This window comes from Corynebacterium sp. p3-SID1761 (genome assembly GCF_055862885.1).
This window is the reverse complement of the sequence record NZ_JBSQBJ010000006.1, coordinates 57,672-106,910: the sequence shown is the minus strand read 5'-3', so window position 1 is coordinate 106,910 and position 49,239 is coordinate 57,672. Positions and strand designations below refer to the sequence as shown.

At 59.5% G+C, this 49,239-nt stretch carries 44 protein-coding genes and 1 tRNA gene (1 of these 45 cut by a window edge); 34 read left to right on the top strand and 11 right to left on the bottom strand.

The genetic code is table 11. The features are described 5' to 3' along the window. Positions 1-309: 309 nt before the first annotated feature. The 13 genes from ACWXWJ_RS05120 to ACWXWJ_RS05060 all read left to right on the top strand — a co-directional run bounded on the left by ACWXWJ_RS05120 (position 310) and on the right by ACWXWJ_RS05060 (position 14,403). Positions 310-382 (top strand) — tRNA-Trp (locus tag ACWXWJ_RS05120). Between the two features lie 40 nt (positions 383-422). Continuing rightward, entirely contained in the window at positions 423-767 is a 345-nt protein-coding gene (gene secE / locus ACWXWJ_RS05115; protein ID WP_293791657.1) for a preprotein translocase subunit SecE, read from the top strand. Between the two features lie 87 nt (positions 768-854). Continuing rightward, the gene (gene nusG, locus ACWXWJ_RS05110; protein ID WP_473963728.1) at positions 855-1,775 is read left to right on the top strand and encodes a transcription termination/antitermination protein NusG; all 921 of its coding nucleotides are present in this window, start codon (positions 855-857) and stop codon (positions 1,773-1,775) included. Between the two features lie 199 nt (positions 1,776-1,974). After that, positions 1,975-2,415, top strand: coding sequence for a 50S ribosomal protein L11 (rplK, locus tag ACWXWJ_RS05105; RefSeq protein WP_293791653.1), 441 nt, complete (start codon positions 1,975-1,977; stop codon positions 2,413-2,415). Positions 2,416-2,489: 74 nt separating this feature from the next. Further along, the gene (rplA, locus tag ACWXWJ_RS05100; protein WP_473963727.1) at positions 2,490-3,200 is read left to right on the top strand and encodes a 50S ribosomal protein L1; all 711 of its coding nucleotides are present in this window, start codon (positions 2,490-2,492) and stop codon (positions 3,198-3,200) included. Between the two features lie 241 nt (positions 3,201-3,441). After that, complete coding sequence (locus ACWXWJ_RS05095; RefSeq protein WP_473963730.1) at positions 3,442-4,467, top strand: DNA cytosine methyltransferase; 1,026 nt, start codon at positions 3,442-3,444, stop codon at positions 4,465-4,467. Beyond that, positions 4,464-5,348: an NgoMIV family type II restriction endonuclease gene (locus tag ACWXWJ_RS05090; protein ID WP_034972492.1), complete on the top strand. Its 885-nt coding sequence runs from the start codon at positions 4,464-4,466 to the stop codon at positions 5,346-5,348. Before ACWXWJ_RS05095 ends, ACWXWJ_RS05090 begins: the two co-directional genes overlap by 4 nt. A gap of 151 nt (positions 5,349-5,499) precedes the next feature. Then, a complete protein-coding gene (locus ACWXWJ_RS05085; protein WP_473963726.1) occupies positions 5,500-7,326 on the top strand; it encodes a TIGR03773 family transporter-associated surface protein in 1,827 nt (608 codons plus the stop codon). A gap of 2 nt (positions 7,327-7,328) precedes the next feature. Beyond that, complete coding sequence (locus ACWXWJ_RS05080; protein WP_473963725.1) at positions 7,329-8,894, top strand: anchored repeat ABC transporter, substrate-binding protein; 1,566 nt, start codon at positions 7,329-7,331, stop codon at positions 8,892-8,894. A 113-nt stretch (positions 8,895-9,007) separates the two neighbouring features. Then, entirely contained in the window at positions 9,008-10,066 is a 1,059-nt protein-coding gene (locus ACWXWJ_RS05075; RefSeq protein WP_473963724.1) for a choice-of-anchor M domain-containing protein, read from the top strand. Next, positions 10,063-10,782 carry an anchored repeat-type ABC transporter ATP-binding subunit gene (locus tag ACWXWJ_RS05070; RefSeq protein ID WP_448307837.1) on the top strand — a complete coding sequence of 240 codons (720 nt, stop codon included), beginning with the start codon at positions 10,063-10,065 and terminating at the stop codon, positions 10,780-10,782. Before ACWXWJ_RS05075 ends, ACWXWJ_RS05070 begins: the two co-directional genes overlap by 4 nt. Further along, complete coding sequence (locus tag ACWXWJ_RS05065) at positions 10,779-11,660, top strand: anchored repeat-type ABC transporter permease subunit (protein WP_473963723.1); 882 nt, start codon at positions 10,779-10,781, stop codon at positions 11,658-11,660. The genes ACWXWJ_RS05070 and ACWXWJ_RS05065 overlap by 4 nt, the downstream gene beginning before the upstream one ends. Beyond that, a complete protein-coding gene (locus ACWXWJ_RS05060; RefSeq protein WP_473963722.1) occupies positions 11,650-14,403 on the top strand; it encodes a choice-of-anchor M domain-containing protein in 2,754 nt (917 codons plus the stop codon). Before ACWXWJ_RS05065 ends, ACWXWJ_RS05060 begins: the two co-directional genes overlap by 11 nt. Here ACWXWJ_RS05060 and ACWXWJ_RS05055 read toward each other — a convergent pair. Then, positions 14,400-15,320, bottom strand: coding sequence for an esterase/lipase family protein (locus ACWXWJ_RS05055; protein WP_473963721.1), 921 nt, complete (start codon positions 15,318-15,320; stop codon positions 14,400-14,402). The two genes, ACWXWJ_RS05060 and ACWXWJ_RS05055, sit on opposite strands and share 4 nt — an antisense overlap. 453 nt (positions 15,321-15,773) lie before the next feature. On the opposite strand from ACWXWJ_RS05055, the gene rplJ reads away from it, so the two are divergent. From rplJ to ACWXWJ_RS05025, 6 genes are all read left to right on the top strand, one after another. Further along, the gene (gene rplJ, locus ACWXWJ_RS05050) at positions 15,774-16,289 is read left to right on the top strand and encodes a 50S ribosomal protein L10 (protein WP_448307842.1); all 516 of its coding nucleotides are present in this window, start codon (positions 15,774-15,776) and stop codon (positions 16,287-16,289) included. Positions 16,290-16,383: 94 nt separating this feature from the next. Then, positions 16,384-16,770, top strand: a complete 387-nt coding sequence (gene rplL / locus ACWXWJ_RS05045) for a 50S ribosomal protein L7/L12 (protein ID WP_473963720.1) — start codon at positions 16,384-16,386, stop codon at positions 16,768-16,770. A 183-nt stretch (positions 16,771-16,953) separates the two neighbouring features. Further along, positions 16,954-18,081, top strand: a complete 1,128-nt coding sequence (pgfA, locus tag ACWXWJ_RS05040) for a cell envelope lipid trafficking protein PgfA (RefSeq protein WP_473963719.1) — start codon at positions 16,954-16,956, stop codon at positions 18,079-18,081. Positions 18,082-18,369: 288 nt separating this feature from the next. Beyond that, on the top strand, positions 18,370-21,882 hold the full coding sequence (rpoB, locus tag ACWXWJ_RS05035; RefSeq protein WP_293791660.1) for a DNA-directed RNA polymerase subunit beta: 3,513 nt from the start codon (positions 18,370-18,372) through the stop codon (positions 21,880-21,882). A 131-nt stretch (positions 21,883-22,013) separates the two neighbouring features. After that, positions 22,014-25,985, top strand: coding sequence for a DNA-directed RNA polymerase subunit beta' (locus tag ACWXWJ_RS05030; RefSeq protein ID WP_473963718.1), 3,972 nt, complete (start codon positions 22,014-22,016; stop codon positions 25,983-25,985). Positions 25,986-26,086: 101 nt separating this feature from the next. Then, positions 26,087-26,281, top strand: coding sequence for a DUF4236 domain-containing protein (locus tag ACWXWJ_RS05025; protein ID WP_005292014.1), 195 nt, complete (start codon positions 26,087-26,089; stop codon positions 26,279-26,281). Positions 26,282-26,304: 23 nt separating this feature from the next. Here the strand turns inward: ACWXWJ_RS05025 and ACWXWJ_RS05020 are convergent, their stop codons facing one another. Further along, positions 26,305-28,674: an ATP-dependent RNA helicase gene (locus tag ACWXWJ_RS05020; RefSeq protein ID WP_473963717.1), complete on the bottom strand. Its 2,370-nt coding sequence runs from the start codon at positions 28,672-28,674 to the stop codon at positions 26,305-26,307. Between the two features lie 365 nt (positions 28,675-29,039). Here ACWXWJ_RS05020 and rpsL point away from each other — a divergent pair, with 365 nt between their 5' ends. The 4 genes from rpsL (at position 29,040) to tuf (ending at position 33,963) form a co-directional block, all read left to right on the top strand. Continuing rightward, positions 29,040-29,411 (top strand): 30S ribosomal protein S12, encoded by a 372-nt coding sequence (rpsL, locus tag ACWXWJ_RS05015; RefSeq protein ID WP_034971062.1) that lies wholly within the window; start codon positions 29,040-29,042, stop codon positions 29,409-29,411. A 3-nt stretch (positions 29,412-29,414) separates the two neighbouring features. Beyond that, positions 29,415-29,885 (top strand): 30S ribosomal protein S7, encoded by a 471-nt coding sequence (rpsG, locus tag ACWXWJ_RS05010; RefSeq protein ID WP_005291999.1) that lies wholly within the window; start codon positions 29,415-29,417, stop codon positions 29,883-29,885. A gap of 274 nt (positions 29,886-30,159) precedes the next feature. Beyond that, positions 30,160-32,274 (top strand): elongation factor G, encoded by a 2,115-nt coding sequence (fusA, locus tag ACWXWJ_RS05005; protein ID WP_005291997.1) that lies wholly within the window; start codon positions 30,160-30,162, stop codon positions 32,272-32,274. A gap of 498 nt (positions 32,275-32,772) precedes the next feature. Then, a complete protein-coding gene (tuf, locus tag ACWXWJ_RS05000; RefSeq protein WP_005291995.1) occupies positions 32,773-33,963 on the top strand; it encodes an elongation factor Tu in 1,191 nt (396 codons plus the stop codon). Between the two features lie 115 nt (positions 33,964-34,078). On the opposite strand, the gene ACWXWJ_RS04995 is transcribed toward tuf, so the two are convergent. Continuing rightward, positions 34,079-34,837, bottom strand: coding sequence for a GntR family transcriptional regulator (locus ACWXWJ_RS04995; RefSeq protein ID WP_473963716.1), 759 nt, complete (start codon positions 34,835-34,837; stop codon positions 34,079-34,081). Then, positions 34,834-35,184: a hypothetical protein gene (locus ACWXWJ_RS04990; protein WP_473963715.1), complete on the bottom strand. Its 351-nt coding sequence runs from the start codon at positions 35,182-35,184 to the stop codon at positions 34,834-34,836. The genes ACWXWJ_RS04995 and ACWXWJ_RS04990 overlap by 4 nt, the downstream gene beginning before the upstream one ends. 760 nt (positions 35,185-35,944) lie before the next feature. On the opposite strand from ACWXWJ_RS04990, the gene rpsJ reads away from it, so the two are divergent. Genes rpsJ through rpsQ form a run of 11 tightly spaced genes read left to right on the top strand, consistent with a single transcriptional unit; the run spans position 35,945 to position 41,135 of the window. Next, positions 35,945-36,250: a 30S ribosomal protein S10 gene (rpsJ, locus tag ACWXWJ_RS04985; RefSeq protein WP_010120790.1), complete on the top strand. Its 306-nt coding sequence runs from the start codon at positions 35,945-35,947 to the stop codon at positions 36,248-36,250. Positions 36,251-36,296: 46 nt separating this feature from the next. After that, on the top strand, positions 36,297-36,953 hold the full coding sequence (gene rplC / locus ACWXWJ_RS04980; RefSeq protein WP_005291985.1) for a 50S ribosomal protein L3: 657 nt from the start codon (positions 36,297-36,299) through the stop codon (positions 36,951-36,953). Beyond that, on the top strand, positions 36,950-37,603 hold the full coding sequence (gene rplD / locus ACWXWJ_RS04975) for a 50S ribosomal protein L4 (RefSeq protein ID WP_005291982.1): 654 nt from the start codon (positions 36,950-36,952) through the stop codon (positions 37,601-37,603). Before rplC ends, rplD begins: the two co-directional genes overlap by 4 nt. Beyond that, complete coding sequence (rplW, locus tag ACWXWJ_RS04970; protein ID WP_005291980.1) at positions 37,600-37,905, top strand: 50S ribosomal protein L23; 306 nt, start codon at positions 37,600-37,602, stop codon at positions 37,903-37,905. The genes rplD and rplW overlap by 4 nt, the downstream gene beginning before the upstream one ends. Positions 37,906-37,944: 39 nt before the next feature. Then, positions 37,945-38,787 carry a 50S ribosomal protein L2 gene (gene rplB / locus ACWXWJ_RS04965; protein ID WP_005291966.1) on the top strand — a complete coding sequence of 281 codons (843 nt, stop codon included), beginning with the start codon at positions 37,945-37,947 and terminating at the stop codon, positions 38,785-38,787. 16 nt (positions 38,788-38,803) lie between these two features. After that, on the top strand, positions 38,804-39,082 hold the full coding sequence (gene rpsS, locus ACWXWJ_RS04960; RefSeq protein ID WP_005291963.1) for a 30S ribosomal protein S19: 279 nt from the start codon (positions 38,804-38,806) through the stop codon (positions 39,080-39,082). A gap of 2 nt (positions 39,083-39,084) precedes the next feature. Continuing rightward, the gene (rplV, locus tag ACWXWJ_RS04955; RefSeq protein ID WP_111711900.1) at positions 39,085-39,447 is read left to right on the top strand and encodes a 50S ribosomal protein L22; all 363 of its coding nucleotides are present in this window, start codon (positions 39,085-39,087) and stop codon (positions 39,445-39,447) included. Beyond that, a complete protein-coding gene (rpsC, locus tag ACWXWJ_RS04950) occupies positions 39,447-40,190 on the top strand; it encodes a 30S ribosomal protein S3 (RefSeq protein ID WP_035012120.1) in 744 nt (247 codons plus the stop codon). The genes rplV and rpsC overlap by 1 nt, the downstream gene beginning before the upstream one ends. 5 nt (positions 40,191-40,195) lie before the next feature. Beyond that, on the top strand, positions 40,196-40,612 hold the full coding sequence (gene rplP, locus ACWXWJ_RS04945; protein ID WP_005291957.1) for a 50S ribosomal protein L16: 417 nt from the start codon (positions 40,196-40,198) through the stop codon (positions 40,610-40,612). Beyond that, entirely contained in the window at positions 40,612-40,845 is a 234-nt protein-coding gene (rpmC, locus tag ACWXWJ_RS04940; protein WP_005291954.1) for a 50S ribosomal protein L29, read from the top strand. The genes rplP and rpmC overlap by 1 nt, the downstream gene beginning before the upstream one ends. Next, the gene (gene rpsQ / locus ACWXWJ_RS04935) at positions 40,842-41,135 is read left to right on the top strand and encodes a 30S ribosomal protein S17 (RefSeq protein ID WP_005291953.1); all 294 of its coding nucleotides are present in this window, start codon (positions 40,842-40,844) and stop codon (positions 41,133-41,135) included. Before rpmC ends, rpsQ begins: the two co-directional genes overlap by 4 nt. Positions 41,136-41,530: 395 nt before the next feature. On the opposite strand, the gene ACWXWJ_RS04930 is transcribed toward rpsQ, so the two are convergent. The 7 genes in view from ACWXWJ_RS04930 to ACWXWJ_RS04900 are tightly spaced (at most 38 nt apart) and all read right to left on the bottom strand, a layout consistent with a single transcriptional unit that may run on beyond the window. Beyond that, the gene (locus ACWXWJ_RS04930; RefSeq protein WP_034984987.1) at positions 41,531-41,755 is read right to left on the bottom strand and encodes a phosphopantetheine-binding protein; all 225 of its coding nucleotides are present in this window, start codon (positions 41,753-41,755) and stop codon (positions 41,531-41,533) included. Beyond that, positions 41,755-45,261 (bottom strand): isochorismate synthase, encoded by a 3,507-nt coding sequence (locus tag ACWXWJ_RS04925; protein ID WP_473963714.1) that lies wholly within the window; start codon positions 45,259-45,261, stop codon positions 41,755-41,757. Before ACWXWJ_RS04925 ends, ACWXWJ_RS04930 begins: the two co-directional genes overlap by 1 nt. Before the next feature lie 38 nt (positions 45,262-45,299). Further along, positions 45,300-46,142, bottom strand: coding sequence for a 2,3-dihydro-2,3-dihydroxybenzoate dehydrogenase (locus ACWXWJ_RS04920; protein ID WP_049780521.1), 843 nt, complete (start codon positions 46,140-46,142; stop codon positions 45,300-45,302). A 29-nt stretch (positions 46,143-46,171) separates the two neighbouring features. Beyond that, positions 46,172-47,047, bottom strand: coding sequence for an ABC transporter ATP-binding protein (locus tag ACWXWJ_RS04915; protein WP_473963713.1), 876 nt, complete (start codon positions 47,045-47,047; stop codon positions 46,172-46,174). Next, positions 47,044-48,147: a FecCD family ABC transporter permease gene (locus ACWXWJ_RS04910; protein WP_011274155.1), complete on the bottom strand. Its 1,104-nt coding sequence runs from the start codon at positions 48,145-48,147 to the stop codon at positions 47,044-47,046. The genes ACWXWJ_RS04915 and ACWXWJ_RS04910 overlap by 4 nt, the downstream gene beginning before the upstream one ends. Then, positions 48,147-49,172 carry a FecCD family ABC transporter permease gene (locus ACWXWJ_RS04905; protein WP_011274154.1) on the bottom strand — a complete coding sequence of 342 codons (1,026 nt, stop codon included), beginning with the start codon at positions 49,170-49,172 and terminating at the stop codon, positions 48,147-48,149. The genes ACWXWJ_RS04910 and ACWXWJ_RS04905 overlap by 1 nt, the downstream gene beginning before the upstream one ends. After that, positions 49,169-49,239, bottom strand: the final stretch of a protein-coding gene (locus ACWXWJ_RS04900) for a GNAT family N-acetyltransferase (RefSeq protein ID WP_473963712.1). It continues 724 nt past the right edge of the window; 71 of the gene's 795 nt are visible here — the last part of the coding sequence; its start codon lies off the right edge, out of view — the gene reads right to left on this strand; its stop codon occupies positions 49,169-49,171. Before ACWXWJ_RS04900 ends, ACWXWJ_RS04905 begins: the two co-directional genes overlap by 4 nt.

The window sequence follows — 49,239 nt, the reverse complement described above, 5'->3', positions numbered from 1 at the left end:
GACACACTTTTCTTTACTTAACCCTAAGGGGGCGTGGGCATGGTGGCATTCTGGAATGCTCCATGCACTACGCGCGCAAAGCATGTGCAAGACCGGGGAGGGGCACGCGCCATATGAGGACAAGTTCTGAGAAACCCGCGCCCTATTTGGTTGCAGGCTTAGAACCCTGCTATTGTTCTTGAACGTTGCACTGAATGTGTGCCGTGGAAGCAATGCCCCAGCAACTGGACGCTGTATCTTCCCCGTTCACAGGACGTTGCTTCACCTACGTTGGTCTGATCACGTACACTCGTGAGTCAGAACTTCGATAGGGGCGTGGCTCAATTGGCAGAGCAGCGGTCTCCAAAACCGCAGGTTGCAGGTTCAAGTCCTGTCGCCCCTGCACGATCTTCCTTGTAGGTACCTTTAAGGAGAACTTAGACGTGAGCGACGAGAGCAAAAAGACCGCAGCCGGCGAATCCGGTAATGGCGGCAGCCTTCGTCCGTCTGGCAAGCGCCAGGTGGCTGGTCAGGCCACCACGTCTCGCGCTGTTGCCAATTCCAAGTCCAAGGCGCCAGAGGTTGTAAAGACCCGCAAGAATCCCTTCAGCGCCATCGTGGATTACATCCGCGGTGTTGTCTCTGAGATGAGCAAGGTTATCTGGCCTACCGGTCGAGAGATGGTGAACTACACCATCATCGTCCTGCTGTTCCTCATCTTCGTATGCCTGCTCGTTGCTGGCAGCGATTGGGTTGCTAGCTGGGGCTTGCAGCAGATTATGCGTTAATTGTGCTAAGCTGACGAACATCAACTTTTATACCGCCTTCGCCGCCCCGGCGATAGGCGGATTTTTAATGATATGGAGGGTATTTCCATGGCAGAGGAAAACCAGAACGACCAGGCCGTTAGCGCCGAAAGCTTGGCCGCAGCCGCACAGGAAGACGTGCAGCAGGCGGTAGCTGAGGCACAGAAGGATGCTTCGGGTGCTGAGGCTGAGGGCGTCACTAATGGTGACGCCGCAGCGCCAGCTACCGAAAACAGCGAAGAAACCGCCGCAGCTACACCGGCCGACGCGGAGCAGACAGAGGGGGCAGACGACGCTGAACAGTCCGCAGAGGACGCAGCAATGGAGGCGTACAAGACCCGCCTGCGTCAATTCATGCGCCAGCTGAAGAAGCTGCCGGGCGACTGGTACATCATTCAGTGCTACTCCGGGTACGAGAACAAGGTGAAGACCAACCTGGAGATGCGTGCGCAGACCCTGGGTGTAGACGAGCAGATCCATGAGGTCGTGGTACCGATCGAGGAGGTCGTGGAGCTGCGCGACGGTAAGCGCAAGCTGGTTAAGCGCAAGCTGCTGCCAGGCTATGTGCTGGTTCGTATGTCTCTTGAGGACGCCTCCTGGTCCGTCGTTCGCGATACCCCGGGCGTGACTAGCTTCGTCGGCAACGAGGGCAAGCCCACCCCGGTGAAGATCCGCGAAGTCGCAAAGTTCCTGCTGCCTCCGGAGACTGCGAAGCCGCAGGAGACCGAGGACGGCGAAGAGGTTCCAGCTACCGGAGTGGACGTTTCCGCTACGGGCGTGGCTACCCCGCCGAAGCCGGCCAGCGAGCAGGTTGTGGTGGACTACGAAGAGGGCGAGTCCGTCACCATCCTTACCGGCCCGTTCGCCTCCGTCTCTGCAACCATCAGCGAGATCGACACCGAGAACAACCGTCTGAAGGCCATGGTCTCCATCTTTGGCCGTGAAACCCCGGTTGAGCTGGAATTTGATCAGGTAGAGAAGCTGAACTAAAGTTATGCAGGTTGTCTGTGGCTAAACGCCGCAGATCGACACGCAAGTTTTCCATTTTCCGGTGGCCGGTGAAACTCCGGCATCCGGTCGACGCGATAGCTCTGCACTGGCCATCAATGGTGCAGTACCGTGTTCTGATCATTCTCTTTGATAGTGAATCGCCCGCGGATTGCGTTGATAACAGAAAGAAGGTTTAAAGATGGCAAAGAAGAAGGTCACCGGCCTCATTAAGCTGCAGATCCAGGCAGGCCAGGCTACCCCGGCACCGCCGGTTGGTCCGGCTCTGGGTGCCCACGGCGTGAACATCGTTGAGTTCACCAAGGCATACAACGCTGCAACCGAGTCCCAGCGCGGCAACATCGTGCCGGTGGAAATCACCGTTTACGAAGACCGCTCCTTCGACTTCAAGCTGAAGACCCCGCCGGCAGCTAAGCTGCTGCTGAAGGCTGCGGGTATTCAGAAGGGCTCTGGCGTTCCGCACACCGACAAGGTCGGCTCCGTTACTTGGGATCAGTGCAAGGAGATTGCAACCACCAAGAAGGAAGACCTGAACGCTAATGACGTTGAGGCTGGCGCTGCCATCATCGCCGGCACTGCTCGCTCCATGGGCATCACCGTCAAGGACGCTCCGCAGAAGTAGATTTTTCAGACCGTGGTAAGGCTACTTGCTTCGCCTGCACCACAACTCCAACGTTTCAATAGATTGGAATCATCATGAGCAAGACCTCTAAGGCATACCGCGCGGCAGCGGAGAAGATCGACGCTGGCCGCTTGTACACCCCGCTGGCAGCCGCAAAGGCTGTCAAGGAGACCTCCTCCAAGAACTTCGACGCCACCGTTGACGTTGCGATCCGCCTGGGCGTTGACCCGCGCAAGGCTGATCAGCTGGTTCGTGGCACCGTATCCCTGCCGAACGGCACGGGTAAGGAAGTTCGCGTTGTCGTCTTCGCTGAAGGCCCGAACGCTACCGCTGCTGAGGAAGCTGGCGCGGACGTCGTTGGCACTGCTGAACTGATCGAGAAGATCCAGGGCGGCTGGACCGACTTCGACGCTGCGATCGCTACCCCGGATCAGATGGCCAAGGTTGGTCGCGTGGCTCGCGTGCTGGGTCCCCGTGGCCTGATGCCGAACCCGAAGACCGGTACCGTCACCACTGACGTTGCCAAGGCTGTTTCCGAGATCAAGGGCGGTAAGATCTCCTTCCGCGTGGATAAGGCTGCTAACCTGCACGCCATCCTGGGTAAGGCTTCCTTCTCCGAGAAGCAGCTGGCTGAGAACTACGGCGCTCTGATCGACGAGTTGCTGCGTCTGAAGCCTTCTTCCTCTAAGGGTCGCTACTTCAAGAAGATCACCATGGCCTCCACCAACGGCCCGGGTGTTCCGGTGGATAACACCATCGTGAAGGACTTCACTGAAGAGGCTTAAGTCTCTTAGCCTCGAGTCCTTCTGGGCTTTGCACCCTCGCTACTTCTGGGTAGTGGGGGTGTTTTCATTTTGGGGTGTCCTGGCATGGCGGGAAGTATCTGCATCGAAAGAGTATATCGACTAGGTGTTCTATTATGGGCGCCTTTTAGTTTCGATTGATGGTCATTTGTGCAGGTCAAGTTAGTCGATGATTGGTTTTGCGGTTTCGGGCAGTGTCGCTGCGTCATGGTATGTTCAATCCATGCAAATACCGCTTACTTCGGTTGAGATTTGCGCTGGCGCTGGAGGCCAAGCGCTTGGTTTAGAGGCTGCCGGATTTATGCATCGTGCGGTGGTCGAACTCGATGCGCATGCCGTATCCACATTGCGGGCTAATCGTCCAGGATGGAACATTGTTCATGGAGACGTGCAAGATTTTGACATTGAGCCGTACGCAGATGATCTTGATCTGCTGGCGGGGGGTGTTCCATGCCCGCCTTTCTCGATTGCCGGTAAGCAGCTTGGGCAGGATGATGAGAGGGATCTGTTTCCGAGGGCGCTAGAGTTGACCGCGCAGTCACGTCCGAAAGCGCTCATGTTGGAGAATGTTCGAGGATTGGCACAACCTAGATTTGCTCGATATAGAAATGAGCTAGTCACTGAGTTGGAAGAGCTGGGTTACCGTACCTTCTGGGAGGTCGTTACAGCAGCAGATTTTGGAGTTCCGCAGCTACGCCCTCGCTTCGTGCTGGTTGCTTTGAGGGAGCCCTTTGCAGACTACTTTGCCTGGCCTGAGCCTCTGCATGTGCGAGTAACCGTGGGTGAGGCGCTCCATTCGCTTATGGCTGAGAATGGGTGGCCAGGTGCGGATGCATGGGCACAGCGGGCGAACGATATTGGGCCAACGCTCGTTGGTGGCTCAAAAAAGCATGGTGGTCCAGATGTCGGTCCATCGCGCGCTCGTGAAGGCTGGAAACGACTTGGTGTCAGGGGTACAAGCATTGCTCACGAGGCGCCGGGGCCGGATTTCCCTGTCGGGAATGGTGCAGAAATGCCACGGCTTACTGTTCGGATGGGGGCTGTGATTCAAGGATTCCCTTCTGACTGGAAGTGGGAAGGTGGCAAGACGGCAGCATGGAAGCAAGTGGGCAATGCTTTTCCGCCGCCAGTAGCGCAAGCGATTGGTGATCGCATTGCGGCGGCTTTGCGGCAGGAGTCGTTAAGTGGAATGGTTCCAGCGGAACCGGTGGTTCCAGAAATGAGTCTCTTGGAAGGGGCAGGGTTGTGAGTAACTCTGAATCGCTAATAACCCAGGCTCGCAAAGAGCTGCATCGAGAGTTGATCGATGAGGGCATTTTAACCATTGCTGATTCAGCAAAAGGGAGGGTTGCTTCAAACGCGGACAGTAGTAGTAATGCGTCGCGAGAGACTGCGATTCATCTAGCTGATCAGCTGGGTGCGAGCGTTGCCCGGAAGAGGGCGGGGCAGTCTATGGGTGCAGGCTTCGAGCATGCGGTGGCTCGTTTTATCGAGAATACTTTCACGCATATGCAGTCGGTGCGTCCGGGTCGATGGGAGGTTCAGAATGTTGGAAGCTCTCGGCGGCGTGATCATCTGTTTCTCTGCGAGCCGTACTCTCACCTGGCAGACCTGGCCGAGTTGGTGCGCAGGTATCCGGAATTGGGTGCTGCCCTCGGTAATAGCTATTCGATCTCTCCTGACATTCTGGTCCTGCGTGAGCCGGTGACAGACGATGAGATTAATGAGGGGGAGCTTCTGGTAGATGGCAATTCTGGTCTTGGTTCTCCTGTACGGGCGAGTAACCGCGAGAATCCTTCCAAGATTGTTCATGCTGTTGTGTCTTGCAAATGGACTATGCGGAGCGACCGAGCGCAGAACACCCGTGCGGAAGCTTTGAACCTGATTGAACATCGTAAGGCGCGTGCGCCACATATTGTTGCGGTGACGGGGGAGCCCTTGGTGACAAGAATCGCCAGTTTGGCTTTAGGTACTGGTGATATTGATATGACTTACCACTTCGCGCTCCCGGAGCTTATGAAAGCAGTGGAGGCGGTTGGGAGTGACGACACGTGCGAGCTGTTGCATACGCTAATTGCTGGCGACCGCCTTCGGGATATCTCCGACCTTCCCTTGGATATGTCGGTTTAACCATGGGGATCCATCCTCCTCTGACAGGGGCGGACGACGGGGTGGAACGACGGGTGGGGCAGCAGTCCACCTACTGTTTGAAAATGATTACCGCTTCACTATAGTCCTTAATGAAAACTAGACTCATTGTTTATTAGAAGGGCTATAGCTGGTGCACAACTCACCCCTCACGGCCTTTGGCCAGCGCGGCGGCGCCGCACGCCGTCCCCTTGCGATCCTCGCAGCCGCATTTCTTACCGCTTTTACCGCCTTCATCGGCGCTGGCAGCTTTGGGCTGCAGAGTTTGCCTCAGGCAAAGGCTGAATCCGTGACCCTTAACCAGGGGCACATTGATGCTTTCCATGTGACTTCTTCTGGCTCCGGCAACCTCAAGCTGGATCTCACCGAGGATGCCACGGGTTCCCACGTTGTACGAGATCCGAATAACGTCACTCTGGAAATCGGGGCACACGCCTACGAAACTCGCACGAAGGATATTAAAGGGATCGGCGCGCCGACCTACTACCTTCCGCAGACGCAGCAGGAGAAATTGATCTGGCCTGGCTGGGATACGCAGGGTGTTGCCCCTCACTACCAGGGCGTAAACATCAACTTCAACCGGGTATGCGGCCCAGGCCGAGTGTTTATGTGGAGCCAGGGCAAAATTGGCGGAATGACACCGCTGCTCACGGATGGCATCGAGGTGAAGTCCGGCAATAGCATCAACCAGTCCTACCCGAGCCATGTGCACGCCAACTGGGCCTTCGAGCGCCCCGGCCGTTACTCCATGCAGGTGCAGGCTACCGCGGACGGAGCGAAGTCCGAGGTAAAGACCTACACCTGGGTAGTGGGCAAGTCCGATCAGGATGAAAACGCTGATCAGACTGCCGAAGGTGCAACCCCATGCGGTAGCGAAGACGCCGCTGGTGGTGGCGGATCGGCTGACGGAGGCAGCACCTCCGCCGGTGCCACAGGTGGAGGAACTACAGGCGCAACTGGCGCTAGCAGCGCACAAGGTACGTCCAACAAGTCCACTTCCAACGGCAAGTCCAGCAGCAACTCCACTTCCAACAACAAGTCCGCATCCACCGCCAGCGGTAACAGCACTTCTTCTACTTCGAGTGCAAATGGAAAGTCCGAAGGCTCCGCTACTTGCAAGAAGGGCGAACCAGCCCTACGCCCGCAGATCAAGGACGACCGCACCCAACCGCCAAAGTGGACCAACCCCACTGCGCTCAACTTCGGCCTCGGCTCGGCAGCCAAGACGAACCTGCCTCAGGCCCTTGGCCCTGTTGGCGCCGGCACTGCATGGATGATCGGCGCCACCCAGACCAACGGCGTGCCGTGGGTGGGTGTCAACACCATGCACCCGGATCTTCTGGCTAACACGCAGGGAGACGTCACATTCCAGCTGACCTCTTTCAGTGGCCCCGGAAGTATGTACGTCTTTGAACAGGGCAACCTCGGTCAGGTCGTGGGCAAGGAATGGTTCAAGGCTTCCGGCGGCAACCCTTCCGGGTCCCACGTTGTTCCGCGCAACTCGCATGTCCACCCGAACTGGGTGTTCTCCAAGCCTGGCACGTACAAGGTAGGCATCACGCAGACTGCCACCACGAAGCAAGGCAAGAAAGTAAGTGCACCCGCTACGCTGACCTTCACTGTCGGCGGCAGTGGCAACGCCAATAGCGGCCACTTCGACTTCGGCTCAAGCATCACCACCGACGGTGACTGTGCTGCCGGTGCTGATGGTGCAGCTGGTGGATCCGGTTCCGCCGACGGTGGGGCTGGCGGATCCGGCTCGGGCGCAACGAACTCCGATGGCTCCCTGGCGGACACCGGATCTGCCTCGGCAATGCTGGCTCTCGCCATCGCAGGTGCGGGTCTGATCGCCCTCGGCGCAGGTGTGGTGTACATGCTGCGCACGAATACTCTGTCGTCCGAGACCTTGCTGCCTTCTCGTTCTATGACGCCCCCTCGTTCCAAAGGCTCCAAGTTTTAGGGATGGAGCGTCACGATTCATCGCGTAGGGGAGCAGCCAAATCCCTTTGCGCAAATGTCAGCGCAGCGCTGCTGGCTACCGGTTTGGCGGGCTGTGCGGTGGCAGGCGGTGAAAGCCTGCCCAGCCGCGAGGATGGCATCACCGATGTCGTGGCTTCTACCCCAATCATCGCCGATATCGCTCGCCACGTGGCGGGAGACTCCGCCCGTGTAACTTCGCTGATTCCGAACACCGCGGATCCGCACTCCTACGAACTAACCCTGCGTGATGTGCGCAATCTCGCCAACGCCGATATTGCCTTTAATAACGGGCTTCTGTTGGAACAACAGTCGGTGCTACGAACCATGGACAACGGTGTATTGCCCGGTGTGGAGGTCGTGTCTCTCGCGGATGTCGCGGCCAACCAGGGCGCCACAGTTATCCCGCTGGTGGAGAACATGGCGCTCGACACGGTGTGGCTGGGCATTCGAGCTCAGGGCATTGGCGCTAAACACGGTGGTTCCGCACACTCCGAAATGCACCTCAGCGTCACTGATGTTGAAGGGCCAGGAGATTCTGCGGCGTATATCACCGGAACATTTGGTCAACCGGAAGTGTTCTTCAACTCCCGCGATGGTTTCGATGCCTCCCGCGGCTACGAGGGCGATACCGCCACGCTGCCTGTCGACGCGCACACCCACATGAGCTGGTCTTTCTCCAAACCTGGCACATACACCCTGCACCTTCGTGCTTCTTTGGTTCCGGATGAAGGCAAACCGCCGCAGCATATCGCGGACCAAACTGTGAAATTCAATGTGGGCACGGATGACGGGGCGTCCAAAAAGATAGACAGTGGGCACTACGACATTTCGGTGAATGCGGACGAAAACAGCATCAACCTCGTAGGCGACGGCGGCACCTTCGACCCCAAGCAAGCAGTGGTCAACGTGCCAAACCAGACGTTGCAGCCGATCCCGGGAGACCCAACTTTCCGCTTTCTCGGAAACGCTGGGGATGAGACGTACCTGCTGCCGCAGGCTGTGCTGGGCAAGCACGTCCACGGCGAGCTCGACCCGCACCTGTGGCACAACGCGAAGAATGCGATGGCATACGTGAAGGTGATTCGCGACAAGCTCATTACTGTGGATCCCGATCACGCCGCGGACTACCAGGAGAACGCGCAGAACTACCTGGATCAGCTGGATCGCCTTGATCGTGAAATCAAAGGCGAGATCCGCACAGTTCCGGAGCACCGCCGCCACCTCGTGACGGCTCACGATGGCTATGCCTATTTTGCGGACGCCTACGGCTTGGATGTCGCAGGTTTCGTTACTCCGAACCCGGAGATCGAGCCGAGTACACGGGACCTTGTGAGTCTGACTCGCACTCTGGAAAACCTGAAGGTTCCGGCGGTGTTTATCGAGCCGACGATGGCGGGGCGCACCCGTGAGCTACAGCAAATCGCCGACCGATTGGGAGTTAGCGTATGCCAGATTCGCAGCGACACTCTCGACGAGAAAGCCCCGACATATGTGGATCTGATGCGCACCAATGCCGAGTCGATGGCCGACTGCCTGAGCAGCGCATGATTCGCAGTCGCAGTGGGGTCGATGGCCACGCGGGCGAAGCGTCGAAGACGTCCTTCAAGAACTTTTAGAACAACCGACGAACACAAAAGTCAGACGACAAGAGGAAAAGAGTAATGGCAACAATCAAGAATTCAGCAGCTAAGGTTTTCCTGGCGCCGGCGACGGCCATGCTGCTAGCCGGGGGAGTATTAGCAGCAGGCTCTCCAGTGGTTCTGCCGGTGGCAGCGGCGCAAGGGGCGCAGGGAGCAGAAGATCCCGCGCTGAAGCAAACTGTGACGGACAAGGAAGAGCACATCCCCGCCGGCACTGCGCATGTATTCGATCGCGGCCATGCGGACCTGGGCATGCGTTTGGACGGTGGAAAGCTGGATGTGCAGCTGCGTGACGATGCGGAAGAAAAGCCCGTGTGGCGTGTGTTGGATGACGTCGTCTTCGACGTATCTGACAAGGCCAAGCAGCAGCTGCCCGCCGATGGCGGTTATGAGTTCACCGGCGCGCAGCCGGGGCAGGAAGTCTGGGTGTTGCCGCAGACCGAGGTGCAGGGCGTGCCGTGGCTGGGATGGAACACGCAATCCCCGGCACTGATCGCACAGGCAAACCGCGGTGTGACCATGGAGTACCTGGGTCACCAGGGGCCGGGACAGATGAGCATGTTCCTGCAGGCCGGTGGTTTCGAAAAGCCCCAGGAGCTGTGGAACTCCGCGCAGCCCACTCCGCAGGATCTCTGGGTGGATCTCAATACGCACACCCATGCGAACTGGGTTTTTACCGAGCCGGGAGTGCATCGCGTTGCGATGGGAGTGCGAGTGAAGATGAAGGATGGCTCTGAGAAGACCACGACGAAGGTGCTTACCTTCGCTGTGGGAGTGGACCCTGCTGAGGCCCAGAACTCTGGTTGGGAAGGCGAGCTGCCGAAGGCCGGTGCTGCTTCTTCGGGTGACGCCAACGCTGCCAATGCCAACAATTCCAACTCCGACAACGGCGCCGATGGAAATTCGAACAACGCCAGTGACGAGGACTCCTCGGAGAAGAGCTCTTCCGCCCTGCCGTGGATCCTCGTTGGTGTGGGCGTGGTGGTCGTCGCTGTGTTGGTGCTTGGCTTCCTTTCCCTGCGAAAGGGCGCCAAGGAGCGCAAGCGCATTGAGGACGAACTGTGGGGTCAGCTGAAGTGACCGCACTCCAGATAGCGGACCTGCACGTGCGCCTTGCGGGACGGCAGATCCTCACCGATGTGAACCTGGAGGCACGTCCCGGTGAGCTGATTGGCCTGCTGGGGCCGAACGGCGCGGGCAAGACCACGTTGATGCGCAGCATCCTGGGGCTAATTCCGCGCACCAAAGGCAGCATCAAAGCCGCCAGCGTGGGCTATGTTCCACAGCGCCACGAGTTCGCATGGGATTATCCCATCGACGTGCGCCATACGGTACTCAATGGCCGTGCGGGCCTGATTGGTCCTCTGCGTAGATCCCGCCGGGCGGACTTCGCGGCGACGGCACATGCTTTGAAGCGCGTAAACCTGCAGCATTTGGCGGATCGGCCCATCGGACAGCTCTCCGGCGGCCAGCGTCAGCGCGTGCTGGTAGCCCGCGCCCTGGCCGTGGAACCCACTCTGCTGCTATTGGACGAGCCTTTCACAGGCATGGATTTCCCCAGCATCGAAGCTTTGGTGGAGATCCTGCAGTCCTTGGCCGCCGATGGCATGAGCATCCTCATGGTCACCCACGACCTCGCACAGGCGGTGCATGTATGCGATCGCCTGGTGTTGCTGAACGGGCGGATTATCGCTGATGGTTCGCCTAGCGAACTGCAGAATGCGGAGCCGTGGATGGAGACTTTTGACGTTCAACCTGATTCGCCATTGCTGCGGGGAGTGGGGTTGTCACAATGATTTCCTTCTCCCAATTCTTGGCCGACCTGACCAACCCTGCGTTGGCTTTCCTCCCGAAGGCGCTGCTTGTGGCGGTGCTTTCTGCATTGGTCTGTGGCGTTATCGGAACCCATGTGGTGTTGCGCGGTATGGCTTTTATCGGTGATGCGGTGGCACATGCCGTGTTCCCCGGCCTCGCAATCGCTTTTGCTTTGCAGTTTTCTGTCATCGCCGGTGGCGCGATTGCCGGTGCCGTGGTCGCTTTGCTGATCGCCCTGTTCTCGCAGCGCAGGCGTGTCAAAGAGGACACGGTCATCGGTATTTTCTTCGCCGCAGCCTTTGCGCTGGGTTTGGTAGTGATCTCGAAGGTGCAGGGCTACACGGCCAGCCTGAATAGCTTCCTTTTCGGCTCTATTACGGGTGTGTCCAACGAGGACATCATCTTCAGCGCCGTCGTCGGAGTCACCGTGATCGTTGTGGTGGCTGCCTTGCACAAAGAGATCGTTGCCGTCTCCGTCGATCGCGAGACAGCAGCTGCCATGGGAATCCGCGTGCTGCTGATCGATGTGGTGTTGTACCTGGCTGTCACAGCTGCAGTGGTGATGTCGGTGCGCACCGTTGGCAACATCCTGGTGCTCGCATTGCTGATTACCCCGGCTGCTGCTGCACGTCTATGGACCGACCGACTGGTCGTGATGATGGCCTTGAGTGCGCTCATCGGTACGGTCGGTTCCTTCGTCGGCGTGTATGTCTCATGGGCCATTGATGTGCCTACGGGTGCGACGATCGTCCTGGTTCTCACCCTCGTTTTCCTCCTCTCTTTCTTCCTAGCGACGCCCATTCGCGCCGCCAAACAATCCAACAACCCCTCACAGGTGGTAGCTACTGATGCAGAATAAGCGTGATCTTCTCAAGCAGCTGCGGTCGAAGCAGCTGAATGGCCTTGAACGGGCACACCTTGCCGAGCTCAAGCGCAGCCAGCATAAGTCCGCGCGGATGATGTGGGCGGCCAAGTCTATGTTGGCGGTATTGGGAGTGCTGGTGTTGACGGTGGTGTTCGGTGCGTGGAATGCGGCGTCACCACTACGCAGTGACCATCAGACCGCCGATATCCTGCAGCGGGCGCAGGCGACGCCGACGGGACACAAGCCCGGCGAGGTCAGCAGCGGGCCGACCGTGGGGAAGGATGTAAAGAACACTGCAACTGGTAAACCGCATGTGTGCGCAGGCAAAAAATTGCTGTACAAGGCGCATGTTGATGCGATCTACGGCACGTACAACAAAGGTAAGCCGGATGTGATGGTCGTGGACGGGCAGCAACCCGTTCCGGCCGACGACGTCTGCCTGCGCCTGGCGCCCGACGCAGTTGACGGTAGGGAAGTCTCCCGCATTAAGGTGCCGAACAAGAAGGCGCTGTCCTTCCTGGGGAAGCCCGGTACGGTGTTGTGGAATGCCCCGCAGGCCGTGGACTTTTCCTCCCAATGGCGCCCTATCTGGGCCGGCCTGGGTGCCTTTGATCCGGCGCATGAGGTAGAGGTGCCAAAGGACTTCGCAGAGGGGGCGTTGCACTTCCACATGAAGAAGTTCTCCGGTCCCGGCAACATGGAGGTCTTCTTCCACAATTCCGGCACGCCTACCCCAGAGCGCGTGCTTTCCACCAAGGATGGCCTCAAAGACTATGACTATGAGGTCGGTGGACATGGACACTTCAACTGGACTTTCTCTAAAGCGGGGCTGTACCAGCTGACGATGGCTTGGGATGTGAAGAAGTCCGACGGCACCACCGTCAAGTCCGCTGAGCGCACCATCAATTGGCTGGTGGGTAGCGACAAGCAGGTGGGATTGCCGGAGGGAACAACGACGGGATTGGAGAAGATCACAAAGCCCGTCGCGCCCTTTGACAAGGAGAAGCCGGATGAGGGGGATAAGCCGGGGCAGCCTTCGGATACTGAATCTACAGATCCGGCTGATCCGGCCGATCCCACGGCTCCGACTGATTCGACCGAGGGGACTGATCCCACAACCGGGGATTCCGGAGATGCCGGAACCGGTGAAGAAGGTGCCGAGGAGCCGACCGATCCCGAGGATGGCACGGAGGAAACGGAAACCTCCTGCGAGACTCCGAAGGAGGTCTCCGATGAGGAAGTCCGTGGGGAGATTGACGAGGCCTTTGGATCCAATGAAGGTACTGAGAGAGCGGTGATCCCCAGCGGCCACATGGATCTAGGCGTGGGTACCAATGATGCTTCGGATGCAGACCCGCACACCTTCCTCAAAGACGGTGCGGATCCGGCAAATGTTCAGGAACGCGAGTCCGGCAGCTTCATCTTCCTGGTTAATAGTCCAAAGGCTAAGGTGCGCGTGCCGGATGAGTACCGCGAGGAGCTGGGCAACAGCGCCATTTCCTTGCCACAGGCGCAGCAAGAAAACCGCGATGTTCCGTGGCTGGGCTTTTCCACCGAGCACCTGAACTCCGCGAAGGAAGGAGTGGACCTCTCCATTAAGGATTTCGAGGGGCCGGGTCGAATGGTGACATTGGAATCCACTGGCTTGGATACCCGACTCCGCCTCGATTCTGAGCACCGTGAAAACAAGCTTCACTATTCGGTGGGCGCTCACAATCACCAGCAGTTCCTCTTCACCAAGCCGGGTGCGTATCGAGTCGTCTTCCGCTACGAAGGCACCACCGTGGATGGCAAGAAGTTCGATAGGGAGCTAGAGACCTTCTTCGTCATCAAGGACAGTTGCGGTGAAGAAGGTAACGCAAAGAACGGTAAGTCTGGGCTCGAGGAGCTACAGGAGCTCCAGAAGCATCTCGATAGCGAGAACGTGAAGATCGGCAAGTACATGGACACGATTGTCGGTGGTATCGAGGCACTGCGTGGAAACAACAAGTCTCCACAATCGGATGCTAAGAACAACTCCAGCAACACCGCCGCGGGTGGTGTAGGCAATGGTGCAAGCGGCGATGGCGGAGCGAGCGGTACAGCGACCGGCGCATCCAGCGGCACAGCGACCGGTATGTCCAATGGACACTCCAACGCTGCAGGCGCTGCATCCAATGGTGGTGCAAGTAATGGCTCCGGTTCCAACGGAACGAGCGGCAGTGGTACTGGTGGTGGACACTCCGTGAGTGGCGGTTCTACCGGGGGTAGCAATGGAGCGGCGGATGTGTCTAGCGGTTCTGCTGGTGGTGACATCGCCTCCGCCTCGGACGGTGGTGCTGGGGATGCTGGAATCGCCGAAGAAGCCGGCAGCGTCGAGGGCGAGGCAGCAGGTGAAGAGGCCGGCGGCGGTGGTGGCATTCACCGCATCAACGCCGCCCAGGGGCAGCACAATGGCAACGCCGCACCTGCGCACTCCGATGGTGCACAGAACGTGGAGACCAAAAAGACTGCCGCCGAATCCTTCCTGGATTCCCTCACCAGCGGTGGCTGGACCACTGGTTTCCTGTTGGGCTTAGGCCTGATGGGGCTTCTCGGTGGCGCATTGCTCTTCTTTGTGGCGGCACGCAATATGCAGCGAGCTCACACCATGCAACTTCTGCAGGCCTACCGGGAAATCAGCCGGGACCGCGCTGAGCAGGCCTATGCAGAAGGCACCTATGAGGAGGACGGCTGGGCTGAAGGCCAGGAGCGCTAACCGCGCCTCCGCGGCAGCCGGAACTCTCCCATCAAAGGCAGCACCATCCCGCGCTTCAGCGGGTTGGCTGCACGGTAAGTCTCTGGGCCGTCGTCGCCCGGTGCCAGAGCTTCCAAGATCAAATCAACCACACGCGGCGAATAGAGCATTGCCAGGTGCCCCGATAGATCCAGCGGGTTACCATCCTGCACACTCAGGTTGCGCACCCGGGCGCCTTCACCCGCAACCATCACCTGCTTCAAACGGGGCGTCGCAATACCGTCGTACTTGGCCGTAATCATCGTGTAGTCGACGCCCGGCGTGGTGTCGCCTTCGCGGTTCAGGTAATCACCGAACTCACTGCCGACGCGCTGGTCGATAGCGGCACCACCAAGGAATTTCTCCAGGAACCCAGCAAGATTATTGTTCGGGTCGATCCGGTCGCCCAGTGTCGATATGCCAGACAACGTGGTGCCATGGTGTGCCGGCCCTACGCCGATCAGCCGAGCCACTTTATTGCGAGCCACGTCCACCCGATCCGCACCGCCGGAATCGGAGAGGTAAAGGCGCGCCTGAGCGACTCCCTGCGAGTGTCCCACAAGGTTCACCTTCTGCGCCCCTGTGCGCTCGATAACCTCGTCGATAAAGGCTGCGACCTCCAGTTGGGAGGTGCGCAGGAAATTGTTCGCATATACGCCCGCGGCTTTTCCTGTGATCGCGGATCGATCCTTGCCGTAGTTCACGGCAAAAACGGGGTGGCCCGCCGCGATGAGGTGTTTGGCGATGTAATCCCACGTGTTATAAGCATTCAGCCACGTGCCGTGGATCAGCACCGTTGGTGTTCTGCCGTCTAAAGGTTCTTCCCATTTATTGACGCCCTCCGGTAGGGGATTGTCGCGTCGCAGGCTGGATAGGAACTTGGGGATAAATGCGTCCATAAAACCCAAGGGTAACTAAATGGGGATCCTCCAGTTTTATAAACGAAAGAATTGATAGAGGTAAAAGCTGCGATTTGGAGAAGTTGTGGACAGGGGTGTAACCTCCTTCGAGGAAGTTTGACTAGATCAACAACGAGATCAGCAACGTCAAGTTTTCACCGAAGACCGTCGGTCATCACCGTCTACATATTCCTTAAAAGGGAGAATGTGGACAGGAGATTGAAGGATCATCGTCATAGATGACGGCCCACGCAGGTAACACGATTAGACGTTCGGATCGGATTCCAGCCTTTAAAAGCCGGGGATCCTACGAATGCGCCTTGTGCTTCTTGCGTATCACGCCGGAAAACAAGGCGCTTTGTCGTTTATGTACAGTGTTGCCCTTCAACAATGATCGTCGGTGGACGTATTGCGTAAAACGTACACCGTATACATCAGGAAGGAGGCGAGAGTATGGCTAATCCGAAGAACACCGCTTCGCTGGAAGAGCTCAAGGCACGCTTCGAGCAGGCTCAGTCCACTCTGTTGACCGAGTACCGTGGCCTGTCTGTGGCTGAGACCACCGAGCTGCGTCGCGCTCTGGGTTCGGAAGTTACCTACTCCGTCGCCAAGAACACCATGATCAAGCTGGCTGCACGCGAAGCTGGCATTGAGCTTGATGAGTCCCTGCTGACTGGTCCGACTGCTATCGCATTCATCAACGGCGAGGCCGTAGATGCTGCGAAGGCTATGAAGGACTTCGGCAAGGATCACAAGAACTTCGTGATCAAGGGTGGCTACATGGACGGTGCCACGATTGATGCAGCTCAGGTTGAGGCAATCGCCGAGCTGGACAATCGCGAAACCACGCTGGCCAAACTGGCCGGTGCCATGCAGGGTTCCTTGGCAAAGGCCGCAGGCCTGTTCAACGCACCAGCATCCCAGGTTGCACGCCTGGCCGCTGCACTGCAGGAGAAGAAGGAACAGTAAGTTCCTTCCCCACACACATAAGACATAAACCACTTTGCCGGTTGGGTCACCAACACTTTCTGACTCTCCGGCGCAACTACGAAAGGATGCCATCATGGCTAAGCTCACCAAGGACGAGCTCATCGAGGCTTTCAAGGAAATGACCCTCATCGAACTGTCTGAGTTCGTTAAGGAGTTCGAAGAGGTCTTCGACGTTACCGCTGCTGCTCCGGTTGCTGCCGTTGCTGCTGCTGGTGGCGCTGAGGGCGGCGCTGCTGCTGAGGAGAAGGACGAGTTCGACGTCGTTCTGGAGGACGCAGGCGCTAAGAAGATCGGCGTTATTAAGGTTGTCCGCGAGATCGTCTCCGGCCTGGGCCTGAAGGAGGCTAAGGAGCTGGTTGAGGGTGCTCCGAAGGCCATCCTGGAGGCTGCTTCCAAGGACGACGCTGAGGCTGCTAAGACCAAGCTGGAAGAGGCTGGCGCTAAGGTCTCCCTCAAGTAAGCTCGTCTTACTTTCCGCACGTCGGCCACGTGCCGACGGTGCGATTGAACTAAACCGCTGGGAATCACTTTTTGTGGTTTCCGGCGGTTTTTTGTTGCCTTGCTACGCTAGGAGGACAATATTGAAAGCGTGCTTGCTGTTGTGGGTATGCGAAAGAACTAAAACGCAGATGGTGGCAGAGAAGTGACGAAAGATTCCAGCTCCACGAAGGGGACCGGCAAAGGCCTCTACATACTGGGTGCGCTCGGTGCACTGATTGGCGTTGCGCTGATTACTGTGGGCGTCATGCTTCCGAAGGTGGTGTCGAACGAGAAAGCGGTACCGCTAGACCTGGCTGCGACGACGATTACCCTGAACGATCCCGCGGCGGTGATTGGCCCGAATTACCAGGGCTTGGATGGGAAGAAGGACGTTACGGCGCCGGTCAATAGGCAGTTCAAGATCACTTTGGAGGAGCCTGCGACCGATGAGGAGGCGAGCGCTCGAGTAGGCGTCACTACGGCTCGCACCGACGTCAAGGACGACCTGAAATCTCTGCTTGATGCACAGGTGTGGAGCTTCACTGTGGATCGTAGATCCGGTGAGGCTAAGGGCGGAGCGAAGGTATCCGACACTCCTGCTACTCCCGCGACTGAGGGAGAGATTGTCGGCTATTGGGCCAAGTTCCCACAGGGGACGGAGCAGCGTTCTTATGACTATTTCGATATGACGCTACGTCGCGCGTTGCCCGCCGAGTTCACTGGTACTCGCACGGTGACCACTGCCGATGGTCACGATCACGAGCTTTACGTGTTCCGTCAGGAAATCCCTGCCACGTCCGTAGCTAAGGAGTATGCGGGTATCCGCAACACCATCACTGTTGAAGGAGAGAATGGGAAGCCTCAGCGTGCGCAGCTGTTCCACGAGGGGTGGCGAGAGCTAACTGTGGAGCCGAAATCGGGTCTGCTGGTCGGCGTCGAGGAGGACATCAAGGACACGTACCGAGACAGCTCGGGCAAGGAAGTGCAAAACCTGTTGAAGTTCCACGGTAAGACGCCACAGAGGGTGACGTCGTCCATGCTGGATCAGGCCATGGAAGTCAGTGGTCAGCGGCACACCGACAAATGGGGTCTTGCATTGATCGTTGCGGGTGTTATTGTGGCAGCAGCATCCGTCGTGTTGGTCCTGTGGATCCGAGCTAAGAGGCGGGCTCGGCAGTGGTCTGAGCGAAAGGCTCAAAAGTCGGCTCAGAAGTCGGCCGAGAAGGCGGCTGAAAAACGGACTGAAGAACAGGCTGAGGAAAGAGCAGCGGGGGCTGCAGACGGAGCCTAGACAATCGCGCAGCGATGCTATAGGATAGTTCGTTGCGCTGGATTTGAATTGTTGAGCTATTCGCTTCGACGAAACGACTATCGGGTTGCGTAGACGCGATGCGAGAGCATTGCTCGAAAAGCAGACTTTGCCAAACGTGCCAAAAAGGCCATTTGACAAGGTCGTTTAGTCGTTTCTGCGTGGCGATAGTTTGGCAGGGAAAATCCATCTAAATCGACCATCACGAGACCGTACACACACAATCACGACCGTGCACTACAGCTCCACCACGTAGTGCCGACCGATGTTGTGCTGGAAGGACCCATCTTGGCAGTCTCCCGCCAGACCAGCTCAGTGGCCGGAATTCCCGGAGCTCCGCAGCGACACAGCTTTGCGAAGATCGATGCTCCGATTGAGGTTCCAGGCCTTCTAGACCTCCAACGAGAGTCCTTCGCTTGGCTCGTTGGCACGCCTGAATGGCGCGCCCGTGCCCAAGCTGAGGCAGGGGAGGACGTCCGCATCATGAGCGGACTTGAGGAGATTCTCGAGGAGCTTTCTCCGATCGAGGACTACTCCGAGAACATGTCCCTTACCCTGTCCGAGCCCCGTTTCGATGACGTGAAGTCCACCATCGACGAGGCGAAGGATAAGGACATCAACTACGCGGCACCCCTGTATGTGACCGCGGAATTCACCAACTCCATGTCCGGTGAGATCAAGTCCCAGACCGTTTTCATCGGTGATTTCCCGATGATGACGGACAAGGGCACGTTCATCATCAACGGCACCGAGCGTGTTGTCGTGTCCCAGCTCGTCCGTTCCCCGGGCGTGTACTTTGACGCTTCTATCGACGCCTCTACCGAACGTCCGCTGCACTCTGTGAAGGTGATCCCTTCCCGCGGCGCATGGCTGGAATTCGACGTTGATAAGCGCGACACCGTTGGCGTGCGCATCGACCGCAAGCGCCGTCAGCCGGTAACCGTTCTGCTGAAGGCTCTGGGCCTGACCACGCAGGAAATCACCGACCGCTTTGGCTTCTCCGAAATCATGATGTCCACCCTGGAAAAGGACGGCGTGGACAACACCGACGAGGCACTGCTGGAGATCTACCGCAAGCAGCGTCCGGGCGAGTCTCCGACGCGCGACTCTGCACAGGCTCTGCTGGAAAACTCCTTCTTCAAGCCGAAGCGCTATGACCTGGCCAAGGTTGGTCGTTACAAGGTGAATCGCAAGCTTGGCCTGGGTGGCGATACCGATGGCGTGATGATCCTCACTGAAGAGGACATTCTGACCACGATCGAGTACCTGGTGCGCCTGCACGCAGGCGAGAAGTCCATGACTTCCCCGGACGGTACCGAGATTCCGATCGATACCGACGACATCGACCACTTCGGCAACCGTCGTCTGCGTACCGTAGGCGAGTTGATCCAGAACCAGGTTCGCGTTGGCCTGTCCCGCATGGAGCGTGTAGTGCGTGAGCGCATGACCACCCAGGATGCGGAGTCCATCACGCCGACCTCCCTGATCAACGTTCGTCCGGTTTCCGCAGCGATCCGCGAGTTCTTCGGCACCTCCCAGCTGTCGCAGTTCCTGGATCAGAACAACTCTCTGTCTGGCCTGACCCACAAGCGTCGTCTTTCTGCGCTGGGTCCGGGCGGTCTGTCCCGTGAACGCGCTGGCCTGGAGGTTCGCGACGTTCACCCGTCTCACTACGGACGCATGTGCCCGATTGAGACCCCTGAGGGCCCGAACATTGGTCTGATCGGCTCCCTGTCTTCCTTCGCCCGCGTGAACCCCTTCGGCTTCATCGAGACCCCGTACCGCAAGGTTGTGGATGGGCAGATCACCGATGAGGTTTACTACTTCACCGCGGATGAAGAAGATCGCCACGTGATTGCTCAGGCGAACACTCCGTTCGACGAGAATCACCGTTTCACCGAGGAGCGCATTGAGGTTCGCCTGCGCGGCGGCGACGTGGAGGTCGTCCCGTACACCGAGGTGGACTACATGGATGTGTCGCCGCGACAGATGGTTTCCGTGGCAACTGCGATGATTCCGTTCCTCGAGCACGACGATGCTAACCGTGCGCTGATGGGTGCCAACATGCAGCGTCAGGCTGTGCCGCTGCTGCGCTCCGAGTCCCCGTACGTGGGTACCGGTATGGAGCTGCGCGCTGCGTACGACGCCGGCGACATGATCATCGCTCCGAAGGCCGGTGTGGTGGAGTACGTTTCCGCCGATTACATCACCGTCATGGACGATGAAGGTGTGCGCGATACCTTCATGCTGCGCAAGTTCGAGCGCACCAACCAGGGCACCTGCTACAACCAGAAGCCACTGGTGGACGAAGGTGACCGCGTTGAGGCCGGCCAGGTTCTGGCTGATGGTCCGGGTACCGACAACGGTGAGATGGCACTGGGTAAGAACCTGCTGGTTGCTTTCATGCCGTGGGAAGGCCACAACTACGAGGACGCCATCATCCTGAACCAGCGCATGGTTGAGGAGGACGTCCTGACCTCGATCCACATCGAGGAGTACGAGATTGACGCCCGCGATACCAAGCTGGGCCCGGAGGAGATCACCCGCGACATTCCTAACGTGGGCGAAGACGTCCTGGCAGACCTCGACGATCGCGGTATCGTCCGCATCGGCGCCGATGTCCGCGACGGCGACATCCTGGTCGGTAAGGTCACCCCGAAGGGTGAAACCGAGCTGACCCCGGAAGAGCGCCTGCTGCGCGCCATCTTCGGCGAGAAGGCCCGCGAGGTTCGCGATACGTCCATGAAGGTTCCGCACGGCGAGACCGGTAAGGTCATCGGCGTCCGCGTCTTCTCCCGCGAAGATGATGACGACCTGGCAGCCGGTGTCAACGAGATGGTTCGCGTCTACGTTGCTCAGAAGCGCAAGATCCAGGACGGCGATAAGCTCGCCGGTCGCCACGGCAACAAGGGTGTCGTGGGCAAGATCCTGCCGCAGGAGGATATGCCCTTCCTGCCGGACGGTACCCCGATCGACATCATCCTGAACACTCACGGCGTGCCGCGTCGTATGAATATTGGTCAGGTTCTGGAAGTGCACTTGGGCTGGCTGGCTAAGGCCGGCTGGAAGGTCGATACCGAGTCCCAGGATCCGAAGATCCAGAAGATGCTGGAAACCCTGCCAGAGGAGCTTTACGACGTTCCGGCGGACTCTCTAACGGCTACCCCGGTGTTCGACGGTGCTTCCAACGCCGAGCTTTCAGGGCTGCTCCGCTCTTCGCTGCCGAACCGCGACGGTGAGCGTCAGGTCGACGACTTCGGTAAGTCCAACCTGATCGACGGCCGCTCCGGCGAGCCCTTCCCGTACCCGGTTTCCGTGGGCTACATGTACATGCTGAAGCTCCACCACCTGGTCGATGAGAAGATTCACGCTCGTTCCACTGGTCCTTACTCCATGATTACCCAGCAGCCACTGGGCGGTAAGGCACAGTTCGGTGGCCAGCGCTTCGGTGAGATGGAGGTGTGGGCAATGCAGGCTTATGGCGCTGCCTACACCCTGCAGGAGCTCCTGACCATCAAGTCCGACGACGTGGTTGGTCGTGTGAAGGTGTACGAGGCGATCGTGAAGGGCGAGAACATCCCGGATCCTGGTATCCCGGAGTCCTTCAAGGTTCTTCTGAAGGAGCTGCAGTCGCTGTGTCTGAACGTTGAGGTTCTGGCCGCTGACGGCACCCCGATGGAGCTGTCCTCTGACGATGACGATGAGCTGGAGAACGCTAACGCAGCTCTGGGCATCAACCTGTCCCGTGACGAGCGTCCGGATGCTGACATGGATGTCAGCTAGGGCGTTGACGACCCTAAACATCTGACTTTCGTACATTCGCCGTATTTTCGGCGTTTAGCCCGACAAACAACACAGCTAAGCGCCGCAACTACCCAAAGCCCTCCGCTAAGAGGAGGGGAAAGGAAGTCCACGTGCTGGACGTCAACTTTTTCGATGAGCTTCGCATCGGGCTAGCGACCGCTGACGACATCCGTCGTTGGTCCCGTGGCGAGGTCAAGAAGCCTGAAACCATCAACTACCGCACCCTGAAGCCGGAGAAGGATGGCCTCTTCTGCGAGCGCATTTTCGGCCCGACCCGCGACTGGGAGTGTGGCTGTGGCAAGTACAAGCGCGTTCGTTACAAGGGCATCATCTGTGAGCGCTGTGGCGTTGAGGTGACCAAGTCCAAGGTTCGTCGTGAGCGTATGGGCCACATCGAGCTGGCCGCTCCTGTTACCCACATCTGGTACTTCAAGGGCGTGCCTTCTCGCCTGGGCTACCTGCTGGACCTGGCTCCGAAGGATCTGGAAAAGATCATCTACTTTGCTGCCAACATCATCACCTCCGTCGACGAGGAGGGTCGTCACAACGACCAGTCCACGCTCGAGGCAGAGATGCTGCTGGAGAAGAAGGAAGTTGAGCAGGATCGCGACGCAGAGCTGGCCGACCGCGCCAAGACTCTCGAAGACGATCTTGCTGAGCTCGAGGCAGCAGGTGCTAAGAGCGACGCCAAGAAGAAGGTTCAGAGCGCAGCCGATCGCGAGATGCGCCACATTCGTGAGCGCGCCGAGCGCGAGATCGATCGCCTAGACGAGATCTGGAACACCTTCGTCAAGCTGGCTCCGAAGCAGATGATTGTGGATGAGAACATCTACAACGAGCTGGTCGACCGCTACGAGGACTACTTCACCGGTGGCATGGGCGCGGAGGCTATCCAGACCCTGATCCGTAGCTTCGACCTTGAGGCCGAGGCTGAGGCTCTGCGCGAGATCATTCGTGACGGCAAGGGCCAGAAGAAGCTGCGCGCTTTGAAGCGTCTGAAGGTTGTCGCTGCGTTCCTGCGCTCCGGAAACGACCCGGCCGGCATGGTTCTGGACTGCATCCCGGTGATCCCGCCGGAGCTGCGACCGATGGTGCAGCTGGACGGTGGCCGCTTCGCGACCTCCGACCTGAACGACCTGTACCGTCGCGTCATCAACCGCAACAACCGCCTGAAGCGCATGCTGGATCTCGGCGCCCCCGAGATCATCGTGAACAACGAGAAGCGCATGTTGCAGGAGTCCGTCGACGCACTGTTCGACAACGGTCGCCGTGGCCGTCCGGTTACTGGCCCGGGCAACCGTCCGCTGAAGTCCCTGTCTGACCTGCTGAAGGGCAAGCAGGGCCGCTTCCGCCAGAACCTGCTGGGTAAGCGTGTGGACTACTCTGGCCGTTCCGTGATTATCGTCGGTCCTCAGCTGAAGCTGCACCAGTGTGGTCTGCCTAAGCTGATGGCTCTCGAGCTGTTCAAGCCGTTCGTGATGAAGCGTCTGGTGGAGAAGTCCTACGCGCAGAACATCAAGTCCGCAAAGCGCATGGTGGAGCGCCAGCGCCCTGAGGTGTGGGACGTCCTGGAAGAGGCCATCGCTGAGCACCCGGTGATGCTGAACCGTGCGCCTACGCTGCACCGTCTGGGTATTCAGGCCTTCGAGCCGATCCTGGTCGAGGGTAAGGCTATCCAGCTGCACCCGCTGGCCTGTGAGGCCTTCAACGCAGACTTCGACGGTGACCAGATGGCTGTTCACCTGCCGCTGAGTGCCGAAGCACAGGCCGAGGCTCGCATCCTGATGCTGGCTTCCAACAACATTCTGTCCCCGGCGTCCGGTAAGCCGCTGGCTATGCCGCGTCTGGACATGGTGACCGGCCTGTACTACCTGACCCTGCTGAAGAAGCCAGAAGAGTTCGGTGGCCAGGGCGCTTACGCGGCGGCTACCGAGGAAGGCCCTGCACAGGGCGTTTACTCCTCCCTGGCCGAGGCAATCATGGCTTATGACCGTGGTGTTCTGGGCCTGCAGGCTCCAATCCGCGTGCGTATCAACCACCTGCGTCCGACCGCTGAGGTCGAGACGGAGCTGTTCCCCGATGGTTGGCAGCGCGGCCAGACCTGGCTGGCGGAGACCACCCTGGGACGCGTGCTGTTCAACGAGCTGCTGCCGTGGAACTACCCATACGTAGAGGGCGTCATGGCGAAGAAGCCGCAGGCTGCCGTCATTAACGACCTTGCGGCGAAGTACCCGATGATCACCGTTGCACAGACGGTGGACAAGCTGAAGGACGCTGGTTTCTACTGGGCTACCCGCTCCGGTGTGACCATCACCATGCACGACGTGCTGGTGCTGCCGAACAAGCAGGAAGTTCTGGACAGCTACGAGGCCAAGGCTCGCGTCATCGAGAAGAAGATGGCACGCGGCAAGATCAATGAGGCCGAGCGCTACCAGTCTCTGGTGGACCTGTGGAAGGAAGCTACCGACTTCGTTGGTCAGTCCGTTGAGGATCTGTACCCGGACGACAACCCGATTCCGATGATCGTGAAGTCGGGTGCTGCCGGTAACATGCGTCAGATCTGGACCCTGGCCGGCATGAAGGGCATGGTTACCAACTCCCGTGGTGAGTACATCACCCGTCCGGTGAAGACCTCCTTCCGTGAAGGTCTGTCCGTGCTCGAGTACTTCAACAACTCCCACGGTTCCCGTAAGGGTCTGGCCGATACTGCGCTGCGTACCGCTGACTCGGGTTACCTGACCCGTCGTCTGGTGGACGTGGCACAGGACGTCATCGTGCGCGAAGACGACTGTGGCACCAAGCAGGGCGCTGTCACCCCTGTGGCCGTTCCGGTATTGGACGCTGAGGGCAACCCGACCGGCAACTACACCCCTGCAGACTTCGTCGAGACGTCTGTCCTGGGTCGCTACCTGGCTAGCGACGCCACCGCCTCCGACGGCACCGTTATCGTCGCCGAGGGCGACGTCATTGGCGAGGCAGAGCTGAAGGCTCTCCTCGACGCTGGTGTGGAGGAAGTAAAGGTCCGCTCCGTGATGACCTGTGCTACCAACACCGGTGTCTGCTCCACCTGCTACGGCCGCTCTATGGCGACCGGCAAGAAGGTCGAGATCGGTGAGGCTGTCGGTATTGTTGCAGCTCAGTCTATTGGTGAGCCGGGTACGCAGCTGACGATGCGTACCTTCCACCTCGGTGGTGTCGGTGGCGACATTACCGGTGGTCTGCCGCGTGTTCAGGAGCTGTTCGAGGCTCGCGTGCCGAAGGCGAAGTCCCCGATCGCTTCGGTGGACGGCAAGGTTCGCATCGAGGACGACGACAACTTCTTCACCCTCACCATCGAGCCGGACGACGGCTCCGACGATGTGGTGTACGAGAAGCTGTCGAAGCGTCAGGGCCTGGCAACGCTGAATAACGGTGGTGCAGAGCGCCCGATCCGCGATGGCGACCACGTGAAGATGGGGCAGCAGCTGCTGAAGGGCGCTGCGGATCCGCACGAGGTCCTGCGTGTGCTCGGTCGCCGTGGCGTGCAGCAGCACCTCATCAACGAGGTGCAGAAGGTCTACCGCGATCAGGGTGTGGCTATTCACGATAAGCACATCGAGATCATCGTGCGCCAGATGCTGCGCCGCGTGACGGTCATCGACTCCGGTTCGACCGAGTTCCTGCCGGGCTCCCTGGTGGATCACGCCGATGCAGTGGCAGCGTCCAAGGAAGCCGTGAAGGCTGGCGGCCGTCCGGTAGAGGTTCGTGCGGAGATCATGGGTATCACGAAGGCCTCCCTGGCAACCGAGTCCTGGCTGTCCGCGGCCTCCTTCCAGGAGACCACCCGCGTGCTTACCGACGCTGCTATCAACAAGCGTTCGGACAAGCTCATCGGTCTGAAGGAAAACGTGATCATCGGTAAGCTGATCCCGGCCGGTACGGGTATTTCGCGCTACCGCAACATCAGTGTTGAGCCGACCGAGGAGGCCCGCGCAGCGGCTTACTCCCTGCCGTCCTCCTTCGGCGATGGTTTCTACGCCGACGACACTTACGGTGAGTTCACCGGCGCAGCCGTGCCGCTGGACGATATGGATCTGATGTAATTCAGTCTCCAGCGCGAATCAGTAGGTTCGCTTAGAGCGGGTGCTTCCCTAACGCAAGGGGAAGTACCCGCTTTTTCTTGCGGTGCCTTATCATGTGCTGCATGGGCTTTATGTTTCGAGATTCCAAAAATTTCGGTCCGTTCAAGGTGAACACCTCTTCCGGCGGAGTGGGTGGTTCCACCCGTATCGGACCGATGCGCATTACCCAGCGCGCCGACGGTCGCCAATCCGTGACGATCCACACCCCGATCCGGGGTCTGAACTTCACCAAGACATTCGGCAGCAAGCGTCGCTAATTTCGCGCCACCGCGCTGATTTCCTAGTTCCTTAAGGCGCGTTTAGTCTTCTTTGTTGCTGTCGCCGACCATGGATCCTCGGGCCATGGGTGCTTCGGATAGCGCCCCCGCATGTCTTTGCGCACGCCCTGGTAAGGGCCGTCCCAGAAGCTTTTAAGATCATCGGTGACAGCTAGTTCGCGCCCCGCTGGCGAAAGCAGGTGGAACAGAACTTTTTTACCTGCAATAGTGGGGGATTCCGCCAGTCCAAAGCATTCCTGCAGCTTGACGCGCACGATCGGTCGTCCGGTCTCGTATCCAATCTTCGGTGCAGACCCACTGGGCACTTCCAGCCGTTCCGGCACCAGTTCATCCATTCGCCCGGCCTCGGGCCACGGGAGTTGGCGCATGATCGCCTGGTAGGCGTCAATATCGGCGATTCTTTCGCCCGCGACCACTCGCTCGGCCTCTGGCGTGTAATCGCCTGTGGCAAGATCCGGCCAAGGTTCCCCCAGTTGCTGACGCAGGTAGTCGACTCTCTCTTTTACTATTGACGCCCCCTCCGTCATCTGTAGCCACCCAAGTCCCTCGGCTGCTAAGGCTGCGACGGCCTGGTGCCTATCTGCCTCGCTTAGTTCGCTGACCGAAACTGGCGTACTGGAAAGCTCGATGGCTCCGAGGTGGCGGGTGCGCCGGGCCCGGAGCTTGCCTTCAGTTATGTGTGCGGTGACGTCTTCCCGGATCTGCGATGAGCTTGGCTGCTGCAGGCTTGCTGCGGCACGGATCAGGGGAGTACGTCCTAATTGCACTTCTGCCACTGCCAGCCATTCGGAGCCACTGAGTGTGCGGCGCAACTCAGGGGCCAGTATGGCACGGGTGCCGGAGGCCAGCAGATACACTGCCTGGTCGGCGTCTGTGCCCACGAGTTTGGCCACACGGTCGGGATAGGCAGAGGCCACGATGTCGCCCGGAGTAGCCGGGCCATGGTCATTCACCATCCGGGCGAAGCGACGGACCTCGGAAGCTGGTGGCTTTGCTTCGGCCAGATCCCCTTGCAAACCGGTAGCCAGCGCCGCGACAACTTTGGCTGCGCCTGAGCCGTGCGCCAGCAGGGCTGCTCCGAGGCGTGGGTCGGCGGGAATGCGCGCAAGCTTCTGGCCTAACTCGGTAATGGAACCCTTTGAGTCCAGGGCACCCAGATAGTGCAGTTCCTGGTGGGCAACGGTGAGAGTTGCGGCCGGCGGGGCGTCGAGAAGAGAGATATCGGGGGAACCCCATGCGGCGAGCGTGAGAGCAGCGGCGACAAGATCCGAGGAGAGGATCTCCGGGGTGATGTCGGGTGCAAAGTGGGAGTAGTCAGCGGCAGAGTAAGCACGGTAGACCTGGCCTGGGCCAAGGCGCCCTGCGCGACCAGCACGTTGATCGGCGCTAGCTCTGGAAGTGGAGGTAGTGACAAGCCCGGACATCCCGCGTGCTTGGTCGCGGCGGGGTGTGCGAGAAAGGCCTGCGTCGATGACCGCGTGGACACCGGGAACAGTCAGGGAAGATTCGGCGATGGAGGTCGCGACCACGATGGGGGAGTCTCCGGTCAGTGCTGCGTCTTGTTCCTGGGACGTCAAGCTGCCATGCAGCGGGGCAGCGTCGGGGAGGTGGGTACAGACCCAGTCGATTTCTTTACGTCCGGGGACGAAAACGAGTGTGCGGTGATCCGCGTGACCAGACTCGCGCTGGTTGTCGATAGCCTGTTGTGCGAGTTTGGCAACATGGCGATAGAAAGCGGGTGAGCCCTGTGCACGTTCGGGGTGAGGGTGATAAGAAATCTCGAGGGGGTGGGTGACTGCTGGAGTGGATACAACCTGCGCACCCATGTACTCCGCGAGCTTCTGCGTGTCGACAGTGGCGGACATGGCGCACAGGTAGAGCTCCTCGGTGGGGTCGCCTTCACGCAGCATGGCGACTTCCTGGCACATGGCCAACACAAGGTCGGAGTCCAATTGGCGCTCGTGGACTTCGTCGATGAGGACCGCACCCACGCCCTCTAAGGCGGGGTCTGCAAGCAGGCGATTGAGGAGCACACCCGGGGTGACGAAGTCCACGAGAGTTCCTGGGTGATGTTCGCCGCGGATGCTATAACCGACCCGGTCACCGACGCGGGTGCCGTCCAATTGCGCAAGGCGCCGGGCAGCCGCGCGGACGGCCACGCGACGAGGCGCGGTGACGAGTACTTTCTGCGGAGGGGCTGTTTGCACTGAGCTCTGCAAAATATTGGAGAGTGCTGGAGGGACTAGGGTTGTCTTACCAGTTCCCGGCGGTGCTTCCACCACCAAAGGGCCGCGTTGGGGGATTCGGGGGAGCAGCTCGGCGGCGGGTAGCCCCTCGCCGATGGATGCAAGGTCGAACGGGTAAGGAAACATCGCGATGATTGTAGGCCAGTGCGTTTAAGAAAATGGGATTTGGTAGCTGGCACAAGGTGCACTAAACTTCTTCCCCGTAGATTGTATTGTCTCCGCTGGTGCAGTGGTGGCCACAGGTTAGCCGAGGTTTATGCCGGGCTAACGTCTAGGCCGGTTGTGCAGCTGGAGTGCGATGCAGGGATCTCCACGTTATTGCGTGGGGTGATACACCACGGAAGAGGCCCCGTAAGGAAGAGCCCCTTATTTTTCGTGTGTGCGCATCCTTTGGGATCCCCAAAGCTACAAATGCTCAACCCGCAGGGCAGTCACCACTTCGGTGGCCGCGTTGCGATACTGCACCGAAAGAACCGAAAGAAAGTTCATCTATGCCAACTATTCAGCAGCTGGTCCGCAAGGGCCGTCACGATAAGAGCACGAAGGTTGCCACTGCTGCGCTGAAGGGCTCCCCGCAGCGCCGCGGTGTGTGCACCCGTGTGTACACCACTACCCCGAAGAAGCCGAACTCCGCACTGCGTAAGGTCGCTCGTGTTCGCCTGACCTCCGGTATCGAGGTTTCCGCCTACATTCCGGGTGAGGGCCACAACCTGCAGGAGCACTCCATGGTGCTCGTCCGCGGTGGTCGTGTGAAGGACCTCCCGGGTGTTCGTTACAAGATCGTGCGTGGTTCCCTCGACACCCAGGGTGTTAAGGACCGCAAGCAGGCACGTTCCCGCTACGGCGCTAAGAAGGAGAAGTAAACAATGCCACGTAAGGGTCCAGCACCTTCCCGACAGCTAGTCAAGGATCCAGTTTACGGCGACGTTCTCGTCTCCCAGCTGGTTAACAAGGTTCTCCTTGACGGTAAGAAGTCCACCGCAGAGCGCATCGTTTACGGCGCTCTGGAGCAGTGCCGCGAGAAGACCGGCACCGATCCGATCCTCACCCTGAAGAAGGCTCTCGACAACGTTAAGCCGGCTCTTGAGGTTCGTTCCCGCCGTGTTGGTGGCGCTACCTACCAGGTTCCGGTTGAGGTTCGCCCCGGCCGTTCCACCACCCTCGCACTGCGTTGGCTGGTGACCTTCACCCGCCAGCGTCGTGAGAACACCATGACCGAGCGTCTTGCCAACGAGATCCTGGACGCATCGAACGGTCTGGGTGCATCCGTGAAGCGTCGCGAAGACACTCACAAGATGGCAGAGGCCAACCGCGCCTTCGCCCACTACCGCTGGTAACAGTGGTTTTATAGCCTCACAACCCTCAACTTCATATAGGGGTAGTGGGGCTATCGTGCTATTAAGCGCGTGAGGGCGCTAACTAGTAGACACGAGAAAACACTAGAAAACAGCAGACCCTCAACGAGACGTGACAGCGTAAAGCTGGCACAATAGAACGAGTACGTAATCGCCTGCGGCTTTCGGGGCTTTTAGAAGCACTACTGAACAACAATGTGAACAACATGGAAGTTCCAGCAAAGTCGCTCAACAACGAAATGAGCGGGGTAACCCAGTGGCACTTGAAGCGTTGACCGACCTGAAGAAGGTCCGCAACATCGGCATCATGGCGCACATCGATGCTGGTAAGACCACCACCACGGAGCGCATCCTTTTCTACACCGGTATTAACCGTAAGATCGGTGAGACCCACGATGGCGCCTCCACGATGGACTGGATGGAGCAGGAGAAGGAGCGCGGTATTACCATTACCTCCGCTGCTACCACCTGTTTCTGGGAAGGTAACCAGATCAACATCATCGACACCCCCGGCCACGTGGACTTCACCGTTGAGGTGGAGCGCTCCCTGCGTGTCCTGGACGGTGCGGTGGCTGTGTTCGACGCCAAGGAAGGCGTGGAGCCGCAGTCCGAGCAGGTCTGGCGCCAGGCAACCAAGTACGACGTTCCGCGTATTTGCTTCGTCAACAAGATGGACAAGCTGGGCGCAGACTTCTACTACACGGTGCAGACCATCGTCGACCGCCTGGGTGCAAAGCCGCTGGTAATGGCTCTGCCGATCGGTGCTGAGGATGACTTCGACGGCATCGTTGACCTGCTGAACATGCGTGCTGTTACCTGGCGCGGCAAGGTGGAGATCGGTGCGGAGCCGACCTACGAGGACATTCCGGAGGACCTCAAGGACAAGGCCGAGGAGTACCGCGAGAAGCTCGTCGAGACCGTTGCTGAGTCCGACGAGGAGCTCATGGAGCGCTACTTCGCCGGTGAGGAACTCACCGTTGATGAGCTGAAGGCACAGATCCGTAAGCTGACCGTTAACTCCGAGGTTTACCCGGTTTACTGTGGTTCTGCTTACAAGAACAAGGGCATCCAGCCGATGCTGGACGCTGTTATCGACTTCCTGCCGAACCCGATGGACGTCGGCTCCATCAAGGGCCACGACGCTAAGGATCCCGAGGTTGAGGTTCTGCGCAAGCCCTCCAAGGACGAGCCGTTCTCCGCTCTGGCCTTCAAGGTTGCCGTACACCCGTTCTTCGGCAAGCTGACCTACGTCCGCGTTTACTCCGGTTCCGTTGAGTCCGGTGCGCAGGTCACCAACTCCACGAAGGACAAGAAGGAGCGCATCGGCAAGCTGTTCCAGATGCACTCCAACAAGGAGCAGCCGGTGGATCGGGCATCCGCTGGTCACATCTACGCCTTCATCGGCCTGAAGGACACCACCACCGGTGACACCCTGTGTGACGCTCAGGATCCGGTCATCCTGGAGTCCATGGACTTCCCGGATCCGGTTATCGAGGTCGCCATCGAGCCGAAGACCAAGTCTGACCAGGAGAAGCTGGGTACCGCTATCCAGAAGCTGGCGGAAGAGGACCCGACCTTCACCGTTAAGCTGGATGAAGAGACCGGCCAGACCGTCATCGGCGGTATGGGCGAGCTGCACCTGGACGTTCTGGTTGACCGTATGCGCCGCGAGTTCAAGGTTGAGGCGAACATCGGTAACCCGCAGGTTGCTTACCGCGAGACCATCCGCAAGCCGGTCGAGAAGCTGGAATACACCCACAAGAAGCAGACCGGTGGTTCCGGTCAGTTCGCGCGCGTCATCATTGCCGTCGAGCCCTACGCGCCGGAGGAGGGCTCCGAGGAGACCTACGAGTTCGTCAACGAGGTCACCGGTGGTCGCGTGCCGAAGGAGTACATCCCGTCTGTCGACGCTGGTATCCAGGACGCTATGCAGTACGGCTACCTGGCCGGCTTCCCGCTGGTAAACATCAAGGCCACCCTGCTGGATGGTGCTTACCACGAGGTCGACTCCTCTGAGATGGCCTTCAAGCTGGCCGGTTCTCAGGCTCTGAAGGAAGCAGTTGCCAAGGCAAAGCCGGTTCTGCTGGAGCCGCTGATGGCTGTTGAGGTCATCACCCCTGAGGAGTACATGGGCGACGTCATCGGCGACATCAACTCCCGCCGTGGCCAGGTTTCCTCCATGGACGACCGTGCTGGCGCCAAGGTTGTCAAGGCTAAGGTGCCGCTGTCTGAGATGTTCGGCTACATCGGTGACCTGCGTTCCCGCACCGCCGGTCGTGCAAACTTCTCGATGATCTTCGACTCCTACGGTGAGGTTCCGACCAACGTTGCTTCCGACATCATCGCGGAGCGCACCGGAGGCCAGGCCTAATACTGGGGTCGTTTCCGCCCCTCTCTAGCTAAGGCTTCCTTCATCTTTGTGACGCCCAAGGCTCCGTCGTAACGGGGCTGACAAGAGGGTTCACGGGGTGAGGGGCCTTGCGGGGTAGGGGTCAGCACGGCGCAGGCCTGCGTCAAAAAGTAACCAAATAGATAACTAGCTAAGACGGCTAGAAATAGTTGTCTCTAAGGGCTTACCCTAACTTATGTGGGGTTTTGGCTTTGCTTACAGAGGCTAATTTTTCTAGATGGGGTACAGTGACGTAGGATGCGGTGTGCTGGCCGTTACCCAGTTCGCGTGTAGCGCGACTGGCCTCGAAACACAAAGTCGAGGCGAAGATGTTCGTTACACGGATAATCTGAAATTCGGCAAGAAGTAAGAAAACTAGCCAGTGAGCAATCCGCAAACTGCGGGGAAGCAGCTGGTTGGGAATAAAAGTTAATGTGGCTGCGAGAGTCGTAGCCACCGAGCAGTCCAGGAGGACACAAAGTGGCGAAGGCTAAGTTCGAGCGTTCCAAGCCGCACGTAAACATCGGCACCATTGGTCACGTCGACCACGGCAAGACCACCACCACTGCCGCGATCACCAAGGTTCTGGCTGACGCATTCCCCGAGGCCAACAAGTCCTTCGCTTTCGACGCCATCGATAAGGCGCCGGAGGAGAAGGAGCGTGGCATCACGATCAACATCTCCCACGTTGAGTACGAGACCGAGAAGCGCCACTACGCTCACGTTGACGCTCCGGGTCACGCCGACTACATCAAGAACATGATCACCGGTGCTGCTCAGATGGACGGCGCTATCCTGGTTGTTGCTGCAACCGATGGCCCGATGCCGCAGACCCGCGAGCACGTTCTGCTGGCTCGCCAGGTTGGCGTTCCTTACATCCTGGTTGCACTGAACAAGTGCGACATGGTTGACGATGAGGAGCTGCTGGAGCTCGTCGAGATGGAGGTTCGCGAGCTGCTGGCCGAGCAGGAGTTCGACGAGGAAGCTCCGGTTGTTCACATCTCCGCACTGAAGGCCCTGGAGGGCGACGAGAAGTGGGGCAAGCAGATCCTCGAGCTCATGCAGGCTTGTGACGACTCCATCCCGGATCCGGAGCGCGAGACCGACAAGCCGTTCCTGATGCCGGTTGAGGACATCTTCACCATTACCGGTCGCGGTACCGTTGTTACCGGCCGTGTTGAGCGTGGCATCCTGAACCTGAACGACGAGGTCGAGATCCTGGGTATCCGCGAGAAGTCCCAGAAGACCACCGTTACCTCCATCGAGATGTTCAACAAGCTGCTGGACACCGCAGAGGCTGGCGACAACGCTGCACTGCTGCTGCGTGGTCTGAAGCGCGAGGACGTTGAGCGTGGCCAGATCGTTGCTAAGCCGGGCGCGTACACCCCGCACACCGAGTTCGAGGGCTCCGTTTACGTTCTGTCCAAGGACGAGGGCGGCCGCCACACCCCGTTCTTCGACAACTACCGTCCGCAGTTCTACTTCCGCACCACCGACGTTACCGGTGTTGTGAAGCTGCCGGAGGGCACCGAGATGGTTATGCCGGGCGACAACGTTGACATGTCCGTCACCCTGATCCAGCCGGTCGCAATGGACGAGGGCCTGCGCTTCGCTATCCGTGAGGGTGGCCGCACCGTTGGCGCTGGTCGCGTTACCAAGATCACCAAGTAGTAGTCACTACTTCACGCTGATCTCCGCTTAGCGCCACGGCGCTAAACGGAAAATGCCCCGGGTTCTTTAAAGAGAGCCCGGGGCATTTTTGTATTCAGGATTGTATCCGTGCAACCTATTCCCAGGGGAATTGATTCAACGTCGTCCAACTGAGTACGTTGTTCTTCCCAGACGTTGGGACGGCGATACTAAGGGCGTCGGCAAGATAGCGATCCTCACTCATTTCCAACGGTGAGCCTTTCGCATCGCGTGACAAACGGCGGTGTACCAAAACTGGATCACCAGCAGCCAGCGGCAACCACCGGGCATCAACGGTTCCAGCTTTAGAGGCCGAGAAGACATTGTCTGCGGCGAAGAAGTGGATATTGTGACGCGCCGCTAGTTCGTTAGTGACAGAGGGACACGTTGGATCCATAGCTGCGACCTTCGCGCCCACCCAAGCGGGGTAGCGTGTGCGTTCGAGCATGACAGGTGCACCGTCAATGGTGCGGACGCGTAGAACCGTGAGTACCTCCTGGCCGTTTGGGATTCGCAGTAGCTGTGAGTCTTGCTCAGTCTGTTCGACCCATTCTTGCTTGATGACGTGCCCGCCAGGGGTTCGTCCGCGTCCATAGGCCCATTGTGCGAAACTTCGGAACTTGGAAATCTCCGGAAAGCGAGCGGGCATCCGCATGACGACCTTGCGGGCACCGCGTTTGGAACTAAGGGTTCCTTCGTCTACCAGCACGTTAAGAGCCTGTCGCATAGTTCCGGGGGCTACGTGAAAGCGCTCCGAGAGCTCCTTCTCACTCGGTAGTGGTTCCCCGACCGCGAAACGCTCGCTACGGATGTCCTCACGCAGCTCGTGGGCGATCTGCTGGTAACGGGCGGTCACTCGTTGTCTCCCTCCCGATAGCCGCGCCGAAACTCCTGGGGCAGTTTGTGGAAGAGGGTACGGCGGACATTGCCGGCGAACCTTCCGGCGCTGCGTGCAAGATTCTCAGCCACGCCAACTGCTTGCTCAGCGGCGTCCAAAGCCTGGTCTGCCGTCTGCTCAGAAATGAAGCTAGGCCGGTGTTCTTGCACTTGTCGGCGTAGTCGCGCGCGCCGATCCCAGGCCTCGTCTAATACTCGCAGTGCCTCAATGAGTTCTGCGTCGCTTCCTCCCGCGTCGGGGTGGTGCTTCCGAACTAGTGCGCGCCGTTGGCGCAGATACTCAGGGTTGCTTCGGTAGTCGCTCATGGGTGTTCCTTCTTCGGGTGACGCCACCTCGGTGCCATTCAACTTTAGAATCCGCTACACGGTGATTGTAGTGCTCAACCCTTCTGTGGAGTGTAAGGCGGTTGGTGAGTGGGGGCGTCATAAAGAAAAGGGGGAAGGGATTTGGTTTCGGCGCGCCCGGTGTGGTTGAATACTTGACGTTGCTTTAACACGGCACATGAGGCTAGTTGGATACGCAGAGTGTCCAGCATCGCGGTCAAGAAGGTGTCGATGGTGAAGTGAGCATGATCCATCGTCGGTGAAGAACCTCGCGACAGTGATCCGAAAGGATCGCAGTGGGGCTACTTTGCTGTGCGGTACTTAAAAAGTGGAAGGGCGACACGCCCGACCGCGGGTGCCGGAGGATGGGGCATGGTAAATGAACAGCGGCAGTAAGCGAAGGACAATCCTTCCGACAAGGCGCGGAACGCGTTTCCAAGCTTTGCTCCATATATAAGGTTTATAAAAGGTCTCGGTTGAACCAGACTGATCGTGGAGCGAGTAAGGGGCGGGAACCGGGTGTTGTTACATCACTTGATAATCCAAGTGCTGATGGCGTGTGTTCATTAAAACCAAAATGACCCGCATTCCGTCGATGGCACAAACAAGTAAATGTAAGACACAAGCGACACTGGCGACTGGACCAGGCCCCTAGGCCGGACAGCGTTAAGACTAAGACAGATAAGAAGCGTGCTTTTCTGCTGTGAATACAGCAAGAGCGCTTTGAAGGAAGAGGACAAGCGTGGCGGGACAGAAGATCCGCATTAGGCTCAAGGCCTACGATCACGAGGCTATCGACGCTTCTGCCAAGAAGATCGTCGAGACGGTAACCCGTACCGGCGCTCGTGTTGTCGGCCCAGTGCCACTGCCAACTGAAAAGAACGTGTACTGCGTCATCCGTTCTCCGCACAAGTACAAGGACTCGCGCGAGCACTTCGAGATGCGTACGCACAAGCGTCTGATCGACATTCTCGACCCAACCCCGAAGACCGTTGACGCTCTCATGCGCATCGATCTTCCGGCCAGCGTCGACGTCAACATTCAGTAAGCGGCAAAAGAGTCTGAACTACTGAAACGGCAGCGGAAGAGAAACTATGAGTGATATTGAGATCAAGGGCATCCTGGGCAAGAAGCTCGGCATGACCCAGATCTTCGACGAAGAGAACCGTGTTGTACCGGTTACCGTCGTCGAGGCTGGGCCCTGTGTCGTAACCCAGGTGCGTACCAAGGAAACCGACGGCTACGAGGCCGTACAGATCGCCTTCGGCGAGATCGACCCGCGCAAGGTCAACAAGCCTGCCGCTGGTCACTTCAAGAAGGCCGGCGTGACTCCGCGCCGCCACGTCGCTGAGATCCGCGTTGCAGACGCATCCAGCTACGAGGTTGGCCAGGACGTCACCGTCGACATCTTCAACGATGTCAAGTTCGTCGACGTGACGGGCACCACCAAGGGCAAGGGCTACGCCGGCGGCATGAAGCGCCACGGCTTCGCTGGCCAGGGTGCTGCTCACGGTAACCAGGCTGCACACCGCCGCGTGGGCTCCATCGGACAGGCTGCCACCCCAGGCCGCGTGTTCAAGGGCAAGCGCATGGCAGGCCGCATGGGTAACGACCGCGTTACCCAGCAGAACCTGAAGGTTGCCAAGGTCGACGCAGAGTCCAACCTGCTCCTGATCAAGGGTGCAGTTCCGGGTGTCAACGGCGGCCTCGTCGTTGTCAAGACCGCAGTGAAGGGCGGTGCACACGCATGAGCAATCTAAAGCTTGATGTCCACACCGCTGACGGTAAGACCAACGGCACGGTCGAGCTGCCCGCATCCATCTTTGATGCAGAGGCAAGCGTCGCACTGATGCACCAGGTCGTTACCGCTCAGCTCGCAGCAAAGCGTCAGGGTACCCACGCTACGAAGACTCGTGGCCAGGTTTCCGGCGGTGGCCGTAAGCCGTTCCGCCAGAAGGGCACCGGTCGCGCACGTCAGGGCTCCATCCGCGCTCCCCACTTCACCGGTGGTGGCACGGTCCACGGCCCGCAGCCGCGCGATTACTCCCAGCGCACCCCGAAGAAGATGAAGGCTGCCGCTCTGCGTGGCGCCCTCACCGATCGCGTGCGCCACAACCGCATCCACGTGGTTGAGGAGCTGGTTCCAGGCCAGACCCCGTCCACCAAGGCTGCTCGCACTTTCATCGAGCGTCTGACGGATCGTAAGTCCGTGCTGGTCGTTCTGACCCGCGAAGACGTCACCGCATGGAAGTCCGTAAACAACCTGCCGCAGGTGCACACCCTGGTTAACGACCAGCTGAACACCTACGACGTTTTGAACGCAGACGATGTTGTGTTCTCCGTGGAGGCACTGAACGCCTTCATCAACGCCGCAGATAAGACCAAGGAGGAGGCAAAGTGAGCACTGTAGCTGATCCTCGCGATATCATCATCGCTCCGGTCGTGTCTGAGAAGTCCTACGGCCTGATGGAGCAGAACGTTTACACGTTCCTGGTTAACCCCAGCTCTAACAAGACCCAAATCAAGATTGCCGTCGAGCAGATTTTTGGTGTGAAGGTCGCCAGCGTTAACACCGTTAACCGTGAGGGCAAGCGTAAGCGCACCCGCACCGGCTACGGCCAGCGCAAGGCAACCAAGCGCGCCATGGTGACCCTGGTCGCCGGCAGCGATCCGATCGACATCTTCGGTGGAGCGACCGCCTAAGGGCGGCCGGATACCGAAAGGTAAAGAGGAAGCAAGAGTATGGCTATTCGTAAGTACAAGCCGACTACGCCGGGTCGCCGCCAGAGTTCTGTCTCCGAGTTCGCGGAAATTACCCGTTCAACTCCCGAGAAGTCTCTGCTGCGCCCGCTGTCGAAGACCGGTGGCCGTAACGTTCACGGCCACATCACTACCCGTCACAAGGGTGGTGGCCACAAGCGCCGCTACCGCGTTATCGACTTCCGTCGTAACGACAAGGACGGCGTGATTGCCAAGGTCGCTCACATCGAGTACGACCCGAACCGCACCGCTAACATTGCGCTGCTGCACTACCGCGATGGCGAGAAGCGTTACATCATCGCTCCGCGTGGTCTGAAGCAGGGCGCTCTGCTGGAGTCCGGCCCGAACGCTGACATCAAGGTTGGCAATAACCTGCCGCTGCGTAACATCCCGACCGGTACCACCATCCACGCTGTGGAGCTGAAGCCGGGCGGCGGCGCCAAGATGGCTCGTTCCGCTGGTGCCTCCATCCAGCTGCTGGGTAAGGAAGGCAAGTACGCAATTCTGCGTATGCCGTCCACCGAGATCCGTCGCGTTGACATCCGTTGCCGCGCAACCATCGGTGAGGTCGGCAACCAGGAGCAGATCAACATCCGCTGGGGCAAGGCTGGCCGTATGCGCTGGAAGGGCGTTCGCCCGACCGTCCGCGGTGTTGTGATGAACCCGGTTGACCACCCGCACGGTGGTGGTGAGGGTAAGACCTCCGGTGGTCGTCACCCTGTGTCTCCTTGGGGTCAGCCTGAGGGACGCACCCGCAAGCCGAACCGTCCAAGCGACCGGATGATCGTTCGCCGTCGTCGCTCCAACAAGAACAAGAAGCGCTAAGAGGAGGTAGTAGAGAATGCCACGCAGCCTGAAGAAGGGCCCATTCGTCGACGAACACCTCCTTGCGAAGGTGGACGCTCAGAACGAAAAGGGCAACAAGAACGTCATCAAGACGTGGTCCCGTCGCTCGACCATTCTTCCCGATTTCATTGGCCACACTTTCGCCGTCCACGACGGTCGCAAGCACGTGCCGGTGTTCATCGATGATTCCATGGTCGGTCACAAGCTAGGTGAGTTCGCTCCTACGAAGACCTTCAAGGGTCACGTCAAGGACGACAAGAAGGGTCGTCGATAATTATGTCTGACACCGTAACCACCGCACGCGCAACCGCGCGTTTCGTCCGCGTCACTCCGATGAAGGCTCGCCGCGTGATCGACACGATCCGTGGCAAGTCCGTCGAGGACGCCCTGGCGATCCTGAAGTACGCTCCGCAGGCCGCTTCCGAGCCGGTCGCGAAGGTCGTTGCTTCGGCCGCCGCCAACGCCGAGAACAACTTCGGCTTGGATCCGCAGACGCTGGTCATCTCTGAGGCTTACGCCGATGAGGGTCCGACCATGCGCCGTTTCCGTCCCCGCGCCCAGGGTCGTGCTTTCCACGTCCGCAAGCGCACCAGCCACATCACTGTGGTCGTCGAGAGCCAGAAGGGAAGTGCTCAGTAGTGGGCCAGAAAATCCACCCCCACGGCCTCCGGCTGGGTATCACTTCCGAGTGGCGCTCCCGCTGGTACGCCGACAAGCAGTACGCTGACTACCTCGCTGAGGACATCAAGATCCGCGACTTCCTGTCCGAGGGTCTTGACCGCGCCGGCATCGCCGACGTTGTCATCGAGCGCACCCACGACCGGGTTCGCGTTGACATCCACACTGCCCGTCCGGGCATTGTGATCGGCCGTCGTGGCTCCGAGGCTGACCGCATCCGCGGCCAGCTGGAGAAGCTCACCGGCAAGCAGGTTCAGCTGAACATCCTCGAAGTCAAGAACATCGATGCCAATGCACAGCTGGTGGCACAGTCCATCGCTGAGCAGCTGACCAACCGCGTTGCCTTCCGTCGTGCAATGCGCAAGGCAATCCAGGGCGCTATGCGTCAGCCGCAGGTCAAGGGCATCAAGGTTGTTTGCTCCGGTCGCCTGGGTGGCGCGGAGATGGGTCGCACCGAGCGCTACCACGAGGGTCGCGTTCCGCTGCACACCCTCCGCGCTGAGATCGACTACGGCACCTACGAGGCTCACACCACTTTCGGACGCATTGGCGTCAAGGTGTGGATCTACAAGGGTGACGTTGTCGGTGGCCGTCGCGAGAGCCTGATGAATGCACGCGACGAGCGCCCGTCTCGCGGTCGTCGTGAGCGTCCACGTCGCGGTGGCGCACGTCGCCAGCGCGCTGAGCAGAAGCAGGAGGGCTAAGACACATGCTTATCCCGAAGCGCGTTAAGTACCGTCGCCAGCACCGCCCGACCCGTCGTGGCGTGTCCAAGGGCGGCAACCGCGTAACGTTCGGCGACTACGGCCTGCAGGCCCTGGAGCCGACCTACATCACCAACCGTCAGATCGAGTCCGCTCGTATCGCCATTAACCGCCACATGAAGCGTGGCGGCAAGGTGTGGATCAACATCTTCCCGGACCGTCCGCTGACCCAGAAGCCGCTCGGCGTGCGTATGGGTTCCGGTAAGGGTCCTGTGGAGAAGTGGGTTGCCAACATCAAGCCGGGTCGTATCCTCTTCGAGGCCTCTTACCCGAATGAAGAGGTTGCTCTGGAGGCCCTGCGCCGCGCTGGTAACAAGCTGCCCTGCAAGGTTCGCATCGTGAAGAAGGAGGATCAGTTCTAATGGCTACCGGAACTCCGGCACATGAGCTCCGCGAGCTCAACAACGAAGAGCTGACCACCCGCCTGCGCGAGGCGAAGGAAGAACTGTTCAACCTTCGCTTCCAGGCTGCGACCGGCCAGCTGACCAACAACCGTCGTCTGGGTGTTGTCAAGCGCGACATCGCCCGCATCTACACCGTCCTGCGCGAGCGCGAGCTCGGGCTGTCTACCAACCCAGGTGGTGACGCAGCATGAGTGAGGCAACCGTGAATGACAACGCAGCTGTGGAGAACGAGAAGGGCGCCCGCAAGGTCCGCTCCGGATACGTTGTTTCCACCAAGATGAACAAGACCATTGTGGTCGAGCTTGAGGACCGCAAGCAGCACGCACTGTACGGCAAGATCATGCGCCGTAACTCCCGCGTGAAGGTCCACGATGAGAACGAGACCGCCGGCGTAGGCGACCGCGTTCGCATCGAGGAGACCCGCCCGCTGTCCAAGGACAAGCACTTCCGCCTGACCGAGATCATCGAGAAGGCTCGCTAGTCCCTGCAGCTCTGAGAGCTCAGCCTGCTATGGCAGCTACGGCTGCTTAGGCGGCTGTAGCGCTAGACCCCCTCCCGCACTTTGCTGTGGTAGGGGTCTTTTTCGTTTCTTGCTAACGCCCTCGCAGGGGACAAATGCTGTTGGGGTGTAGCGGAGGTAGGTAACTGCCGGCGTGGGGGTCTAACTTCGGGGCGTTTAGGACATTTGTCCCGGATGACCCGTGGAAAGTGCAGCGTTGAGCGTGGAGAGTGGAGGCACGGGTGAGGTTTGGAGGGTGGACCATGGCGAGTGGAGACCCTCACGGTGCGTCCGCGTGTACACGTGACCGAGTCATGCCACACCCACCTGCATCTGTTCGGGTGTCAGCCTGTTGCCCGCTTAGACCCACATCTAGCTTAACTATCCAGCAGTTCGATCCAGGCCGTCAGCCGAGTATCCTCCGCTAAGTCGGCGAAGCTCACATCGTAGCCTTTCTCCTGCAGCCAAGTGAGAACCGTAACTAGCTGCAGAGAGTTCATACCCTGGTCATAGAGTTCCTCGGAAACCTCGATCTCCGCTGGCTCCATCTTCATCGTCTCGGCTACACATCCGCGCAACTGGTCTTCAGTGATTGGTTCCATTAGTTCGCTACCTCAATCTTCTGTTCGGCCGTGCTATCTGCGTTGTTCTGTTGGATTCGTTTATTCACTTTGCCCACCCCGGTGGTGGGGAACTCCTCCACGATGTGCACGTGGTCCGGTACTGCGAACCGCGCGATACCGGCAGCCCGAGCATGCTTCCGGACAGCAAGTGGCGTTAGATCATCCACCCCATCCCTCAGGATCACATAGGCCGTGATGGCTTCGCCCAGATTGTCGTCCGGAGTGCCAACCACCGAAACATCGTGGATATCCGGATGGCTGAGCAACGCGTTTTCGACTGCTTCCGGAGCCACCTTTTCCCCACCGCGGTTGATCTGATCCTTTGCCCGGCCGACAACCGTCAGAGCACTATCGTCGACGGTGACGATGTCGCCAGTAATGTAAAAGCCATCTTCGGTGAATGCCCTAGAGTTGATCTCTTCAGCACGGTGATAGCCCCGGATCGTGTACGGCCCGCGGGTGAGTAGGTGTCCGGGGTGGCCTTCGGGGAGGGGGAGCGTGGCGTCATCAACAATGCAAATCTCATCGTGGCTGCTCATGGGGCGACCCTGTGTATTGATTATTTCCTCGGTCGAGGCGTTTAACGGTGTGAAGTTTACGAGTCCCTCAGCCATGCCGAAAACCTGTTGCAGTTGACAGTCGAGTTCCGGCCGGATGCGGCGGGCCACCTCGGCAGATAGCTTCGCCCCACCCACCCATAGCGTGCGCAGAGTGCGTAGGTCGTGGCGATCGCGGGCCGGTGCGTGGAGAATGCCCAGTACCGCCGGAGGTACCAGGGCGAGGTGAGTCGCACCGTGGCGGTCAATGGCAGGCAGCAGATCGCTGGGCATCGGTGATTTGGCGAAAACGATGTGCGCTCCGCGCAGCAGCGCACCCAGAATTCCCGGCGAGCTGAGAGTGAAGTTATGCGCCGCGGGCAAAGCGACGAGCAGGCAAGATTCCGTCTCCAAGTCACAGGCTTGCAACGCACAACGGATCGAATAGAGATAATCCGCATGGGTTCGCGGGATTAGCTTCGGTAGGCCGGTCGTGCCACCGGAGAGTTGCAGGAACGCAAGCTCGTCTGCTTCTACATCGGCGGTTGGAGGGGCGGGTGACTCTTCGTTTGCAGCCTCCGAGTGCCCCGTTGATTCGGTAGCCCAGGGAGATTCGGCGGTCTCGTCGATGAGGATCGCTCGAACAGTGCGGCCATCGTCCAGCGGCTCTTGTAGCGTGGCGTGGACGCCCGCAAGGTGCCGATCGGGGCGTGACGTGCTGATGTAGAAGCGTGCTGGCGCGTGGCTGGCGAAGTGGCGCACCTCCGTGGAGCCGAGGTCAGGCAAGGCGAAGATGGGAATGGCGCCGAGCTTCCATAATGCCAAGAGAGTTTCGAGGAACACCACACTATTGGGAAGCTGCAGGATGCAGCCATCGCCCCGGCGTACTCCGGCTTGGTGAAGGTAGTGGGCGGCGGTCTCGACGCTGTTGTCTAGTTCGTGCCAGGACAGGCTGCGGTGGCCGTCCGTCGTGGCGGGTCGATTGGGAAAGGTGGCAACCGTTTGCTGGAAGACATCCCAGTGGGTGTGGTGGGTCCATATTCCCTGGCGGTGGTATTCCTGCGCGAGGGTACGGGGCATGTGGTTGGCCAGTACCTCTGGGCCGTGGCTTCCGTTAAGCGGGCTGAGGTGGGGCTCGGGATTGGGCGCTATGTGTGCTGACGGGGGCTGCGCGGTGCCTTCTGTATCTCCCTTTGCGGCCAGTCCCAACAGCGCACGCACCGGACCGAGTTTGAAGTTGGTTTCCTCGATCTCCTGGTCTGGCTGGGATTCGGCAACGATTCCGCCGCCGGCTCGGGCAGACACTTGGGAGCCTTGAACCGTGGCACTTCGGATAGCTACCCGCCACTCGCCATCGCCGTGGGAATCTGCGTATCCGATGGCGCCGCCGTACAGACCCCGCTCCGGCTCCTGCTGGCGCAAAAAGTCCAACGCAGCAGCGGACGGTGCTCCATTGACTGCCGGAGTGGGGTGTAGCAACGCAGCCAACTCCAGAACGGAGGTATCAGGGTTCCGCAACGTGCCTTCGATATGGGTTCCTAGGTGCCAGGTGTGCGACGTGGCGGTCAGCGTGGGTAATTCCGGAACGTGTAGCTGAGTACACAGGGGTTCAAGAACCTTCCGGATGGCCGTGGTCACGAAGCGGTGCTCGGCGATGTCTTTGTGGGAGAGCGTGAGCTCAATTGCCCGCGCCCAGTCCGTCACCGGGTCCTCCGATCGAGCGATAGTTCCGGCCAGCGGGTGGGAAACAATCCGCGCGCCTTCCTTGCGGATCAGTAGCTCCGGGCTAGATCCCACGAAGAAAGCTTCTTCGGGGCCGTTAGTCGTAGCTACCAGGTGCCCGTGCCCCGTGGCGGAGGTTTCCATGAACCCTCGTAGCAGGGCTTCCGGCTCCACAGGGCTAGCCAGCGTGTACTCCTCCTCGCGGGAAAGCACCACCTTTTGAAACTCGCCACGCCCAATCGCCTCCACGGCACGGCTAACCCGCCGGCCATGCTCTTGCAGGCTGGGGCGTTGTGAGATGTCCACCACGTCGGGAACCAATGGAGCCGTCTTCCAACGCGGAGCTCCCGCGTGCCGCTGAAAGCTCTCGGGGGCCAGCAATACCGGTGCTGTGTCTGGATCGAAGGGCAGCGCTCCCACCACGACGTCTTCCCGTCCTGCCTCCGCCGCCCTACGAAGTGCTGCGGCGGCTTGCTCTACCGTGCCATAACGAGTTTTGACGCCGCAGGTTGTCAGAGTCTGGTCGCTGTCGCTCATGGCAAAGCTGGGTGGGCCACTAGCCTCCCCACTGGGCGGACCATCGTGCACCTCCAGCTGTTTCAGCGCGCTGGCCGTATCCAGGCTTCTTCCACAGCGCTTGGCTACCCAATCAATCGTTTCCTGGTGGTCCTGTGCCGTGAAATCCGCAATTCCGTCCGTGATCACAAACGGCTGAATGTCCTTCATAAACGCATCCACCGCGGTGACCTTGCAGCCCATGTGGCCATATACCCCGGTGATAATTAGCTGATCCCGCCGAGCGAAAGCCAGCGACTGGTAAAGGTCCGTGCGCTCGAATGCGGAATAGCGCCACTTCGTGAGTATCTGGTGATGCTTGCCTGGCGCCAACTCTTTGATGATCGACGCTTCCTCGGCTGTTTGTAAACCTTGTCCCCACATATCGCTTAAGAGCCCTCGTCGGGTGGGGTGCTGTTGCGGCGGCTGGGCGGAATAGAACACAGGAATACCCAGCTGATCCGCCGTGGTGATGAGGCGCGCGATGTTGGCGAGCGCCGAGTGTAGCGGTTCTTTGTTCCAGTCATAGGCAGCTAGGAAGTACTTCTGCATGTCGTGCACCAGCAGTGCTGCGCGTGCGGGCTCCAGGGCCCAGGATCTCGCCGGACAATCGGCGGGCAGTGTGGTGGATGGAGTGGGGATGGGATAGGGCGAAATGGGTGGAATCGCCATAGAGATAACCTTTCGTTGGGCTGGTGGGGGTACAGAGGCTAGGCATCTAGGGTGGCGCCACCATCAACACGGAGGTCGTGCATGGTGATGTGGCAGGCTGCAGGGGAGATAAGAAAGAGGCATGCTGCCGCGATATCTTCTGGCTGCGCGATGCGTTGTAAGGGGATGCCTAACCGGTAGTCCTCCGGTACACCGGCAAGGGTCTGCGCGGCTCGATCCTCGCCGTGCCAGCTGGTGCGTAGCATCGCGGTGTCTGTGGAACCAGGGGATACGCTGTTGCAGCGCACCCCGTGTGGGGCGCACTCTAGCGCCAGAGTTTTCAACCAGGCAGTCGCTGCCGCTTTGGAAGCTCCATAGGAGGCCATGCGTGCCCGGGGCTGTGCTGCTGCATTGGAAGTCACTGCCACAATTGCTCCAGTGCCGCGATCCACCATGTGCTGGGCGATTGCGGAGCATGTGCGGGCTAAGCCGGTGACGTTGACAGCGAAGTTGTTTTCCCAGGCTCCGGTCTCGTCGGGGTCCGTACCGATACCCGAGACTGTGTCAACTGTGTCAACTGCCGTGGGGCCCGTCAGTGCGCTATCTGGGATTAAGGTTCCCGCGCAGTGGATGAGTGCATCAATGTGCCCGTGAGCTGCCAGTGCTTTCGACAGGTGGCTTTCCACGCTGCGTGGGTCAGTCGGGTTTGAAGAGGTGATGTCTACTTCCGGTAGATCCCAGCCGATCACGGTGTGATCGTTCTGTCGTAGCAGGCGCACACACTCGCGGCCGATGCCTCCAGCAGCACCTGTCACGATCACCGTTTGTTGTAGTTGCGCTTGCTCCGGCGGCGACTCGGTTGGCTGCCGTGTGGCTAGGTGCGGAGGAATGTTGAAATCCATAGCGGACACTGTAATCGACTTAGGTTAGGCTAATCAAGGGTGTTATTTTTGGATTTCTTGAGAGGGATGATGAGCGGGTCGCCAGTCTCCGGATCTTCGATCACCCGTGCTCGCAGGTCGAAAGCCCGCTGCAGTAGCTCTGCAGTAATGATCTCCGAAGGCGAACCGGAGGCCATCACCTGGCCTTCATTCATGACCACTAGATAATCGGAATAACGCACCGCAAGATTTAGATCGTGCAGCACCATAACCACGGTGCGGCCAAGCCGTTGGCACAGGTCCTCAACCAGTTCCAAGATGCCCACGGAAGTCGCCAGGTCTAAGTAGGTGGTCGGCTCGTCGAGGAAAAGGATGTCGGTGTTCTGCGTCAACACCATGGAAATCCACACGCGCTGGCGCTGGCCGCCAGAGAGTTCATCCAGCGTGCGGTTAGCAAGATCCTTGGAATCTGTTTGCTCCAGGGCCTCGAGTACCGCCCCTTCGTCCGTGGAAGACCATTGCCGGAACCACGCCTGGTGTGGGTGCCGCCCGCGAGCCACCAGATCGGAGACCAGCAGGCCCTCTGGGGCCACGGGCGATTGGGGAAGTACGCCCAATAGTCGGGCGACCTCCTTGCGTTTCATGGCCGTGATGTCCTGGTTATTCACACGAACGGTTCCCGTATTGAGGTCAAGTAGGCCGGACATGGCACGCAGCAATGTGGACTTACCGCAGCCGTTGGGCCCCACGATGGTAGTAATCTTGCCCGCCGGGAACGTGGCGCTAAGGTCGCGGATGATGGTGCGCTCGCCGTAGCCCACCGTGATCGAGGACGCAACTACGCCGCTGGTGTCGCTTGGCTGTGCTGTATTTGGTAGTGCCGTGTTGTGCTGTGCTGTATTTGGCTGGGGTGTGGAAGAGGTCATGCGTCTGTGCTCCTAGTGCGTTGAACGAGCAGATAGATGAGGAAGATGCCACCTAGGGCGGAGGTCACAATGCCCACCGGAAGTTCCACCGGCAGAATCGCTTGGGTGACGATGTCCGCCCCCAGCAGCAGTACTGCACCGGTGAGCGCCGAAGCCGCAAGCGGTGGGGTGGGTACGCCGCACATTCGAAGGGCCACCTGGGGTGCTACGAAGGCGACGAAGCCGATGGGGCCGGCGGCGGAGACTGCTACCGCAGCTAGGGCCACGGCCAGCGCCAGCATCGCGACCTGTACACCGTTGACCCGCTGGCCGAGTGCCCGAGCCAGATCGGGTCCCAAAGTGGTGGCCAGCGCCTGGTAGCCGATCCAGGCCAGTAGGGGACAGCACGCGATCACCAGAATCACCATCGGGATGGTGGTATTCCAGCCCGCTGTGGCCAAGGAGCCTGTGAGCCAGAACTGCGCTTGGGTAGCATTCCGTAGCTCCGAGCGGATCATAAGGAAATTGATGTAGGAACTGAGCAGCGCGGTGATGATGATGCCAAAGAGCACTAGTCGGTAGGAATCCGCCTGGCGCCGCCACGCCAGTGCCCAGATCGCTGTAGCGCTGAGTATCGCCCCTAGTAGTGCGGCCAGGGGGATTCCGATTCCGGACAGCCAGCTGAGAAATCCGCTGCCACCGCCGAGGACGATGACCGTCACGGCCATGGCTGAGGCGCCCGTGGTGATACCAAGGATATCCGGGCTGGCCAGTGCGTTGCGGGTGACTGTCTGAGTTAGCGCGCCAGAAAGCCCCAAAGCACTGCCGACCGCGATGGCGGTTGCCACACGGGGCATGCGCCAGTCCAGGACCACTAGCCTTTCCACGCGGTTTCCATCCCCGCGGAAGACAACCTCCAGCACTCGGGAAACGGAGATGGGGAAATCACCTAGTCCAATGGAAAATGCTCCCAAGAAAACGATAAGGGCCGCGGCAATGAGGCATACAAGCAGCACTCTTGGGCGCCAAACGAAGGAGATTGGCCCGACCCTGAATGCCGGACGGCCTGGAACCCGCTCGGTAGCGGTGAGCCTATTGCGCGAAGTCTTGTTGAGCCCCATCAGAGCGTCGCCACCTTCTTTCGGTAAATCAAGACGATGAAGAACGGTGCACCCACGAACGCCAGCACAATGCCCACCTGGAGCTCGCCGGGCCGGGCGATGAGGCGCCCCACCACGTCCGCGTAAAGAAGTAGTGCTGCACCGGCTAGTGCGGAGTACGGCAGAATCCACTTGTAATCCGGGCCGGTGAGGGCTCGGACGATATGGGGTACCACCAGGCCGATGAAGCCCAGCGGTCCTGCAGCGGCAGTGGCTGCACCTGCCAGCAGTGCGATGATGCCCATGCCACCTAGTCGCGCGGCCGCAGTGTTGATACCTAAGCCAGCAGCCACGTCGTCGCCCAGATTTAGGATGTTCAGCTGCGGGCCCGTGGCAAAGGCCAGGATCAACCCCAGAACCACAAACGGCAAGACGCTGAGCGCGATGTTCATATCCCGGCCCGCTAGGGAACCGACGGTCCAGAAGCGCATCCTATCCAGGTTGTTTTCACTTGTGAGAACGAAGGCGCTCGTGATGGCACTTAGCACTGCCGACAGCGCGGCTCCGCCCAGCACGAGGGTCAGGGGATTTACCGTGGCTCTGCCCGCGGAAGCTAGGCCGAAGACCAGCGCCGTCGCTGCGATTGCACCAAGGAAGGCAACCACCGCAGTCGCCCAAGGCGCGCTGATGCCCAACAGGGCGTAGCTGGCCACCACGCTCAGTGCCGCGCCGGAACTGATTCCCAGTATCCCCGGATCCGCCAGGGGATTGCGGGTATGTCCCTGGATTAGGGCGCCGGCTACGCCTAGTGCCGCGCCCACGATAATGGCCAATATGGTGCGTGGCAGGCGCAGCTCGGCGACCACGCGTTGGTTGACTGGAACCTCCTCCGGGGAGCTACTGGTAGCCGGGAGATCCCGAAGTGCAGCCCACACGTCCTCTGCGGGGATGGAACGGGCGCCGTACAGGAAACTGCAGATCGTGCCACTGACGACCAGTAGGAGTAGTACCCCCAGACCCAGTAGGCGGCTGGTGCGCACACTCATGGCGTGGCCTCCAATCGCTGTTGCGGCTCACGCCCTGCGCTAGGCCGTGTTAAGCCGAACAACCGTA

Coding starts and splice junctions, on each gene's coding strand:
- nusG (WP_473963728.1), top strand. CDS start 855: ATGGCAGAGGAAAACCAGAACGACCAGGCCGTTAGCGCCGAAAGCTTG.
- rplK (WP_293791653.1), top strand. CDS start 1,975: ATGGCAAAGAAGAAGGTCACCGGCCTCATTAAGCTGCAGATCCAGGCA.
- rplA (WP_473963727.1), top strand. CDS start 2,490: ATGAGCAAGACCTCTAAGGCATACCGCGCGGCAGCGGAGAAGATCGAC.
- ACWXWJ_RS05095 (WP_473963730.1), top strand. CDS start 3,442: ATGCAAATACCGCTTACTTCGGTTGAGATTTGCGCTGGCGCTGGAGGC.
- ACWXWJ_RS05080 (WP_473963725.1), top strand. CDS start 7,329: ATGGAGCGTCACGATTCATCGCGTAGGGGAGCAGCCAAATCCCTTTGC.
- ACWXWJ_RS05075 (WP_473963724.1), top strand. CDS start 9,008: ATGGCAACAATCAAGAATTCAGCAGCTAAGGTTTTCCTGGCGCCGGCG.
- ACWXWJ_RS05065 (WP_473963723.1), top strand. CDS start 10,779: ATGATTTCCTTCTCCCAATTCTTGGCCGACCTGACCAACCCTGCGTTG.
- ACWXWJ_RS05060 (WP_473963722.1), top strand. CDS start 11,650: ATGCAGAATAAGCGTGATCTTCTCAAGCAGCTGCGGTCGAAGCAGCTG.
- ACWXWJ_RS05055 (WP_473963721.1), bottom strand. CDS start 15,320: ATGGACGCATTTATCCCCAAGTTCCTATCCAGCCTGCGACGCGACAAT.
- rplJ (WP_448307842.1), top strand. CDS start 15,774: ATGGCTAATCCGAAGAACACCGCTTCGCTGGAAGAGCTCAAGGCACGC.
- rplL (WP_473963720.1), top strand. CDS start 16,384: ATGGCTAAGCTCACCAAGGACGAGCTCATCGAGGCTTTCAAGGAAATG.
- ACWXWJ_RS05025 (WP_005292014.1), top strand. CDS start 26,087: ATGGGCTTTATGTTTCGAGATTCCAAAAATTTCGGTCCGTTCAAGGTG.
- ACWXWJ_RS05020 (WP_473963717.1), bottom strand. CDS start 28,674: ATGTTTCCTTACCCGTTCGACCTTGCATCCATCGGCGAGGGGCTACCC.
- rpsL (WP_034971062.1), top strand. CDS start 29,040: ATGCCAACTATTCAGCAGCTGGTCCGCAAGGGCCGTCACGATAAGAGC.
- rpsG (WP_005291999.1), top strand. CDS start 29,415: ATGCCACGTAAGGGTCCAGCACCTTCCCGACAGCTAGTCAAGGATCCA.
- ACWXWJ_RS04990 (WP_473963715.1), bottom strand. CDS start 35,184: ATGAGCGACTACCGAAGCAACCCTGAGTATCTGCGCCAACGGCGCGCA.
- rplC (WP_005291985.1), top strand. CDS start 36,297: ATGAGTGATATTGAGATCAAGGGCATCCTGGGCAAGAAGCTCGGCATG.
- rplD (WP_005291982.1), top strand. CDS start 36,950: ATGAGCAATCTAAAGCTTGATGTCCACACCGCTGACGGTAAGACCAAC.
- rplB (WP_005291966.1), top strand. CDS start 37,945: ATGGCTATTCGTAAGTACAAGCCGACTACGCCGGGTCGCCGCCAGAGT.
- rpsS (WP_005291963.1), top strand. CDS start 38,804: ATGCCACGCAGCCTGAAGAAGGGCCCATTCGTCGACGAACACCTCCTT.
- rplV (WP_111711900.1), top strand. CDS start 39,085: ATGTCTGACACCGTAACCACCGCACGCGCAACCGCGCGTTTCGTCCGC.
- rplP (WP_005291957.1), top strand. CDS start 40,196: ATGCTTATCCCGAAGCGCGTTAAGTACCGTCGCCAGCACCGCCCGACC.
- rpmC (WP_005291954.1), top strand. CDS start 40,612: ATGGCTACCGGAACTCCGGCACATGAGCTCCGCGAGCTCAACAACGAA.
- rpsQ (WP_005291953.1), top strand. CDS start 40,842: ATGAGTGAGGCAACCGTGAATGACAACGCAGCTGTGGAGAACGAGAAG.
- ACWXWJ_RS04930 (WP_034984987.1), bottom strand. CDS start 41,755: ATGGAACCAATCACTGAAGACCAGTTGCGCGGATGTGTAGCCGAGACG.
- ACWXWJ_RS04925 (WP_473963714.1), bottom strand. CDS start 45,261: ATGGCGATTCCACCCATTTCGCCCTATCCCATCCCCACTCCATCCACC.
- ACWXWJ_RS04920 (WP_049780521.1), bottom strand. CDS start 46,142: ATGGATTTCAACATTCCTCCGCACCTAGCCACACGGCAGCCAACCGAG.
- ACWXWJ_RS04915 (WP_473963713.1), bottom strand. CDS start 47,047: ATGACCTCTTCCACACCCCAGCCAAATACAGCACAGCACAACACGGCA.
- ACWXWJ_RS04910 (WP_011274155.1), bottom strand. CDS start 48,147: ATGGGGCTCAACAAGACTTCGCGCAATAGGCTCACCGCTACCGAGCGG.
- ACWXWJ_RS04905 (WP_011274154.1), bottom strand. CDS start 49,172: ATGAGTGTGCGCACCAGCCGCCTACTGGGTCTGGGGGTACTACTCCTA.